Source organism: Salegentibacter haimaensis (assembly GCF_054121495.1).
In genome coordinates, this window is the sequence record NZ_JBSYGH010000016.1 from 1 (window position 1) to 57,671 (window position 57,671).

Consider the following 57,671-nt stretch of genomic DNA (forward strand, 5'->3'; position numbering starts at 1 on the left):
GAAAACAATAACATTGTAAAACTGCCTAAAGCACGAATAAAAAAAGACCGTCTAAAAATAGCTTTTAAGACGGCCTCGTTGTAAGATATAATTTACAATTAAGAATTAGAGCCTATATCTCCCTGGGCAACAATTACATCTAATTGATCTGCACTAAGGTGTACATTGATGTAACCATCAAACTCCAGAAGACCTTCATAACTAATGTTATCTCCGTCTTCTCCGTCAAGGCTCATCACCTGGGTCATACTCATCCCAGTGGTACCATCTACCGGGTTAAGGCTAATGGCAATATCTCCACCTTCTTCAGCTGAATTAAAGTGAATATGAGCTGGGTGAGTTCCACCCTCGGGGGTACCCTCAAGACTAATAGTTACCAGGGTTTCACCACTCATACGCTCTTCAAAGGTAGCGGTTCCCATAATTCCGGGTACATCTACCGAGTTTAGATCGTAAGAAACAGATTCTCCGGTAAGTTCATTAGATCCTATATCTCCCTGAGCTACGATAGTTCCAAGATCTTCAGCACTTAAGTGAACGTTGATATAGCCATCGAAACTCAATAGCTCTTCGTAAGTGATTGCTGTCTCATCATCCAACATTTCCACATTAGTCATGCTCATTCCGGTAGTTCCATTTACCGCATTCAGGCTAATAGCAATATCTCCACCTTCAGCAGCAGAATTATAATGAATATGTGCAGGATGCATCATTCCGGGAACTGTATTATCTACATCTAAAGTTACCAGAGTATTACCATTCATTCGCTCTTCAAAAGTAGCTGTACCTTCAATTCCCGGTACGGCTACACTGTTAAGTTCATAGGTCTTGGATTCCCCGGTAAGTTCGTTTCCTCCAATGTCTCCCTGGGCTACGATAGTACCAAGATTATCGGCGCTAAGGTGTACATTGATATATCCATCATATTCCAAAACATCTGAATACATAAATTCGCTGTCATCATCTAACATAGAAACATTGGTCATGCTCATCCCGGTAGTTCCGTTTACAGGGTTAAATGTAAAAGCTATTTCTCCAGGGCCGTCTACAGCAGCTCCCATATGAATGTGAGCAGGGTGCATCCCGCCATCGGGAGTGTTTTGTAAACTAATAGTGGCCAAAGCCTCACCATTTACACGTTCTTCGAAAGTGGCAGTTCCCATAATCCCTTCAACATCCTTTTCCATTAACTCATAGGTTTTTGATTCTCCGGTTAGTTCATTTTCTCCTATATCTCCCTGAGCTACAATTGTTGTTAGCTCATCAGCGCTAAGATGTACATTTACATAACCGTCATAGCTCAAAATATCATTATACATAAACGGGGTATCATCATCTAACATAGAAACGTTCGTACGGCTCATCCCGGTATCTCCATTTACGGGAGTAAAAGTAAAAGCGATATCTCCAGGCCCATCTACGGCAGTACCCATGTGAATATGTGCAGGGTGAGTTCCTCCTTCAGGAGTATTATCCAGCATAATGGTAGCCTGAGCTTCTCCATTTACACGTTCTTCAAAAAGAATGCTTCCGCTAATCCCTTCCACATCTTTTTCACCAAGCATATAAGATTTTGACTGGCCGGTTAGTTCATTTTCCCCAATATCTCCCTGAGCTACAATAGTCTCCAGCTCATCGGCGCTTAGATGCACGTTGATGTACCCATCAAAGGCGATAAGATCTTCATAAGTTACTGAAGTACCATCATCAAGACTGGTTACCACGGTAGTACTCATTCCGGTATCTCCGTCTACAGGTTCAAAAGTAACGGCGATATCACCGCCTTCAGCGGCTGTACCGTAATGGATATGTGCCGGGTGGGTTCCACCGGCAGGGGTGTTTTGAAGTTCGATTTCAACTGTAGTTGTACCGTCTTCATTTTCCATAAAAATAGCAGTTCCAGAAATATCGGGATTAGCTACTGCGTTTAGTTCATAAACTTTAGATTCTCCCTCAAATTCGGGAGGAGTGGGATTTACGACATCATCGTCGTTATCACAACTCCAGAACAAAAATGGCATGGCAATAAAAGCCATTAGTAATAATTTTTTCATAACATTTAAATTGGTTTGTTAATGGTATAATATTAAATTCACCACTAAGTTATTGTTAGATAAGTAGTTTCTTACCTAATCAATCGTTAAGTTTGGTTTAAAACACACTTAAACTATGTTAAACAAAAAAATAGTTATTCTAACCGGAGCCGGGGTCAGTGCCGAAAGCGGGATTAAAACCTTTAGAGATGCCGATGGGCTTTGGGAAGGTCACGATGTGATGGAAGTGGCTTCTCCCCTGGGCTGGGAAAAGAATCAGGCCCTGGTGCTTGATTTTTATAATCAGCGTCGCCGCCAGCTTTTGGAGGTACAACCCAATGCCGCGCATTATGCCCTGGCAAAACTGCAGGAAAAATATGATGTTGAAATTATCACTCAAAATATAGACGATTTACACGAACGAGCAGGTAGTAAAAAGGTGACTCATTTACATGGCGAATTGCTCAAAGCCCGAAGCACTTTTAATGAAGAGCTGGTAATGGATTGGCGAAAGGATATCAATCCCGGCGATTTTTGTGAACATAATTTTCAATTGCGCCCGCACGTGGTATGGTTTGGAGAGGCAGTCCCTATGTTTCCAAAAGCTGCTGAAATCACCGCGCAGGCCGATATTCTTATCATTATTGGTACTTCCATGCAGGTTTACCCTGCGGCAAGTCTTGTAGATTTTGCTCCTGAAGGAATTCCTATTTACTTTATCGATCCTTCACCGGGCATAAACCCGGGCAAAAATCTCCAAATCCTGGCAGAAAAAGCCGTCGCAGGCGTACCAAAACTAGTAGATGATTTGTTGGATAAAGCCTGAAAGAAAAAAGCCCTGGGGTTTTATAGATGCTTCTGAAGCAGTATCTTTGAGGTTTTTAAAATCAAACACAACAGCATGACACCGCTTACCGCCATTTCGCCTATAGACGGCCGATACCATTCCAAAACCAAATCTCTTGCAGCCTATTTTAGCGAAGAAGCCCTGATAAAATACAGGGTAAAAGTAGAAATTGAATATTTTATCGCTCTTTGCGAATTACCGCTTCCGCAGTTGGAAGAGGTAGATGCCTCTAACTTCGACAAGCTGCGCAATATTTATAAAAATTTCAGCAGCATAGATGCGCGTGCTGTGAAGGAGATAGAAAAAACCACCAATCACGATGTAAAGGCGGTAGAATATTATTTAAAAAATGAATTCGACAAAATTGGCCTGGAAGAATTCAAGGAATTTATACATTTTGGACTAACCTCCCAGGATATCAATAACACCGCCATTCCTTTAAGTTTGAAAGATGCTATTGACGAGGTTTATTTTCCGGCCCTTGAAGAGGTACAAACCAGGCTTATTGAACTTTCTGAAGAATGGGCCGAAGTACCACTTTTGGCTAGAACCCACGGGCAACCCGCCTCTCCTACCCGCCTGGGCAAAGAAATTGAAGTTTTCACCACCCGAATTGCAGCCCAGATGGATCTTTTAAATGAAGTACCCCACGCTGCAAAATTTGGAGGTGCCACCGGAAACTTCAATGCACATAAAATTGCCTATGGCGATATTAACTGGAAAAAATTCGGACAGGATTTTGTTCAGAATAAATTGGGACTTTATTATTCTTTCCCAACTACCCAAATTGAACATTACGATCATATGGCCGCGCTTTTTGATGCGCTTAAAAGGATCAATACCATTATTATAGACCTGGATAGAGATATATGGACTTATGTTTCGATGGATTATTTCAAACAAAAGATCAAAAAAGGGGAAATCGGGTCTTCAGCAATGCCTCATAAAGTAAATCCTATAGATTTCGAGAATAGTGAAGGGAATTTGGGTATTGCCAATGCGATTTACGAGCATCTTTCAGCAAAACTTCCGGTTAGCCGTTTACAAAGAGATTTAACCGATAGTACCGTACTTCGTAATATAGGTGTACCCGTAGGCCACAGCCTTATCGCTTTAAAATCTACTTTAAAAGGCCTGAATAAGCTGTTGCTAAACCAGGAAAAATTAGAACAGGATCTCGAAAATAACTGGGCCGTGGTTGCCGAAGCCATTCAAACTATTTTACGCAGAGAAGGTTTTAAAAATCCTTATGAAACCTTAAAAGGACTTACCCGAACCAATGAAAAAATTAACCGGGAAAGCATCGCTAACTTTATAGAAAGCCTGGAAGTTTCAGCTGAAGTTAAGCAGGAACTAAAAGCTATCACTCCTCAAAACTATACGGGGATTTAATAAAAAAAAGCCGTCTGAAATAACACTTCAGACGGCCTCATTTTTTAAATGAACAATTCCTTATTTGGCCAAAGTAGAGTCGGCTGCTGTAGATGACTCGTAGCCATCATTAACTTCAACTTCTACCTTGCCTTTAAACATTCCTGCCAGGCCTTTAAGTCCCTGCATATCTATATCACCTTCTTCAAGCGAACGCAAAAGCTTAACCAATCTTTTAGGATCCATATTATCCCCTAAAATCCTGGCCAGACCCATCCCGCGTTCGTCATCAAAACCGAACACAATAAATTCGTCTATAGCATCTTCATCACCTGTAAAATAGATTTCGGCTTTTCGGGTTCCCGAACCGTATTTCATTAGCAGCTGATATTTTTCATTCTGTAGAACTTTAGACAGATTTTCCTTTTCGGTTTCATAAGACTCGTGATTTTCTCCCGACTCTTTTAAAGGAAATGCTAGCACATTTATTTTCTTTACCGTCTCCAGGGTTTCTTTCTGCTCAGCATTCAGCGATTCGGTATTTGCGAATAAACTGGTGGGTACATCTATAGCTACAAATTCACTTTTTTCCTGATTAGCTACATAATACTCCTGGATGCTCTGTTCGTTTTGACAGGCTACCAATCCCAACAGGGCCAGGCCGAACCCGGCGATTTTAAAATTTTTCATAACTATGATTTATTTTCGATGTTTTTTAATTCTTCAGCTCCCGGCACTTTAAGGTCTGAGGTAAGTCTCGATAATTGAGACAGGTCTATCTCGCCGGTGATGCTCAAAATAACCGAAATTGGTTTGCCGTCTTTTTCTCCTTCCATATACATAAAGAGTTCGCGAACGTGGTTATCAGATTTTCCTGGTTTGCTGTAAAACTTGATATTCTTTCCACTTTCATTCACCCGCATTAACTGGTCAAGAGAATTCTTCTGTAAATAGGCATTTACATCTTTGGTCATCTCATTGCGAACCTGAGAATTGGTACTGGTAAACATCCTTATCTCGTTAAGGTTTTCAATGAGTTTCATATATTGTTGCGCTTCGGGATCGCCTTCGCTAAGGTCTACCCGGGCAAGCATTTTAAACATCTTGCTGGTCATTATCATCGCGTCTACTTCTTTCATATTTTCATATTTTTCGAAGCTTTGCGACCAACCCGTATGGGATACCAGTGCGATCAATACAATTAGAATTAGGTTTTTCATAATAGATTTATTTAATGGTCTTTGATATATTTATTTGTGGTTTTGCTAAACTCGGCAAGATAAGCCATATCCTCCCGGCTATCTTTAAGTATTTCTGAAAACATTTTAAGCGTTTCCTCTACTGCGGCTTCATTATTTTCTGCATCGGCCATTGGAGTATGAGTTCCCTCAGGATTTCCCTGGAATAAAAACACTCCTAAAAGAATAGCTATCCCGGCCGCGATAGCCCACCAATGCCCCGTATTCCTCTTTTCAGGCAACACCGGCATTTTACCAGTGAATTCTTCCTTGCGTTTATTGGCAGAATAGGCAAACAAAAGCCTGTATGACTCCAAATGTGCCGGTACTCTGCCCGATTCAAAATACTCCCGCAGGCTACGCTCCTCTGCAAGGCTGGTTTGCCCCGATTCGTATTTCTTAATTAATCTTTCAATTTTTTGTGATTCCATAGCTATGTTTTTTCACTAAACTTTCTCTTATTTTTTTTCTTGCCCTGGAGAGATTCACTCTAACAGCAGTCGCGTTCATATCCAGAATTTCGGCGATTTCTTCAAAATCATAATCCTCAACATCCCGAAGCTGAAAAATTACCTGTTGCTGTTCTGGTAATTCTCTTACTATTTTATCAATCCAGCCAAGGGCATCATTATATTCCAGACTTTTATGAACCGAAACCTGGGTATCCTCATAATTTGAATGCACCAGTTTCAAATTCGCATTCTTTTTAGATTTCAACTCATCAAAACAATAGTTTTTAGTCACTGTCATTGCGAAAGCCTCTATATTGGCATAATGCTTGAGCTTATCCTTTCGGTCCCACAACTTTAAAATAACCTCCTGGGTGGCGTCTTCGGCCGATTCTTTAGAAATAAGCAATCGCAATGCCAAACGATACATTTTATCCCTAATGGGGTTTATAAGCTTTATAAAAGCCTGTTGATTCATATAGGTTTGGTTGTTTTAGCGGCTCCTTTAAGAATATAACGAACTACTTAAGTTTTTGTAACAATTATATTTTGAATTTATCTAATAGTAAGTATTTTTAACGCCTAAACTAATATTTTATGAAATTATACAAATTTGTTTTTCTTTTTCTTTTCTCCGGAATGCTTTTTACCTCCTGCGCCGAAGACGAAGATGATATTATTGATGATGAGGTAGGCCAACCGGGACCCGATCGCAACCTGGATGTGGAAAATTTCATGTATAATGGAATGAATGAAATTTATCTTTATAAAGCCGATGTTCCTGAACTTGCCGATAATTATTTCGCCAATCAGCAGGAACGAAACGAATGGTTAAGCGAATTTGAAGATCCTGAAGATCTTTTCTACAACGGGTTAACCGCTTCTTTCGACAGGTTTAGCTTTATGACCGATGATTATGTAGCTCTGGAACAAAGCTTTCAGGGTACCAGCACCACTACCGGAATGAACTATGCCATAGGCCGAATTAACGGGGGCAATGACCTTTTTGGAGCTGTGCGCTATGTACTTCCAGGGACTTCAGCTGAAGAAGAGGGATTAGAACGCGGGATGGTTTTTACTAAAATCGATGGGCAGCAACTCACCGTTTCAAATTATCAAAGCCTACTTGCTCAATCTAATTTTACCATTCATTTAGCCGATATTAATAATGATGGAGCAATTGCTGAAACCGGGGAAACCGTTAATCTTTCAAAGGCTGAATACACCGCAAACCCGGTATATATCGCAAAAACCCTTAATGTGGACGGACTTAAAGTTGGTTATTTGATGTACAACAGCTTTACTGCCGATTTCGATGCGCAAATGAATCAGGCCTTTGCAGAATTTAAGGCCGAAGGAATCGATGAACTGGTTTTGGATTTAAGATATAACGGAGGTGGTAACGTAGAAACCGCGGTAGATCTTTCCAGTATGATAACCGGGCAATTTGAAGGTGAAATCTTCTCAAAGCAACAATGGAATGCGACCTATCAGAATTATTTTGAAAGAGAAGATGCCGAAAGACTGGTAGACCGGTTCAATGATAAGATAAGAACCGGAGATTTAATCAACAGTCTTAATTTAACCAAAGTGTATATCATTGCCACCGGGTCTTCGGCTTCTGCCAGTGAGTTGGTAATTAATGGCCTTGATGCCTATATAGATGTGGTACACGTGGGAACAACCACAGTTGGTAAATTCCAGGCTTCTATAACTCTTTACGACAGCTCTAATTTTGGTCGTCAAAATGCCAATCCTAATCACAAATACGCTATTCAGCCTTTGGTGTATAAATCGGCTAATGCAATTGGTACAACCGACTATATTAATGGTTTAACACCAGATATAGAACAGCAGGAATATGTGAGGTCTTACGGCGTGTTAGGTGATGAAAGTGAGCCTTTACTGGCCGCAGCCCTTGCCGATATTACCGGAAACCGTTCAATGCTTCAGGAGGTTAAAGGCCCATCTATGCAGGTTGTTTCTGAGACCGGAGTAGATGCTCCCGATTACCAAAGAATGTATCTTGATAACGTGCCGGCACGTATTAATTTTGACGTGGAATAAACCGGGTATTTCTAGAATAAAAAAGTCCCGAACCTAATATTAGGTCGGGACTTTTTTTATGTTTAATTTTAATTATTCCTGAAAAAATATTCCATTAGGATTTATCCCGGTAGAAAAGTCTGTTGCATTGCCAGATGCAATATCAATAACTTTAAGCTTTCCATTTCCGGTAAAATCATAAGTCGCAAAGGTGGCGAAAATGCTTTGGTTTTTTACGCTAAACCCATACAGCACTCCCTCGTTATCGAAACTGTAAATCCCGGTACCGGGCAAATTTTGTTCGGATAAATCGATGGTAAATACCTCATCGTTCATAGTATAATAAAGGTATTGATCATCTAGATTTAGGTTAGAAGGATGCTGTGTGCCTTCAAAATCTAATTCATTTACGATACTATGATCTACCAGGTCGATTTGAGTAATTTTTCCCGGGGTTTCTTCCCCTGCATAAGACGGAAGCCCCGATGACAGCACCCAAAGGCTTACTCCATTGCTTACCATAGAATTTGGAACATCCCCCACTTCCAACTCCTGCTGCAGCTCGTTGGTTTGAGGGTTAATCACAGATAATTTATTGTTAAAGCTGAATCCGCCGGTATGCGCCACGTAAATTCTGTTATTAACCCGTAGAAGTTTTTCAGGACCTTCGGCTACTTCAATAGTAGCAACAGGCTGCAGGCTTTCTACATCAAAAATCGCAATATAATCATCGTTGGGATCCATCCCGTCACCCCAGTTGCTCACGTAGGCTTTTCCGTCGAAAAAATCAATAAACCGCGGATTCTCAAGACCCGTACTAATGCTACCCAGGCTTTCGAAGCTATGCCGGTCTACCACTTCAATTCTGGCAGAAACATTCATCACGATAAAAGCATAATCTTCATAAAAGCCAATATCCTGGCCGGTGTCGCCTAAAGCTCTATTATTTTCTTCAGAAAAAATTTGATGTTGAATTTCAGTAAAATCGGCATCCAGAAACGAAACCGAGGAATTCCCGGCGCCAAAATTGCCTTCATTCAGCACAAATATCCCTTCGGAAAATGTGCCCTCAACAGGTTCGGGGATTTCGATAGGATCATCGTTGGTGGCACAGGCCCCTAAAATTACACTGGCTATAAAAGCCCTGAAAAGTAAATTGAATTTCATAAATTAAAATTTAAAACTGATTGAACTATTAAAATGTCGCCCTGGCATTGGCCTTGCAGGCATATTCATATATTCGGCATCAAAAAGATTGCGAAGCTGTAACTGAAATTGCCATTGCTCATTTTTCCCCAAACTATAGGCAAGGCCCAGGTTAGAGACCTGGAAAGCAGGCAAACTGTAATTATTATCAGACGAGATAAACACCTCCCCGGTATGCATAAACTGGTAAAACATGGAAAACCTTTTAAAACTATACCCGGCTGAAGCTCCCAGTTTATACATTGGGGTATATATTAATTGCAACCCACTTTGTTCATCCTCACTTAGGGTATATGCATAATTGGAGGTAAAATTGAATTGATGATTCTTTATTTGTTTTTGCCAGCTAAGACTGGCTTCGAGTCCTTTATTTTGAACTTTCGCAGTATTTTCAGGGCGCCATAAACCATCCCGGCCCGGTACCCATCTTAGCAAATTTTCAACATCGATTAAGAAAGCAGCCAGGTCGAATTCGAAATTTTTGAATTTGTAAGTTTGACCCAGCTCCCATTGGGTTGAAGTTTCAGGGTCCAATTCGAGATTGCCGCCGGCGTACCAGTATAAATCATTAAAACCCGGAATTCTGAAATTCTTAGAGTGGCTAAACCTGAGTTGGTAATTTTCAGAAAAAGTATAAGAAGTGTGCAGGCCATACAATAATGGAGAACTGTAATTTTCAGTGGCTTCCTTTCGAAGGCTGGCCTGGTAACTGAATTTTCCCAGTCGGTGTTGTAGTAATAAGGCGGCAGAACCTATACTTCTGGAGTTTACTCCAATATTACTGCCCTCTCCCCTGGTTTTTTGGAGATCGCCAACAGCAGTTAGTTGCAAATTTTGTTTGATCTCGTAATTGAACTCATATTTAATGATACCTGTACCTGCATTTCCGAAGTTATGTTCCTCGCGATCCCTGTTTTCATAATATTTGTAATGCTCTTCCAGGTAGGCCAGTTTTAAAGATGAGGTCATTTTTCCTAAAAGAGCCTTCCATTCCAGTAAATTCCTGCTGTTTTGATCCCGGAATTTGCTTTTTGAAGGGGCGGTTAAAGTTCCCGAAAAGGCTCGCTGAGAATTAAAGAAATTGCTGTGAAATTTGAGAATATTGGTTTCATTTATCCAATGCGCCACAGAGGCGCTAAGCCCGGTGTTAAAGAAATCTCCATTTTCATTAAATATCCCCGTATCCCAATATTCATAATCGTTTCGTGATGAATTGTGGGAGACACTAAGTCGAAGGCTGGTTTTTTCAGTAGAAATTTTTCCACGGTACAGGGCATTGTAAGTGTCAAAGCTTCCGGCCTGGAGTTGGGCGAAATTTTGAAATTTTCCGTCGAAACTTAATTTATTATTTAAGTGAATGCTGCCGCCTATGGCACCACTTCCGTAGAGCACACTTCCACCACCCGGGCGAATCGCAACCTGGTCGAAATTTCCGGTAGCGATGGTATTAAAATCGGTTTGCCCGGTAAACTGGGAATTGATATTGATTCCATTCCAAACCACGGCGGTTTGCTGGGCTGAGGTTCCCCGAAAAGAAGCCGAGGCCACCATCCCATATCCGTTTTCCCGTAAATGTATTGGGGTATTGAATTTAAGCAGCGTACTTAAAGCCGGGTCATTATTGCGCAAAATCGAATCATTCAGCGTCTGAATCTTACGTTCCCTGGAGTTTCGCTTCAGTGCTACATCGCTAAGGCTAATTTCATCCAGGAGCGTAATTTCAGCCGTTTGGGCCAGGCCTGCCTGCCAAACGAACAAACCAAGTAATAAGAGGTGCCAACGAATTAATTTCATCATCAACCGACTTTTATCCCGAAAGTCTAAGAGTTAAATTAGTATTGCATTTGGCAGGTCTCCTGGCTCGCGTCCTGTTTGTTTACCTTCCCATCCCTAAAAGGACAGTGGTATGAAGCTTAACAACAGGCATCCGCCAACGGCGGACTTAGCATACAGTTGCGGGAACAGCTCAGGCTTTGTTAGATTGAAATTAGAGAAGTTAACTTCGTAGCTTTAACTTCTAACTTCGCACTTTTCCTGATTCCCTTTTAATTGACGATGGCAGTCACCAGCGTCAAACCAAAATTTCAAGCCCAAAAATAAACATTTAAGTTTCCTGACAACTAAAATTTTTAAATAATCTTACTTTTGAACTCAAATTCCAGATTTTGAAAAATTTCTTCATCATAGCGATTAGTTTTTTGTTTTTCTCCTGCGGAAATTCACGAAAACAGGATAAGCCCGTTTCTCCGGAAGCTGAGCCGGTCGCGATAGACTATGCCACCGGGTTTAGCATTGAAAGATTTGAAGACTACAGCGTTTTAAGGCTTCACAGCCCCTGGCCTGAAGCTGATGCGCTCAGCTATTTGCTTTATGAATCGGAAGCTGAGATTCCTGATGACTTAGATTATGATCAAAAAATTAAAATTCCGGTGAAGAGCCTGGTGGTGACCTCTACCACGCACATTCCTGCGCTTGAGGCTTTAGGTGTAGAGCAAAAACTCACAGGTTTTCCGGGTTTAAACTATATCTCTTCTGAAAAAACCCGAGCCCGAATTGATGCCGGGGAGATAAAAGAACTCGGCAAAAATGAAAATATCAACACCGAATCTCTCATTGAACTTCAACCCGATGTGGTGATTGGCTTTGCTATAGACGGCAACAACAGAACATTTGAAAATATTCAAAAAACAGGCATTCCCGTAGTCTACAATGCCGATTGGATGGAAGATGACCCCCTGGGAAAGGCCGAATGGATAAAATTTATGGGAGCTTTCTTTGGAAAAATTCAGGAAGCTACCCGTATTTTTAAAAATATTGAAACCGAATACCTCGAGGCCAAATCTCTTGCGCTAACCGCCAAAGATAAGCCCAGTGTTCTTGGCGGCTCTATGTATAGAGATAATTGGTTTATGCCACCGGGAAATTCCTGGCAGGCCAAATTTTTTAAAGATGCCAATGCAAATTATCTTTATAAAGACACTCAAGCTGAAGGAAGCCTCAATCTCTCCTTCGAAAAAGTACTTGAGCAATCAAAAGATGCCGACTTCTGGATAAGTTCAGGACACTTTACCTCCTATGCTCAGCTGCTCGAGGAGTCACAACACTATTCACAATTTAAAGCAGTGAAAAACAAAAAAGTATACAGCCCCAGTTTAAGCAAAGGTGCAACCGGAGGGGTGACCTATTTTGAACTGGCTCCTCAACGGCCCGACCTGGTTCTTAAGGATCTTATTTCTATTTTTCACCCCGAATTACTGCCCGATTATGAAGCCGTATTTTTCAAAAATTTAATTAATTGAGAAGCTCCAGGAAATATGGTTTTTCATTGATCCTGCTTTTCTTAGCGGTAGTGTTTCTGGCGTTTTTAAACATTAGTTTAGGCTCGGTAAACATACCTTTTGAAGAGGTGTTTGCTTCAATATTCAACCTCGAGGTGACCAAAGATTCCTGGCGGTACATCGTACTTGAATACCGGTTACCAAAAGCAATTACAGCGATCATCACAGGATCTGGCCTGGCGCTAAGCGGACTTCTAATGCAAACCATATTTAGAAATCCTCTCGCAGGGCCTTATGTATTAGGATTAAGCAGTGGCGCCAGCCTTGGCGTAGCCATTGTCATTATGGGGGCAGGTATATTTGGAGGCGGATTTGCCGCAGTTTTGCTATCAAAATGGAGTTTGGTGATTGCCGCCAGTTTGGGAAGTATTCTTGTATTATTAGCTGTAATGCTGGCCTCTTTAAAGCTAAGAGATACTATGGCAATTCTAATTATAGGTTTGATGTTTGCCAGCCTTACAGCTGCCGTGGTTAGTGTGCTTTCCTATTTTAGCCCGGCGGCGCAGCTGCAACAATATGTTTTTTGGTCGTTTGGAAGCATAGGAAATTTAGCCTGGAATGAGGTAAGCATTTTGAGCCTGTTCTGGTTAACCGGTAGTATCCTGGCCATCTTCTGCATAAAAGATCTTAACAGCCTGCTATTAGGTGAGCATTATGCCAAAAGTCTCGGGGTAAGCATAAGGCGAAACCGATTGCTTATTATACTGGCAACCAGTCTCCTTGCCGGAAGTATTACCGCGTTTGCAGGACCAATAGCTTTTATTGGCCTGGCGGTACCACATTTAATCCGTCAGCTTATTCATGTTAACAATCACAGCATTCTGGTACCGGCCGTAATTTTAGGCGGGGCAGCTTTAATGCTTATTTGTGATATGGTCGCTCAACTGCCCGGAAGCGATTTTAGCCTTCCTATTAATGCCATAACTTCATTAATTGGTGCGCCTGTGGTGATTTGGTTATTGGTTAGAAAACGTCGATTTTTATTTTAATGCAACAGGAAGACTCAAATAGTATTTTAAAGGCTGAAAGCCTAAGCATTGGCTACCGATCTAAGCAGGAGACCCACATCATTAGCTCAGATATAAATTTTGAAATCAATAAAGGAGAATTGGTAGCAGTCATTGGAGTTAATGGAGTGGGGAAATCAACACTTTTACGCAGCCTAAGCGGAGTTCAGGAACCGCTCTCTGGCAAAGTAAAAATAATGGGGACAGAGTTTTCTAAAATTTCTTCTATCGAACAGGCTTCGCTTATAAGCCTGGTGCTTACCTCCCAGCCTATTTCAAAGAATCTTAGCGTATTTGAACTTATAGCCCTGGGCCGGCAACCTTATACAAATTGGATAGGCAGACTTAGTAAAAACGACCTGAGACGCATTAAAAAAGCCTCAGAACTGGTAGACATTAGCTCTCTTGAGCAAAAAAAATGCTATGAATTAAGCGACGGGCAATTACAAAAAGTTCTTATTGCCCGGGCTCTTGCACAGGATACTCCTCTGGTGATTCTCGATGAACCTACTACCCATTTAGACCTGTATCATAAGGCTTACGTAATTAAATTATTAAAAAAACTAAGTGAGAAAACCGGGAAAGCCATAGTTTTTGCCTCGCACGAAATCAATCTGGCGATTCAGTTATGTGACAGGATTATTTTGATGAAAGAAAAAGAGGTAATTACCGGAAGTCCGGCTGGATTAATCAAAAGCGGTGCGTTTTCGCAAATCTTTCCACCCGATCTCATCGTTTTTGATCAGGCCAGTTCCAGTTTTAAAATTAAAAACTAAGCCAGAATCTCGGGCTTTTTGAGGTCTATTATCTCCAAATAAGTATCTTTGAGCAAAGACCTTTCCCGAATGGATCAAACATTAATCTTTCTACTGCTCGCACTGCTTTGTCTCGGCCTTGGATTTTTTATAGGCAAAATTTTTTCGGGCTTTAAAAGCTCTTCGGAAATTGGAAAACTCGAGGAGAGAAACAATCAACTATCACTTCAAATTGAAGAACATAAAGCTCAATTAGACAGGAATTTAGAAATTCAAAAAGAGGCTGTATTGGAAATTAAAAACGAGGCAGGTGCTAAAATTCAGAAACTTGAACAGGAACGGGAAAATATAAGGCAGGAAAAAGATAAATTGCAAACCGAGCTCACCCGAAAAACTTCAGAATTTGAAAATCTTCAGCTGAAGAATAAGGAGCAAAAAGCCGAGGTTGAAAAACTTCAGGAGAAATTCAGTAAGGAGTTTGAGAATCTGGCCAATCGCATTCTCGACCAAAAATCTGAAAAATTCACCCTTCAGAATAAAGAGAATATTCAGAATATATTAAATCCGCTTCAGGAGAAAATCAGGACCTTCGAAGAAAAAGTAGACAAAAATTCGAATGATTTTATCGAAAGGCACGCCCAGCTAGGGAAACAGCTTCAGTATCTAAATGAGCAAAATTTAAAGATCAGCGAAGAGGCGGTAAATCTTACCAGGGCTCTTAAGGGAGACAGCAAAATGCAGGGAAACTGGGGAGAAGTTGTTCTGGAAAGGGTTTTGGAACGCAGCGGATTGCAAAAGGACAGCGAGTATTTCGTGCAGCAAAGCTTCGCTACAGAAGAAGGAAAACGCCTTATGCCCGATGTGATTATTCACCTTCCCGGCGATAAAAAAATGATTATCGATGCTAAAGTATCTTTGAATGCTTACGAGCGCTTTAGCAACGAAGAGGATAACACCCAAAAACCACAGCACCTCAAGGCTCATCTTGTTGCCCTGAAACAGCGTATTGAGGAATTGAGTCGCAAAAATTACCATCAGCTCTATAAAATGGAAAGCCCCGATTTTGTATTGTTGTTTATTCCAATAGAAGCTGCTTTTGCGGTCGCCTCAAGCGAAAATTCCAGGTTATATGCCGAGGCTTTCGATAAAAATATTATCCTGGTAACTCCCACTACCCTTTTAGCTGTGCTTAAAACCATAGATACCATGTGGCAAAATGAAAAGCAAAAACAAAATGCTATAGAAATTGCCACCCGGGCCGGTGCTTTATATGATAGTTTTGTGAATTTAACCACTGAACTTGACAAAGTAGGTAAGCAATTGGGCACCGTGCAAAACACCTACGATGGGGCGATGAAAAAACTTACCGGCAAGGGCAACCTGATAGGCAAAGTCGAAAAACTGAAAAAACTCGGGGCCAAGGCCAGTAAGCAAATTGATCAAAAGCTATTAAATAATGCCAATGGTGAAAAGCATCTGGAAAATTAAAATACCGCTATGAAAAATAAATACTTTCTGCTTCTCTTAATCCTGGGTCTAAACTACGGCCTGCAGGCACAGCAGTATTTTCCGGAAGCGGGAACCTGGGAAGACAAGCCGGCTTCCGGTTATAATTTGGATTTTTCTGAAGTAGTTGAATTTGCCCAGAATAATGAATATTCAGAAGCAAGAGATTTACGACAGGCGATTTTAAAAGGTTTTGAACACGAACCTTATCATGAGCTTCTAGGCCCTACCAAAGAACGGGGCGGCCCGGCAGGAATGATCTTAAAGAATGGCTATCTCATTGAAAGCTGGGGCGACATTAAGCGGGTAGATATGACTTTTAGTGTAACCAAGAGTTTTCTTTCCACAGTCGGTTTACTGGCCCTGGATCACAATTTAATTGAGTCGGCAGATGATAAACTGACCAATTACGTGTGGGACGGGACTTTTAGAGGGGAGCATAATTCAAAAATCACCTGGCAGCATTTGCTTCAGCAAACTTCAGACTGGAGTGGAGAACTATGGGGAAGTTATGACTGGGCCGATCGCCCGGAAAGAGACCAGCAAATTGATCAATGGCGCGCCCGTAAACTTCACGAACCCGGAACCCATTATAAATACAATGATGTGCGGGTAAATGTACTGGCCTATGCCCTGCTGAATGTTTTTAGAAAACCCCTTCCACAGGTTTTAAAAAATGAAATTATGGATCCTATCGGGGCTTCTTCCACCTGGCGCTGGTATGGCTATGATAATTCCTGGACGATCATAGACGGATTGCAAATGCAATCGGTTAGTGGCGGGGGGCATTCGGGGGGAGGAATGTTTATCAACACTGAAGATATGGCGCGTTTTGGCCTTTTATTTCTGAACAATGGAAACTGGAATGGCCGGCAACTAATTTCTGAAGAACGCATCACCGAAGCTTTGAAACCTTCAGAAGTGAATCCTAATTATGGGTATATGTGGTGGTTAAACCCGGCTGAAGCTCCACAATGGGAAGGTATAGACCGGGACATTTTTTATGCCGCTGGTTTTGGTGGGAATTTTATAATTATAGATTGCGAAAACGAGCTGGTAATTGTAACCCGTTGGCTGGAACCTTCCAAATTAGAAGAATTTATGCAACTTGTAAATAAGGCGATTGATGAATAACAAATTTAAAAGTGTAGACGAATCACGGGTATTGATTTCTGAATTGATGCTGCCCTCACATTCCAATTTTAACGGTAAAATTCACGGGGGTTACATCCTGTCCCTACTCGACCAGATCGCTTTTGCCTGCGCTTCCAAACATTCGGGAGCTTACTGCGTTACTGCCAGTGTAGATACGGTAGATTTTCTGCGTCCCATAGAGATTGGAGAACTGGTAACGATGAAAGCCTCGGTGAATTACGTGGGAAACAGTTCTATGGTGATTGGCATTCGCGTGGAGGCCGAAAATATTCAAAGTGGTGAAGTAAAACATTGTAATTCTTCTCATTTTACAATGGTCGCCAAAGATGAGAATGGAAATTCGGTTGCGGTACCGGGGCTTATCCTAAAGTCTGATGACGACATAAGGCGTTTTGCCAAGAGCATTAAGCGAAACAAAATGAAACAGAAGCGGAAAAATGAATTCAATGAAACCGATTTCATTTCGGAAGAATACCTTCACCTGGTCGAAGAGTATAAAGTAAAAATAGAGAGGTAATTTGAAGTTCAACGGATTTATTGCAACGCTATTCGTTGCTATCATTATCGCTTATTTTTTTCCGCAGGGAATTGAGTTATTACCCCTGCAAACCATTACCGATATTGGAATTGGATTTATTTTCCTGTTCTACGGTCTTAAACTTTCCCCGGCCGAGTTCAAAATGGGATTTTTGAATTACAGGGCTCATATTGTAATTCAGCTAACCACTTTTGTAATTTTTCCGCTTTTGGCCCTGGGCTTTGCACCTTTTTTTGAAGAAGGTTTGGGCTCACAGTTATGGCTGGCACTGTTTTTTCTGGGCACTCTGCCCTCTACTGTTTCTTCTTCTATTGTAATGGTTTCGCTGGCCAGAGGAAATCTACCCACAGCTATTTTTAACGCCAGTCTCTCGGGTTTAATCGGGATTATAGCCACTCCGGTTTGGTTGAGTTTTTTTATGGCTAAATCGGGAGAATTTGAATTTGGCGCTGTTATTCTGAAGCTTTTTCTGCAAATCATTTTACCTTTAATAATAGGATTATTGCTGCAGCCCATATTGGGGAAATTTGCCAAAAAATACAGCAAGCAACTTTCGCTATTCGATAAATCTACCATCATATTAATCGTGTATTCCAGCTTCAGCGCCTCATTTTTATCAAATATTTTCCAATCGGTGAGCCTTACCGATCTTTCAAAGCTCTTCGGAATTGTGATTTTGATATTTTTCGGGGTGTATTATGGCCTGGGAGCATTAAGCGATAAGCTTGGCTTTAAAACTGCCGATAAGATCACCGCTCAGTTTTGTGGTACCAAAAAGTCTTTGGTGCACGGCTCGGTAATGGTAAAAGTGATCTTCGGAAGTTCGGCTAACACAGGTTTACTTTTGCTGCCAATTATGTTATACCATTCGCTTCAGCTGCTGGTCGTGGCCTATTTTGCAGAACGATACCGGAAGCGAAAAATTTCAGCAGAAACAGAATAGATTACAGATAGAGAGCGATTTCAGCGATATTGATCGTAAATAATATCCAGCCTAAAATTAGCAGCAAGCCGCCAAGCGGGGTAACAGGGCCAAGGAATCTGAGTTTTTTACCGGCCACTCCCGAAAGTACTAATCCGTAGATACTAAAGGAGAAAAGAATAATTCCCAGAATAAAAAACCAGCCCATAAGCTGCTGCGAAAGCCCGATAAAAGGAAAACTTATTCCGGAGATTATAAGCATCAAGGCGTGATACATTTGATATTTCACCCCGGTTTCGAAGCTTTTTAACTGGTCTTCATCTAGTCTTTTTTTTAGAGCGTGGGCTCCAAAAGCTCCAAAAATTACTGCCAGGCAACCGAAAATTCCGCCAAATATCAATACTGTTTCTTTCATAGGTCGCTAAAGATAAGTGGATTCAAAAAATTTTTATGGTTATATTTATAAATAAAATTTAAGCTTATGAAAAATGCTACTATTATTTTATTGTTGAGTTTGGCAGTGACCAGCTGCACCCCCAAAATTGTTGGTTCCTGGAATATAGATCGCTACGAGATCGATAATTATAAAGGAGAGAACCTTAGTGCAAGAAATGCAGGGGATATTCAAATCAATAAAAACGGAACAGGCCAGAAAAACCTATCGATCAAATTCTTCGATCGTCAAAGCGGACAAAGTGAAAGTTTTCGCTGGGATTATAAGGACCAGATTCTTAGAATTTATGATGTAGATTCCCGTCAAAGTTCAGATTTTGCAAAATCCTAGATTGTAACCACCAACAAAAAGAAAAAACAGGTTTGGAAATCGACCGATGGTAGTAACAGTATCCAAATTATCGAATTAAGCAGGAAGTAAATAATCCCATAAAAAATAAAAAAGCTGCCCGGGGAACCAGGCAGCTTTTTTCGTTTTAGAATTTACTTGTTTATTTAAACAGGTACATCTTTCTTCTTGAATACAATTCATAAAAAGCATCGTCTCTAAGACTATCGATAAAGAGTATGCTTTCTCCAGTACTCTTCATTTCAGGCCCTAATTGCTTATTTACTTTATGAAATTTATTGAAAGAAAAGACCGGTTGCTTGATAGCGTAACCTTCTAGCTTAGGATTAAAATCAAAGTCTTTCACCTTCTTATGGCCCAGCATTACCTTGGTAGCATAATTCACGTAAGGTTCTCCGTAAGCTTTGGCTATGAAAGGTACGGTTCTCGAGGCTCTTGGGTTGGCTTCAATAATAAAGACCTTGTCATCTTTTATTGCAAACTGAATATTGATCAATCCAACGGTATTAAGCGCCAGGGCGATCTTTTTGGTGTGATCTTTAATCTGCTCCATCACCAGGTCTCCCAGGTTAAAGGGGGGCAGCAAAGCATTTGAATCACCCGAGTGAATTCCGCAGGGTTCGATATGTTCCATAATTCCTATGATGTAGACATCTTCCCCGTCACAAATCGCATCGGCTTCAGCTTCTATAGCCCCATCAAGATAATGGTCAAGCAATAATTTATTATTCGGAATCTTGCGCAGTAAATCTACCACGTGTGCTTCGAGTTCATCTTTATTGATCACGATCTTCATTCCCTGCCCGCCAAGCACGTAAGAAGGTCTTACCAGGATTGGGAAATCGAGTTCTTCGGCCAGCGCCAGGGCTTCATCGGCGGTTTCGGCTACGCCAAAATCGGGGTAAGGAATATCATTTTCTTTCAGCAATTTCGAGAAGCTTCCGCGATCTTCGGCCAGATCGAGGGCTTCAAAGCTGGTACCCATAATTTTAATTCCGTAGCGATCCAGTTTTTCAGCAAGTTTTAAGGCTGTTTGCCCACCCAGCTGAACGATAACACCTTCTGGCTTTTCGTGACGAATAATATCATAAATATGCTCCCAGAATACCGGTTCGAAATAGAGTTTATCGGCTATATCGAAATCGGTTGAAACGGTTTCGGGGTTACAGTTAATCATAATGGTTTCGTAACCGCACTCGGCGGCGGCTAAAACCCCGTGAACGCAAGAATAATCGAATTCGATTCCCTGGCCTATTCGGTTAGGACCCGATCCCAGTACCACGATTTTCTTTTTATCAGAAACCTTGCTCTCGTTATCTACGAAACGTTTCCCATCGGCGGTTTGAATTTCAGCTTCGAAGGTGGAGTAATAGTAAGGAGTTTCAGCTTTAAATTCTGCAGCACAGGTATCAACCAATTTAAAAACCCGGTTGATTTTTAGTTCTTCCCTTTTTTTATGCACTTCGCTTTCCCAGCAATCCAGCATATAAGCGATTTGCCTGTCGGCGAATCCTTTTTGTTTGGCTTCCAGCAATAATTCCCTCGGAATATTATTGATATCATAGGTCGAAATTTCTACTTCGAGTGCATACAATTCCTCGTATTGCTTTAGATACCACATATCAATTTTTGTGATATCGTGAATGCGGCTAAGCGGAATTCCCAGTTGAATCGCATCGTAAATCACAAATACCCTGTCCCAGCTTGGATGGGTTAATTTATCGATAATCTGGTCGTAATCTTTATAACCCTTGCCATCTGCACCTAAACCATTTCTCTTAATTTCAAGCGATTGAGTGGCCTTATGCAAAGCTTCCTGGAAAGATCTTCCGATTCCCATCACCTCTCCTACCGACTTCATTTGAAGCCCCAGAGTGCGATCTGAGCCCTCGAATTTATCGAAATTCCAACGCGGAATTTTTACGATCACATAATCTAAAGTAGGTTCAAAAAGTGCAGAAGTTGATTTTGTAATCTGGTTATCGAGTTCATCTAAGGTATAACCTAAAGCGAGTTTGGTAGCTACTTTAGCAATTGGATATCCGGTTGCTTTTGAAGCCAGGGCCGAAGACCTGGAAACCCGCGGGTTGATTTCAATAGCGTAAACATCTTCTTTCTCATCGGGGCTTACCGCGAACTGCACATTACAACCTCCTGAGAAGTCACCAATGCTACGCATCATTTTAATGGCAAGGTCCCGCATTTTTTGGAATGCAGTATCACTAAGGGTCATCGCCGGTGCAACGGTAATAGAATCACCGGTATGAATTCCCATAGGATCCATATTTTCGATAGAACAAATAATTACAACATTGTCATTTTTATCGCGAAGTAGCTCCAGCTCATATTCTTTCCAACCCAGCAGGGCTTTATCGATTAGTACTTCGTGAATAGGAGAAGCTTCCAAACCTCTCGAAAGCAGTTCATCGAAATCTTCGGCGCGGTGAACAAAGGCGGCTCCGCTTCCACCCAGGGTAAAAGAGGCGCGAATCACCAAAGGAAAACCAAATTCCTGAGCTACTTCCTTTCCCTGAAGAAAAGAGGTCACGGTTTTGGCCGGGGCTACAGGTACGTTGATTTTACCCATTAATTGCTTAAACTTCTCACGATCTTCAGTAATGTTTATCGCGTCTATATCTACCCCGATAAGTTTTACTCCAAAATCTTCCCAAATTCCCTTTTCATCGGCCTCGATACAAAGGTTAAGAGCGGTTTGCCCACCCATAGTGGGAAGAACCGCATCTATATTAGGATGCTTTTTAAGGATCTCTACTATAGATTTGGTGGTTAAAGGTTTCAGGTACACGTGATCTGCCATCGATGGATCGGTCATTATCGTGGCAGGATTGGAATTGATGAGAATGGTTTCAATTCCATCTTCACGTAAAGATCTTAAAGATTGAGTTCCGGCATAATCGAATTCACAGGCCTGACCAATTACTATAGGTCCCGATCCTATGATTAAAATACTTTTGAGGTTTTCGTTTTTGGGCATTGTAATGAGTTGTATAGATGATAAAAATAACGAAGTGACAGGATATAAAAAAAGGCGTTACTTAAAAAAGTAACACCTTTATATTCTCACAACTAAAATTCATTAGTGCTTGTGTCTTTGTTCAGAAGATACAGATAATTTCTTTCTTCCCTTAGCTCGTCTTCGGGCCAGTACTTTTCTCCCGTTTGCAGAAGCCATACGCTCTCTGAAGCCGTGCTTATTCTTTCTCTTTCTTTTAGATGGTTGAAACGTTCTTTTCATTTTAAATATCTTTAAATCTTCTGATAATTCGTTTACTTAGTGTCTTTAAAACTGCGTGCAAATATACAAAGCTTTTTAACTCCCGCAAGCACCTATCCTAAATAATTTTTAATTGTTTTTACTACCTTTGCGCTCTGCAAAAATAAAGCATCACATGTTCAATAAAAATATCAAGATCGTACTGGCGGGAATAATTGTCGCCCTGGCCGTTTGGCAATTTGTAGAAGGCAATATAGGAAACGGAATAATGTTTATTCTGCTATCCCTTATTTTCATATTCCTGTATTTCAAGAACGAGATGATATTACTGGCCTTTTTAAGACTTAGGAAACAGGATTTTGCCGGCGCAAAAAAATGGCTGGATAAAATTAAAAATCCAGAAGCTGCTCTTACTCAAAAACAACAGGGATATTACTGGTACCTACACGGACTTATGCTTTCACAGACCAATATTACCCAGGCCGAAAAATTCTTTAAACGCGCCATTAAACTGGGCTTATCTATGGATCAGGATTTGGCGATGGCCAAATTAAACCTGGCAGGAATTGCGATGACCAAACGCAGAAAAAGAGAAGCCACCAACCTTTTGGCAGAGGCTAAAAAACTCGACAAACACGGAATGTTAAAAGACCAGATAAAAATGATGAAACAGCAGATGAAAAAAATCTAAAGTTTGTATAATTTTAGTTAATTTTTCCTATGCTTTACACATCTTTTACTTTTAGCTAAAAAACGAGCCTTTTACCGATAATTTTTTAATAAGCCATAGCAGGGAATTACCTTTATAATCCAAATCCCTACATGGCTACCTATGAAGAGACTTCTACTCGTTTTCTTCTTATTATTTGGGTTACTCACCCAGGCACAAAACGAGGAAAATATAAAAACATATTTTTCTGAAGCTCTTTTTATGCATCTTCCCAAATACACTCAAAAATCTCAAAAAGCCTTTAGACAGAAGGACTACGAGCGTGCAGAGCAATTATTTGATAGTCTTACCAAACACCAACTGGCCGGGAGTTATATGGACGACTTCAAATTTAAAAAGCTGAATAAAAAAGAGGTTTCGATCTACGATTTTAAAAAGCCGGTTTACTTAATGACCCACGCCAGTTGGAGAGTTCCGACCGAGGGTGAAATTCCGGCTATTAATGAATTGGCCAGAAAATATTCAGATAAAATCGACTTTGTAATTTTACTGTGGGATAGCCAGGAGGCTGCCAAAAAACTGGCCAAAGAATACGACAAAAAAATTACGGTGGTTTATATAGACGAAAAGGAAAATCACAACGCCTTCGTTATAAAAAACCTTAAACACTCCCTGGGACTTCCTACCTGCTTTTTATTAGACGGCACTAAACAGATCGTTCACATTACCCGAAACCCGGAACATCCCTATCAAACCTCGGCTGAAGAATCTTTCAGAATTAATTATGAAAGCCTACAGGAAGGTATCGCCACTCACCTTATAAATGAAGAAGCACAACCCGAGCCTTCCGAAATGGAACTGGTTGCGCTTCCTAATTAATTTTCAAAACTTTTCGGGAATAACCTTACCCCCTATTCTGCTGAAGGATAAACACCTTCTTCAGGAATATCTAAATAATAGGTTTTCCTGGAGGCATTGTTCAGATGGGCTTCGCGAAGCCAGGGATTATGAATTTTTAGAATCTTATAGTTAATCCCGAGTTTTTTAGAAAAGTCGGCAAAATCTGAAACTGCGGTATCAACCTTTACCTTTCTTGTGGCAACCGGAGCATAAAGATCTTCGGTAGAGAAATTAAACCCGTATTTTCGAGGGTGATTCATTATCTCTTTTAAGGCGATAATTCTGAATACATACCTTCCGGTTTCCTCACCTAACAGGAGATCATAGTAATCATTCACTTTTTGACGGTCTAACTGTCTTTGCACTCCGCGATCTCCGGCATTGTAAGCAGCAGCTGCCATAGTCCAACTACCAAATTTCTGTTTTGATTTCAAAAGGTATTCACAGGCCACCCGGGTAGATTTTTCGATATGGTAACGCTCATCTACATTAGAATTTATCTCCAGCTTGTAATCTTTCCCGGTGCCTTCCAGAATTTGCCAGAAACCAATGGCACGTGCAGGAGAAACGGCCTGGGTGAGTCCGCTTTCGATTACGGCTAGGTATTTAAAATCATCTGGCACCCCGTATTCCTTTAGAATAGGCTCCATAATAGGGAAATATTTATGAGCTCTTTTAAACAAAAGCAGGGCATTAGATTGCCAGTAAGTATTTACCAGCAGCTCCCTATCCATTCGCTCGTACACATCGGGATCTTCGAGAGGCACTCTTTCACCCGCGAAATTTAAATTTTCGGGCATTGGTAAGGCATAGATATTATAGCCGTCTCTTAGATTCAATTTCGCTTCAGAAGTATTTTTTTCTTCTGAATTTTCTTTTTCATAAGCAGAGCCATTTTGTACTGCATTTATACTCACTGCGATTACAGTTAAAAAGCCTACTCCTATCAATGCTTTTTTAATTAGTTTCATAGCCTGGTTTTTTTAATTTTCTTTTCTCTTTTTTGATATTTTGCCCGTTAATATGATTTCCGGAAGGTATTTATTAAACCATCTAAACCGGTTTACAATCATCACATGTGTTCCACCTTTTACCGTTATACAGTCTCCTATATATTTATGCGGAAAAACCTCGTCTTTATCTCCGTGAATATGAATGATATTGGAAGCTGGTTTCTCGCAATCCCATAACACCATATTTTTAATCGCCCAGTTCAAATACCTGTGATTTCTAACTGAAAGATATTTTCTATATAAACGCGCCCTTTTTTTAAAAAAATCGCCTACCGCCAGTTTTTCGAAATGATCTACATAGTCCAGCAAACTGGTGGGGATCAATTTAAAAATACCCCATTTGGCGGCAAATTTCATTCGCCTTGGCAATTCATCCCGGCATTTAGCACTGGAGATGATGATAATCCTGCTAAAATCCCTGTACTTATTCATTTCCTGCACAACAACCCCGCCAAAAGATACTCCAATAAGCACCGGATTTTCGTGTTTTATATAAGTATTCATGCGTTTGGCGTATTGCTCAAGATTTTCATCTTCGTATGGAATTATCCATTCCAGAAAATGCATCTTAAATTTCTCTTCGGGAAGTTTTATAAATTCAAAAATGCTGGCATTGGCAGCCATTCCGGGCATAAAATAAACATGAATAAGAGGCTGATCATCAGTCATTTTAACAAGGATATAACAGACTTTGCAGGGATTAAGCTGTAAATTTACTCATTGAGTACAATGAGTTTTCGACTAATTTTAATAATAATATTTAAGTTGAAACCTTACCAAAATTACTGCTATTTTATTGGCTTTCACAATACGAAAGAAAAAAATAATGAAGATTTTTTTGAAGACCGCCAATAGTTTTTCTCCCCCTGTATTGCTTAGAAAATACAGGTCGTTTTCTTCATTTTCTATGCTGAAGAATCTTTCTAATCATCCCGATTTTATCGCTCTAACAGGCATCCGAAAAAATATGTTTCCCCTGGTTTCTCCCTGAGAAATCTCCCAAATCCCTATAAGTAATGAATGCAGAAGACTTGAAAATTACTGATAATGAATTCCAGAGACAGTTCGAAACCACTGTTGATCATGAACTCGCCACCATCGAATACGCTCAGCAGGAGCGCAAAATCTTTCTTACAAAGCTAATAATGTCAGACGCGCTCAAAGAGAAGGGTTACGATGAGGCTTTCATTAAAAAAGTACTGGATGAATTAAAAGAACGCAATACCCGGGTAATGCCCACCAGCCCCGAAATCGTAAAATATATGCGAAAAAACCGGCGAAAATATAAGGATTTGCTTCCGGTAGGTATAAATATTTAGATAGCCACTTTTTCTGGCATAAATTCAAAACGCACCAGGCCATCTTCATCGATAGAATTTAGCTTGATTTCGCGCAGGGTATTTACCAACCCGGGATCCCAGGGCGCTTTTACTTTTACATAATTTTCGGTAAACCCGTGAATATACCCCTGTTTATTCTCGCCTTCAAAAAGCACGCTATGCACAGTATTTAACTGACTTTCATAAAAAGCCCTGCGCTTTTTAGCAGAAAGACCACGAAGCATTTTGCTGCGTTTCTTTCGAACCTTTACAGGAACCACTCCCTGCATTTCGGCAGCCGGAGTATTATCTCTTTCAGAATAAGTAAAAACGTGCAGGTAGGAAATATCGAGTTCATTCAGGAAATTATAGGTCTCCAGGAAATGCTCGTCGGTTTCTCCCGGGAAGCCTACGATCACATCTACCCCAATGCAGGCCTGGGGCATAATTCTTTTAATTTGCTCTACCCGGTCTACGTAGAGTTCCCGCAGGTAGCGGCGTCGCATTAATTTTAAAATATCATTGCTTCCGCTTTGTAAGGGAATATGAAAATGAGGCACGAAAGTGCGGCTTTGAGCTACAAAATCTATGGTCTCATTTTTCAACAGATTTGGTTCTATAGAAGAAATTCGCAGGCGCTCAATTCCATCAACTTCATCTAAAGCTTTAACCAGATCTAGAAAAGTATGTTCGTGTTTTTTGTTTCCGAATTCACCTTTGCCGTAATCCCCAATATTTACCCCGGTTAAAACGATCTCTTTTATTCCTTTTGCTGAAATTTCCGAAGCATTCTGCAAGACATTCTCCAGCTTGTCGCTTCGGGATATTCCCCGCGCCAGCGGAATGGTACAATAGGTACATTTATAATCGCAGCCATCCTGCACTTTAAGAAAAGCCCGGGTACGGTCTCCAAAGGAATAGGCTCCCACGTAAAAATCGGCATCATCTATCTCACAGGAATGCACCTCGCCCTTATCGTTTTTGCTGAGATCGTTAAGGTAATCGGTGATTTTAAATTTTTCGGTGGCTCCCAAAACCAAATCTACCCCCTCTACATCGGCGAGTTCTTCGGGTTTGAGTTGCGCATAACAACCCACGGCTACCACAAAAACATCATCATTAGCCTTTTGAGCCTGTTTTACTATTCCTTTAAAACGTCTATCGGCATTCTCGGTCACCGAACAGGTATTGATTACGTAGATGTCGGCTTTTTCTTCAAAATCTACCCGTTGAAAACCTTCATCTTTAAAAGACCTTGCGATCGTAGAGGTTTCTGAAAAATTAAGTTTACAACCCAGGGTGTAAAAAGCCACTTTTTTAGTATTCATCACCTGCCTGTTTCTGTTGTTATGCTGTTTTTTAGGGCTGCAAATATACCAACTTTAATCTGTTCTGGAAAATTGATAGCCAATAGCTCTCCCAAGTTTTAGTATCTTTCCTAAAAATATATAATTATGGGCTTTGGAGGAAGCACTAGCGGCGCCAATGTTATAATGAAAAATAACCGCCGACCCAGAAAATCTAAAACCGATAAATACCAAAAAGTAACCGGCTCAGGGCTTCAGGGTATTGGCACAGAAAAAAGCGATCCTGAAAAACTGAAGGAAATAAGTCAAAGGCTTCAGCTTCAGAATAAAAAAAGACAGCAAAAATTATTACTAATTCTTGCTGTCCTTGGCGTTTCTATATTACTGATATTTTTCTTTTTGCTTAGCTAAAATCTGCGGTATTTTGAAGTTTCTTCAAATACATGTTCCAGTATTTCTTTGTCTTCTTCTGAAAATTCCTGCTCTCTTCTTTTCATCACAATTTCGGCCACCTCGAATGCTTTTCGAGTCTGGTAGGTGCTCATTCCGGCACTCCCCCCCCAACTGAAGCTAGGCACGAAATTTCTGGGAAATCCGGCGCCAAAGATATTTGCACTTACGCCTACGACTGTACCGGTGTTAAACATAGTATTGATCGCACATTTGCTGTGATCTCCCATCATAAGCCCGCAGAACTGAAGCCCTGTTCTGGCAAAACCTTCGGTTTCATAATCCCACAGTCGCACCTCGGCATAATTGTTCTTGAGATTGGAGTTATTAGTGTCGGCACCCAGGTTACACCACTCCCCCAATACCGAATTCCCCAAATAGCCTTCGTGGCCTTTGTTGGAATTGGCAAACATCACCGCGTTGTTTATTTCTCCACCGCCACGACAATGAGGCCCAAGGGTGGTGGGCCCGTATATTTTAGATCCCATTTTCAGTACAGCTCCTTCACAAAGCGCCAATGGTCCCCGAATTAAACAGCCTTCGAGAATTTTTGCATTTTTACCTATATATATAGGTCCTGTGGAGGCATTTAGCGAAGAATTTTCTACTTCGGCCCCTTCTTCTATAAAGATAGCTTCCGTATTTTTTACAAAATTTGAATCTGGTATGGGCTGACTTTCCCGGTCGCGGGTAAGCATTTCAAAATCGGCAGCAATGGCTTCAGCGTTTTTTGAGAAAATATCCCAGGTATGTTTTACCTGGATAACCCCTTCGGAAAGCTCTAAATGCTCGAAGTTTTCAAAGTCGACTTCCTGGTCTTCATAGTGATGAAAGGCAACTACTTCTTCTTCAAAAAAAATAGCCTGATTAGGTTTTAAATTCTGAATTTGCTCCAGGAATGCCGGGTTGGGAAGAAAGGAAGCATTGATCATGATATTCTCTTCCAGTTCTACCATTGGCCATTTTCCCGAAAGGTAATCTTCGGTTACCGTAGAGGTGGTCGAGCCCAGCAAGTGTTCCCATTTTTCCCTGATGCTTAGTATTCCAATACGAATATCGGCCACAGGTCGGGTAAAGGTAAACGGCAACAGCTGCTTTCTGGCAGGGCCGTCAAATAATATATAATTCATCCGCACTTATTTAAGCCCAAAGTTACACGTAAAATTAATTTGTGAAAAATTCAGGTTTTAAATTGAAGTTAAAGAAACAAAAAAGGCTGCCATTTGGCAGCCTTTAGCTTGTATATACTGGTAGAAATTACTTTTTGAATTTCTTGTACTTGTTCTTGAATTTATCAATACGACCTGCACTATCCACCAATTTGGTTTGCCCGGTATAGTAAGGGTGTGAGGTTCTTGAAATTTCCAATTTCACCAATGGATACTCAGTTCCATCAACTTCAATGGTTTCTTTGGTGTTAGCGGTAGATTTGGTGATGAATACATCTTCGTTAGACATATCTTTAAATGCTACCAATCTATAATTTTCCGGATGGATTCCCTGCTTCATCGCTTTGTTCTTTTTATTTTCGAGCTGCAAATTTAAGCATTTACATTATAAATCCAACAGGGAAAGTAAAAAAATTTAAAATCATCCTTCAATGTAACGATTTGCTATATTTGCTTACTAATCCAGGTATAACCAATCAATTATTTAAAAATGGAGAAATCAATTAAATCAGTTGCGACAGCTTATGGCACTTACCTGGCTATTTTATTAGTTATATTAACTGTTTTAGCTTACGCCTTCGACCTAAGTCTATTTAGTACTTGGTGGTTTGGTATTGCATTATTAGTTATAATTATTATTCTAGGAATAATTAGTGTATTTAAAGCAAAGAAAGCAAGTACTCAATTATTTACATTTAAATCTGCCTTTTCAGCGTATTTTCTTACTGTGTTTATTGGAACATTTATTTCAGTATTATTTTCAATACTACTTTTCAATGTTATTGACACTGAAGCTTCACAAGTTATTTTGGAAAATACCATGGAGTCAACCCGGGGAATGTTAGAAAGGTTCGGAACTCCGCAAACTGAAATAGATAAAGCTCTTACAGAAATGCAAAATCAAGATAATTACGGACCTGTTCAACAACTTAAAGGCTATGCCTTCCAATTGGTGTTCTTTGCAGTAATTGGTCTATTTATCGCGCTAATCTTTAGAGAAAAAGACCCTAATAAAATTTAATAAATGCAGATATCGGTCGTTATACCTTTACTCAACGAAGAACAATCTCTGGCAGAACTTTATAATTGGATCGCAAAAGTATTGCGGTCCAATTCCTTTTCTTATGAGATCATTTTCATAGATGATGGCAGTACCGATAATTCCTGGAATACAATAGAAGCTTTAGCTCAAAACGATGAAGCCGTAAAAGGCATAAAATTTAACCGAAACTACGGGAAATCCCAGGCATTGCACGCCGGTTTCCTGGAAGCCCGTGGCGAGGTGGTGATCACTATGGATGCCGACCTGCAGGATAACCCTGAAGAAATTCCCGAACTCTACGACCTGGTAAAAAATAAAGGCTACGATCTGGTTTCGGGCTGGAAAAAGAAGCGCTATGACCACGTGCTTACCAAAAACTTACCTTCCAAACTCTTTAATGCCGCAGCCCGAAAAACTTCAGGTGTAAAACTGCATGATTTTAATTGCGGCCTTAAGGCTTATCGCAAAGAGGTGATTAAAAATATAGATGTGTATGGCGAGATGCATCGCTACATTCCGGTTTTGGCTAAAAATGCAGGTTTTTCCAGAATCACCGAAAAGGAAGTACAGCACCAGGCTCGTAAATACGGGAAAACCAAATTTGGAGCAGAACGCTTTATCAATGGATTTCTGGACCTTATAAGCATTTGGTTTTTATCCAAATTTGGAAGGAGACCTATGCACCTCTTTGGAGCCCTGGGCGTGCTAATGTTTCTCTTCGGATTCATCTCGGCCGGTTGGATTGGTATTTCCAAACTCTGGAAAATGTATCATAATGAGCCCAATATTCTGGTAGCCCTAAATCCCTGGTTTTATATTGCCTTAACGGTGATGATTATCGGCTCCCAGTTATTCCTCGCCGGTTTCCTGGGCGAATTGATCTTAAGATCGAAAAGAGAGAAAGACCGCTATCTGATTAAGAAAACCACCCCGAATTTATAATTCTTTTAAGGCTATAATCCGTATTTTTGCCTTAACAAACCAATTATTATGTCTGAAATTAAACCTGAAATTCTTTCCAGGGCCAAAACCTGGCTTAAGGATATATTCGATAGCGAGACCCAAACCCAGATCAATCATTTAATCGAAAACGATCCTACCGAATTAGAGGAGAGTTTTTATAAAAATGCGGCCTTTGGAACCGGAGGAATGCGCGGGATAATGGGTGTTGGTCCTAATCGCATCAATAAATATACGCTGGGAAGAAATACGCAGGGGCTTTCCAATTTATTAAAGGAAGAATTTTCAGGTGAAAAAATTAAGGTAGCCATCGCTTATGACTGCCGTCGAAATTCAAAAGAACTTGCCAGAACTGTAGCAGAGGTTTTTTCAGCAAATGATATTGAGGTTTATCTTTTTTCTGAACTGCGACCTACCCCCGAGCTTTCTTTTGCTGTAAAATATTTAGATTGCCAGGCCGGGATCGTGCTCACCGCCAGCCATAATCCACCCGAGTATAACGGTTACAAAGTGTACTGGCAGGATGGAGGACAGTTAGTGCCGCCCTACGACGCGAAACTTATTAAGATCATCAATAATTTAGAATTTGAAGAAATCAACTTCAAAAAGAAAGAAGATTTAATTCATTTTATCGACGCTGAAGTAGACGAGGCTTTTATAAAGGCTTCAGTAGATAACGGAAGCTTTGACACATCACAAAGCGCTAAAGACAACCTTAAAATAGTTTTTACTTCTTTGCACGGAACTGCGATCAAATCTAATCCTGCAGTTTTGGAACGCGCCGGTTATAAAAATGTTTATCAGGTGAAGGAACAGATGGAACCTAACGGTGAATTTCCCACCGTTGTTTCCCCTAACCCCGAAGAACCTGAAGCCCTTAAAATGGCTCTCAAGCTGGCCGAAGAAAAAAATGCCGATATCGTTATTGGCACCGATCCCGATGCCGATAGATTAGGGGTGGCCGTACGGGACCTTAATGGAAAAATGATTTTGCTTAATGGAAATCAAACCATGTTGGTGATGACCTGGTTTTTGCTGGAGCAATGGAAAAAGCAGGGCAAATTATCTAAAAAATCATTTGTGGCTTCTACCATCGTTTCCACCCCAATGATGAAAAATATCACCGAAGCTTTTGGTGCCCAATATCACGAGGTACTCACCGGGTTTAAATGGATCGCGAAATTGATAAAAGATAATCGGCAGTTGGATTTTGTTGGTGGTGGTGAGGAAAGTTTCGGGTTTATGGTAGGCGATTTTGTGCGTGATAAAGATGCCGCTACTTCTACTCTACTGGCCTGTGAAATTGCGGCACAAATGAAAGCTGCCGGAAGCTCCTTCTATAAGCAATTGCTTCAGCTATATAAAGATTATGGCCTATACCGTGAAGAATTAATTTCACTGGTTAAAAAAGGAATTCAGGGAGAGGCAGAAATCAAGCAAATGCTGGTGGACCTTAGAGAAAACCCCTGGAAAGAGATAGACGGTGAAAAAGTGGTGCTGGTAGAAGATTATCAAACTTCCCTGGCTAAAAATCTTCAGGAAAATTCAGAAACAAAAATTGATATTCCGCAGTCTAACGTGTTGATTTATTATACTGAAAATGGCACCAAAATAGCTGCCAGGCCCAGCGGGACAGAGCCGAAGATCAAATTTTACATCAGTGTAAATTCCAAACTCGATTCGATTGAAAATTTCGATGCTGAAAACCAAAAACTGGCCAATAAAATTTCACGTATAAAAGCAGAGTTACAACTGGGATAATAACATATGTCATATTTTAAAAAGGTTATTCAATTCGCTGCGCCCTATAAGCAGTACGCGATTTTGAATATTATTTGCAATATTTTTTACGCGCTTTTCAGCACATTATCGTTTATCGCGTTAATCCCTGTAATTCAGGTTCTCTTCGACCAAACCCAGCGGGTGTATGAAAAACCTGTTTATACCGGCCTGGCCGATATCAAAGATTATGGGATTGAATATTTCAACTACCACGTAAGTATGCGGGTGGCCGAAGACGAAATTTCGGCCCTGCTTTTTATCTGCGGGATAGTAGTTCTCTTATTTTTTCTGAAAAATATCTTCGGCTACCTGGCTGCTTTTTTTCTTACTTTTTTGAGAAATGGCGTGTTACGTGATCTGAGGAATGCGATTTATGCAAAAATCATTGAATTGCCGGTTTCTTATTTTTCTGAAAAACGCAAAGGCGACAGTATTTCAAGGATTACGGCCGATGTGAATGAAGTACAGTACTCCTTTCTATCAATTTTAGAGCTTATAGTTCGCGAGCCCTTAACCATCATCTTCACCATTATCGCGATGCTGGTAATGAGCCCTCAATTAACCCTGTTCGTTTTTATCTTTTTACCGGTTTCCGGATTTATTATTTCGCTAATCGGAAAAAGCTTAAAACGACAATCGCACCGGGCACAGGAAGAAAACGGGCATTTTTTGAGCATTGTAGAGGAAACGCTTTCGAGCTTAAAAATCATTAAAGGATTTAATGCTGAAGCTAAATTCCGCGGAAAATTCGAAGAATCTACAAATCGCCTAAACGGAATTTTAAACCGACTTGTTAACCGGCAAAACCTTGCCTCTCCTGCCAGTGAATTTTTGGGAATTTTCGTGATCGTGGTAATTCTTTGGTTTGGCGGAAATATGGTATTGGTAGAAGGCAGTCTTGAAGCCGCAACTTTTATTGCGTTTCTGGGTCTTGCCTATAACATCCTCACTCCGGCCAAACAAATTTCAAAAGCCTCATACAGCGTTAAAAAAGGAAATGCAGCAGCCGAACGAATTTTGGAAGTTTTGGAAACCCCTTCCAATCTCACCGATGCTCCCAATGCCCGGGAAAAAACCAGCTTTGACAGTAATATTAAAGTTGAAAATATAAGTTTTGCCTACGAGGAAGAAAAAGTCCTTAAGAACTTTAGCCTGGAAGTTCGCAAAGGTGAAACCGTAGCCCTGGTAGGTCAATCGGGAAGCGGAAAATCTACCATCGCCAATTTGCTTACGAGATTTTACGATGTAAATGAGGGAAGTATCTCAATAGATGGAACCGATATAAGAGAAATTAAAAAGGCCAGCTTAAGAGATTTAATGGGACTGGTTACTCAAGATAGTATACTTTTTAATGATAGCATTCGAAACAATATAAACCTTGGTAAAAGCGATGCCAGCGATGAAGAAATAATCGAGGCATTAAAAATTGCAAATGCCTGGGAATTTGTAAAAGATCTGCCTAAAGGTTTAGATACCAATATTGGAGATAGCGGAAACAAACTTAGCGGAGGCCAAAAGCAAAGGCTCTCGATTGCCAGGGCGGTCTTAAAGAATCCGCCAATTATGATTTTAGATGAGGCTACCTCTGCCCTGGATACCGAAAGCGAGAAACTGGTACAGAAAGCCCTGGAAAATATGATGAAAAACCGCACCTCGGTAGTCATTGCGCACCGGCTAAGTACCATACAAAATGCCGATAGAATCGTAGTAATGCAACGAGGAGAAATTGTAGAACAGGGGAGGCATAATGAGCTTTTGACCAAAGATGGAACTTACCGCAAATTAGTAGAAATGCAAAGCTTCGATTAAGCGCATAAAAAAATGGATAAAGCAGGGCTCATCCATTTTTTAGTTATTTCCATCTTGGGGCAAATGAAAATAAAAAGAGATTTAAATCTAATCTTGTTTGGGGCAAAAAAGGTTTAAATCATTATTGTGTGGTAAATGTAAAATAAAAAATCATTCCCACAAACTTAAAAGGTATAAATTGGCGATTTTTAGCTACCTCTTATCGATTTTTTAACAAATGTCGAGATTACAATTCCTACAAAATTAAACTGCAAATTCTGCTTTAAACTTTTATGTACATTTACTGTCATAGCATTTAGACTACTAATACCGAAAATTTATTTTTTTTGAATCCGTCTGAAAATCAATTAATCCAACGTTTGCAGGAAGATAGCTCCGCTCAGGAAGCCTATCGGGAATTGATTGGCCTTTATAAAGAACGCCTCTACTGGCATATACGAAATATGGTGAAGGACCACGACGACACTCACGACGTCTTGCAAAACACTTTTCTTAAAATTTTTAAAAATATAGCTCAGTTTAAAGGAGAGAGCCAGTTATACTCCTGGATGTATCGAATTGCTACCAACGAATCTCTAAATTTCATCAGCAAAAAGGCAAGGCGCTTAAAGATTACTTCAGAAGAATTACAGGAGCAGGTGATCAATAACCTTGAAAGCGATGTGTATTTCGAAGGCGAACGCATACAGTTATTATTGCAGAAAGCTATCGCCACTCTTCCCGCCAAACAACAGCAGGTGTTTAATATGAAATATTTCCAGGAATTAAAATACAGGGAAATGGCAGAGATTTTGGAGACCAGTGAAGGATCTTTAAAAGCTTCGTATCATATAGCCGCCAAAAAAATTGAAGAATACCTGAAGAGTAATTAAACCTTTAGATGAAAAAATAGTCAAAAGAGAAATGAAAAAGAACAGCTTGCCATATAAATCGGGTTTTAAAGTTCCGGAAAATTATTTCGAGGAGCTGGATTCTCAGTTAATGGAATTAAGCCCGAAATCTTCTTCAGAATTCAATAAACTTAAGGAGATAAAATCTTCCGGATTTAAAGTTCCTGAAAACTACTTTGAGAATCTTGAGGCCCACTTGCTTGATTTGACGACTAATTCTTCAGCTAAGCCTAAAGCTCTCGAGGCAGTGAACTCTTCAGGATTTAAAACCCCTGAGGCTTATTTTGAAAATCTCGAGGATGAGCTGTTGGCCAAACTTCCGAAGAAAAAACAGGGGAAACTTGTTCAGCTTTTCAACAAGGAAATTTTAGCTTATGCCGCTGCGATTGCAGCTATCGTTATGGCCCTGGGAGGTTCATTGTTTCTAAACAATAATCCCGTAACTACCTGGGACAATATAGAGCTATCAATTCTTGAGGATTATATTGAAGAAAACCGAATCGATTTTTCAACACAGGAGATATCGAGTTTTCTGTTTCAGGATGGCTACGTGATAGACCAAACCGAATTTAATTCGGTTTCTTCTGAAGCTGTTTTCGAATATCTGGACGATAATATGGAAGACCCCGATAATATTTTTGAATAACCTATGAAAAATATCCTACTTATAATTTTAATGTTTGCCGGTTTTTCTTTCCAGGCTCTTGCCCAGGATACCGATAAGCAAAAACAACGGGAGAAGATAAAAGCGCTTAAGGTGGCTTTTATTACCCAGGAACTTAACCTAAGCAATAAGACGGCACAACAATTCTGGCCTATCTATAATGCTTATGAAGAAAAAAAGCGTGAATTGCATCGCCGCGAACATATTGACCTTGGCAGTATAGAATGTATTAATGAAAGAGAGGCCAACGAAATGTTAGCCGAATATGTTCAGGTTGAACGCGAGGAGTATATCATTAAAAAACAGCTGTTTGAAGATCTCAGGAAAATTATCTCTGCCCAGGATATCATTAAACTACACAAGCTTGAAGATGAATTCCACAAAAAGCTTATTAGAGAGTACCGGGCAAGAAAGGAGAATGACAATAGAAACAACGAGGAAGAAGAATAAATTAAAAATTCATATTTAGATTTAGTTTTTTGGTTAGTTAGTAGCGAGTGTTCCGGATGGTTTTATACTGTTCGGAATACTTTTTTTAGCACCTACCTGAATTTTAATTTTGAGATTCGTCCTTTGCCGGCGGCGTAGGCTGTAGAGTCGTTTACAAATCTTAAAGTATAAAAGCCTTCCCCGCTAAGCTGCTCCCAGCTATGCCCCTGATCTTTTGAGTAGGAAATTCCGCTAAAACCAACAGCTAACAAATGCCGGCCTTCAGAATTTGGAACAAAGCCCACATAACTTTTATAACCCGGCTCCTGCCCTTCTGCGATAAGCTGCCAGGTTTTTCCGCCATCTATACTTATCGCTTTATTGCCAGAGTTTTCCTCTGGGGCGGTGTAATCTCCGCCAATTATAATTCCCAGGTTTTCATCGTAAAAATCTATGCTGTATCCGCCTTTGGTAGGTTCGCCCTGCGCAAGGGGCGTATCGAAAACCTCCCAGTTTTTTCCTTTATCGGCCGAATAATAAACCCGCGAACTCATCCCGCCCGAAATTATCCAGGTTTTATCTCCCTGTATGGCAATGTTGGAATTGCTGGCTGCAAAGGCAGCTTCCCCCTCTATTGCATTTGGCAATGATTCACAATTGAGTTTTTCCCAGCTATTTCCCCCATCTCGGGTAATGATTATAGACAAACAATTTCCGGTAGGGTCACCCATTGCGATACCTTCCTTATCATTCCAAAATTTCATAGCATCATAGAAAGCTTTAGGATCATTTTCCCTATAGACCAACTCCATCGCCCCGGTATCTCCGGTTTTGTAAAGCAAGGCAGGGCTGCCCACGCTAAGCACAAAGAAATCTTCTGAAGTACTGGCTACTGCACGAAATTCAGGTACATAACTACTGTCCTTTAAAACCCCGGTTTTCATCTGCCCGTTTTGAGAATTGTACAATCCATAGGTGCCATTATTTGCTGCAAAAGCCAGGTTGTTTCCAATAATTTCGATAGCCCGAATGCTTAAGGAATCATCTTCTAAAATATGTTCAATTTCTACGGAAGTATACTCTTTGATCCTGTTTTCGGTTGAAGTTTCCTTTTCATTTTTACACGAAATAATAAGCAATATAAGGACCAGCAGTTGAAGCTTTTTCATAATGGTAGTTTGGGGCAAAGATAAAGTTTTCAGCCTAAAAGAACGGGCAGGTAAATTTATGCTGCTCATTCATAACTTACAATTATCGGGCAAAAAAGCTTAGCTTTGCAGCCTTAAATTTTAATTATGCGCTTACACAGAAATCTGGTTTTTGCGACCATCGATGCACTTTCTGAAATTTTTAATGAGGGAGCCTATGCCGATAAAGTAATCGAGAAAACCCTGAAACGCGACAAACGTTGGGGAGCCCGGGATCGCAGCTTCATTGCAGAAACCACCTACGATATCGTTCGTTGGAAGCGTTTATATGCCGAAATTGCCGAAGTAAAAGAGCCTTTTGATCGTGAAAACCTGTTTAGGTTATTTACCGTGTGGGCCACATTAAGAGGAATCAAACTGCCCGACTGGCCACAATTTGAAGGAACCCCTACCCGACGAATTAAAGGAAAATTCGACAGTTTTAGCAAAGACCGTAAAATTCGTGAATCTATCCCCGATTGGTTAGACGAAACCGGAGTAAAAGAATTAGGTGAAAAAATTTGGGAAAAGGAAATCCACGCTCTTAACGAGCAGGCACCCGTAATAATTCGGGCTAACTCTCTAAAAACCACCCCCGCCAAATTACAGGCGATTTTAAAAGAGGAAGGCTTTGAAACTAAAAATATTAAAGGCTATCCCGAGGCTTTAGAATTAGTAGAGCGCGCTAATATCTTCAAAACACAGGCTTTTAGAGATGGTCTTTTTGAAGTGCAGGATGCCTCTTCTCAAAAAGTGGCTCACTTCCTGGAAGTAGAACCCGGAATGCGGGTGGTAGATACCTGTGCCGGTGCCGGTGGTAAAAGTTTACACCTGGCCGCACTTATGGAAAATAAGGGCGTGATTATCGCCACCGATATTTATGGCAATAAACTTAAAGAACTCAAACGCCGGGCGAAACGTGCGGGAGCACACAATATCGAGACCCGTCCTATAGATTCTACCAAGGTGGTGAAGAAAATGTATGGCACGGCAGATAGGGTACTTATCGATGCCCCTTGTAGCGGACTGGGAGTTTTAAGCCGAAACCCCGATGCCAAATGGAAGCTTCAGCCCGAATTTATTGAAAATCTTAAGCGCACCCAGGCAGAAATCCTGGAGCGCTATTCAAAAATTCTAAAACCGGGTGGTAAAATGGTCTATGCCACCTGTTCGGTATTACCTTCAGAAAATCAACAGCAGGTTGAGTTTTTCTTGAATTCAGATGCAGGGAAAGACTTTAAACTCATCAAAGATGAAAAAGTGCTTTCTTCTGAGTCGGGCTACGACGGATTTTATATGGCTTTACTCGAAAAAGCTAAGGTATAATTCCCACCAGGCGGTGATTAAAATTATCGATATGTTCAAAAACTCCGGTAATTTCGTCACCGCTTTCCAGTTTTTCCTCTAATTTGTCGCATAATGCGCCACATTCAATTTTAATTTCGTCAAGAATATAAAAGCCATCTACCGGCGAACCTGTAACATAACTTTCGGCTCCTGCCTCCCCAAAGGATCTTTGCAGTAATATTTGAAATTGCTCGCCTGCAGGCACCTGTTGCTTTCTTTGAATTCTGTGCAGGCGATACACAAAGCTGGAAGCATCGGCCGGCGGATTAATGATTTTCACTTTTCTAACTTTTAGGTCGTAGACATAACCCATTTCAAAAGTAAAACCTTCAATCTCATCGTAATGGTATTGCCATTGGTCATTTCCAATGCGATTTTTTTCCTGTACCAACATCACCATAACAGGGTCGAGACCCACCGCAGTATGTTTGTAGTGATTTACCCGAAGGTCGATGAGTTTATGATCTGGCCCGGCTTCAATCGTGCAACTGCCTAAAAGCAGACTAAGTAAGTAGAGATAAAATTTCATAACACTTCATTTAATTGGTTTCCATCAATTTAACAGCTTTTCCTGAGTATTGAAATACGGGTTTTTCTCAGGTTTTTGGATAGGGTTTTTCAGCCTGAAGCTTTAACCTATTTTGCCTTTATGAAAAACTACTATTTAATTTTTTTCATTTTTTTAATCGCCTGCAGTGATGAGGATCCCGCATTGGAATTTCTGGTAGACGGGAGTTCCCGGGCCTCAGATTTATTCTTTTCAGAATATATTGAAGGAAGCTCATTCAACAAAGCCCTTGAGATTGTAAATTTAACCGGAAACAGCCTGGACCTCTCAAATTATTCCATCAAAAAACAACAAAACGGCAGCGGAGACTGGATGAGCGAATTTAAACTCGAAGGAATGCTAAATGATGGAGATGTTTTCGTAATAGCCAATGCCAACAGCGACCTGGAAGATATCCTGGAAGCTGCCAATATTCTGAAAAATGGCGCTCCATTAGATTTTAATGGGAATGATCCTATTGGGTTGTTTAAAGATGGAAACCTCCTCGATGTGATTGGAGAATTTAATAATTCAGAAAATTTTGGAATGGATCTAAGTCTTCGCCGCAAAAAAAGTGCACAGGTGCCCAATACAAATTTTGATGCTGGCGAATGGGAAGTTTTTGAGATGAATACTACCAATGACCTCGGAAAATATTAGGCATAATCACGCAAATTGCAGACCCGGATTTTTATATTCTCAGGCCTCTTTTATTCTCCCGAAAAAACCTAAATTTGTGCTTTCTCAAACAACACAAAACAACTCGAATGATTCTTTTCTTCGGAACCAAGTCGGCCAGGGTCTATGCTGTAGAAACGCATACTAACCTAACGGCCCAGGACATCACTAAACTTAACTGGCTTTTTGGAAATACCCAACAACTCAACAAATCTGCCCTGGCAGATTTTTTTGTTGGCCCCCGTGCCGCGATGATTACCCCCTGGAGTACCAATGCAGTGGAGATCACCCAGAATATGGGAATTAAAGGTATCATACGCATTGAAGAATTTCTGAAGGTTGACCGCAATTTTCACGATTTCGACCCGATGCTGTCGCAAAAATATGAAGTGCTCGACCAGGATATTTTCGATATTCACATTAATCCCAATCCTATTATTGAGATTGAAGATATCGAAGCCTACAACCAGCAGGAAGGTTTAGCACTAAACGCCGAAGAAGTTGAATACCTTGAAGGCCTGGTCAAAAAACTGGGAAGAAATTTAACCGATTCTGAGGTATTCGGATTTTCTCAGGTGAATTCAGAACATTGCCGCCATAAAATTTTCAATGGAACATTTGTGATCGATGGTGAAGAGAAAAGCGAGTCGCTTTTTAAAATGATTAGAAAAACTTCCGAAGAAAATCCCAACGATATAGTTTCGGCTTATAAAGATAATGTAGCCTTCGTAAAAGGTCCACGGGTGCAGCAATTCGCACCTAAAAAGCCCGATGTGCCTGAATATTATGAAAATAAAGATTTCGATTCGGTAATCTCTCTTAAGGCTGAAACTCATAATTTCCCAACTACGGTAGAACCCTTTAACGGGGCTGCTACCGGGAGCGGCGGCGAGATTCGCGACCGGCTGGCAGGAGGAAAAGGTTCGCTTCCCCTGGCGGGAACTGCTGTCTACATGACCTCCTATTCCCGACTCGATAAAGATCGGAAATGGGAACACGGAATGGCCGAGCGCGAATGGCTCTACCAAACACCGATGGATATCCTTATAAAAGCCTCGAACGGAGCTTCAGACTTTGGAAATAAATTCGGGCAACCTCTAATTGCTGGTTCGGTTTTAACTTTCGAACACGCCGAGCACAATCGTAGCCTGGGTTATGATAAGGTGATTATGCTTGCCGGTGGTGTAGGCTACGGAAAAGCAGAACAGGCGCAAAAAGACATTCCTAAAAAAGGAGATAAAATCGTAGTGCTGGGTGGTGAGAACTACCGCATCGGGATGGGTGGAGCAGCCGTTTCATCTGCAGATACCGGCGAATTCAGCAGCGGGATCGAACTAAACGCGATTCAGCGATCTAATCCAGAAATGCAAAAACGCGCCGCCAATGCTATAAGAGGAATGGTGGAAAGCGAAGAAAACCCTATAGTTTCTATCCACGATCACGGTGCGGGAGGACATTTAAATTGTCTTAGCGAACTGGTAGAAGAAACTGGCGGGAATATAGATCTGGATGCACTTCCGGTTGGAGATCCAACCCTATCTGCCAAAGAAATTATCGGGAACGAATCCCAGGAGCGAATGGGACTGGTAATAGGTGAAAACAATCTTGAAATTCTTCGGAAGGTAGCCGACAGGGAGCGCTCCCCAATGTATGAAGTGGGCGATGTAACCGGAGATCATAAATTCACCTTTGAAGGAAAAAAATCGGGACAGAAGCCTATGGATTTAGACCTGGCCGATATGTTTGGCAGTTCTCCCAAAACGGTGATGACCGATAAAAAAGTGAACAGAACCTATGAAGAAGTGCATTATGCTTCCGATAAAATTTACGAATATTTAGAGAAGGTGCTGCAACTCGAGGCCGTGGCCTGTAAAGACTGGCTTACCAATAAGGTAGACCGCTGTGTTTCGGGGCGGGTAGCTAAACAGCAAACCGCAGGGCCTTTACAATTACCGCTTAACAATTGCGGGGTGATGGCTCTGGATTATAACGGAAAAGAAGGGGTGGCAACCTCTATTGGCCACTCCCCTGTCTCTGCCCTGGTTGATCCCGTAGCAGGGTCTAAAAATTCTATTGCCGAGGCGCTTTCCAATATCGTGTGGGCACCTCTTGAAAAAGGTCTGAAATCGGTTTCCCTTTCAGCCAACTGGATGTGGCCCTGTAATAATGAAGGTGAAGATGCCAGGCTTTATGAAGCCGTACAGGCGGTATCTGAATTTTCGATTTCCCTGGGAATTAATGTGCCTACCGGGAAAGACTCGCTATCGATGAAGCAAAAATATAAGGATGGCGAAGTAATTTCTCCCGGAACTGTGATCATTTCGGCTGCCGGGCATTCTAACGATATTTCCAAAGTAGTAGAACCAGTTTTACACAAAAATGGAGGTGATATTTATTATATCAACCTTTCTCAGGATTCTTTCAAACTCGGCGGATCTTCTTTTGCTCAAATTCTGAATAAGGTAGGCAATGAAGTGCCTACTATAAAAGACGACAAAAAGTTTAAAGATGCCTTTGCAGGCATTCAGCAACTGGTGAGAGAGGGTAAAATTCTTGCCGGGCACGATGTGGCTTCCGGCGGACTTATTACTACCCTGCTGGAAATGTGTTTTGCTGATGTGAACCTGGCTGCTGAACTGGACCTAGCCTCTTTAAATGAAAAAGATTCGGTTAAATTGCTTTTTAGCGAAAACTGCGGAATTGTATTTCAGTTACAAGATGCTTCAGCTGAAGCGATTTTGAAAGAACATAACATCGAATTCTTTAAAATTGGTAAGGTCGTGGAGGGCGATACGCTAAGCATCGAGAATTCCGGAGAAAAATTGAGTTTTAATATCCCCGGGCTCAGGGATATTTGGTATAAAACCTCTTTCCTTTTAGATAAAAAACAAAGCGGCATAGACAAAGCTACCGAGCGTTTTGAAAATTATAAAAATCAGCCGCTGGAATTTAAATTCCCTGAGAACTTTACCGGAAAACTCCCCTCCTTCGGAGGCCCCGGGGGAGGCATTAAAGCCGCGATCATTCGTGAAAAAGGCTCGAATTCTGAACGCGAGATGGCAAGGGCAATGCACCTGGCCGGCTTTGAGGTGAAAGACGTTCATATGACCGATTTGATTTCGGGCCGTGAAAATCTGGAAGATATTCAGTTTATCGCTGCCGTTGGCGGCTTCTCGAATTCAGATGTCTTAGGAAGTGCAAAGGGTTGGGCCGGAGCATTTTTATATAACGAAAAGGCAAAATCTGCCCTGGAGAATTTCTTCAAAAGAGAAGATACTCTATCACTGGGGGTTTGTAATGGGTGTCAGCTATTCATAGAATTAGGGCTAATCAATACCGATCACGAGCAGAAACCAAAAATGCTGCATAACGAATCTCATAAATTCGAATGTAATTTTACTTCAGTAGAAATTCAGGAGAATAACTCTGTAATGCTTTCGAATATGGCGGGAAGCAAACTGGGGATTTGGGCAGCACATGGTGAAGGGAAATTTAGTTTTCCTTATGAAGAAGATAAGTATGACATCCCGGCCAAATATGGCTATGAGGGATACCCTGCGAATCCAAACGGCTCTCACTACAATGCTGCAATGTTAACCGATAAGACCGGAAGACACCTGGTGATGATGCCTCATTTGGAACGTTCAACTTTCCCCTGGAACTGGGCGCATTATCCTAAGGGAAGAAAAGATGAAGTTTCTCCCTGGTTGCAGGCTTTTGTAAATGCAAGAGAGTGGTTTAAAAAATAAAATTTGAATCAAAACTTTTAATCCCGGCACTGTATAAGTACCGGGATTTTTTGTTAAAAGTTTATCGGTTCTGACTTAAAAATCATCGATTCTGTAACAGAAAATTAAATATGCATTAAAAAAACAAGCTTGTTTTAAAAAATCAATTTGAAATAGACCACTTTTTTGCTATTTTGCAAGGCATATCCTAATTCCAAACAAATGAATCAACCAACAAGACTTTTTGATTTTCCCTATTACCAAAAGGAAAATTTCCCCCTGGAGAAATCTTTAGTAACTAAATATAAAGGCCAATGGAAGGCTCTTTCTACCCAGGAATATATAGATCAGGCCAACGCCATTAGCCGTGGGTTGCTTAGCCTGGGGGTAAAACCCAATGATAAAATTGCAGTGATCTCCACAACTAACCGCACCGAATGGAATGTGGTTGATATTGGGGTTATGCAACTCGGAGCTCAAAATGTTCCTATCTACCCAACTATTTCTGAAGAAGATTATGAGTATGTAATCAACCACAGTGAAGCGATTTACTGTTTTGTATCAGATACTGAGGTGTTGGAAAAGGTTCGTAAAATTCAGCAAAACACTCAACTTAAAGAAGTTTACTGTTTTGATGAGATCCCGGGATGTAAGAATTGGACTGAGGTTTTAAAACTTGGGGAAGACAAAGCCAGTCAGGACGAGGTAGAAAAATTAAAAGAGGCTGTAAAACCTGAAGATTTGGCTACTTTAATCTATACTTCAGGAACTACCGGAAGACCGAAGGGGGTGATGCTCTCTCATAATAATATTGTAAGTAACGTGATTGGCAGTGCTACCCGGGTTCCGTTTGAAGTGGGTACTTATGTATCACTAAGTTTTTTACCGGTATGTCACATTTTTGAAAGAATGATTCTTTATCTATATCAATATTATTCGGTATCTATTCATTTTGCTGAATCTATCGAAAAGATAAGCGATAACTTAAAGGAAGTAAAACCGCACGTGATATCGGCAGTACCAAGATTGCTGGAAAAAGTATATGATAAAATCATCGCAAAGGGATCTGATCTTGGAGGAATAAAGCAGAAATTATTCTTCTGGGCGGTAGAATTAGGTTTGGAATTTGAACCTTACCGGGCCAATGGCTGGTGGTATGAAACCCGCTTATCCCTTGCGCGAAAACTTATTTTCTCAAAATGGAAAGAAGGTCTTGGCGGAAATATAGAACTTATAGTTTCAGGTTCGGCTGCCTTGCAGCCAAGGCTGGCAAGAGTTTTTGCGGCTGCTGAAATTCCGGTAATGGAAGGCTACGGGCTTACCGAAACTTCACCGGTAATCGCCGTAAACGACCAGCGAAACTATAACTTTAGAATTGGAACTGTTGGAAAACCAATTGAAAACGTAGAGGTGAAAATTGCCGAAGACGGTGAAATTCTTTGTAAAGGTCCTAATGTAATGCTGGGCTACTACAAAGAACCTGAAAAGACCAAAGAGGTAATTAATGGAGACGGATATTTTCATACAGGAGATATTGGGGAACTCGACAAAGACGGCTTCCTGAAAATCACCGACCGTAAGAAGGAGATGTTCAAAACTTCAGGAGGAAAATATGTGGCTCCTCAAATCATCGAAAATACGATGAAGCAATCCCGGTTTATAGAACAAATCATGGTGATTGGAGATGGAGAAAAAATGCCTGCAGCTTTGATCCAGCCAAATTTTGAATTCCTTCAGGAGTGGGCCAAGCGCAAAAATATCGACCTTGGTGACGGCTCTAATAAAGCCATTTCCGAAAACGACCAGGTAAAGCAAAGAATTCAGGAAGAAGTTGATTTCTACAATGAAAAATTCGGAAAATGGGAGAAAATAAAGGTGATCGAACTAACCCCGGAGGTTTGGGGAATTGAAGAAGGGCACCTCACTCCTACTATGAAACTTAAACGCCGAAATATCAAAGAAATCTACATAGATAAGTATAACAAAATCTATGGACATATTTAATTTATAAATATTTCCCGATTATAAGGTCTACCTCATAATTTATTAATTTCAAGTTAAACTCCCCGAAATCGGGGAGTTTTTTTATGCAATTCATTTAAATTTAAAGGATTAGCGATGGATTTTTAAATTTAGCTTAATTTATTATGCGTGCATAATATTTTTTAGTAACTTTGAGATTCAAGACCTCAAAATGAAGGAAAAAACCATAGATTATGTTCTGAGAGCCACCTGGATGGCGGTTTCCAAAATGTATAATGAAGAAGCAGGAAAGGCGGGCAGCACTATGGCGACCGGCTTTGCTCTTTTAAGTATAGATCCTGAAAAAGGCACCCCATCTACTTCCCTGGGTCCAAAAATGGGAATGGAGGCCACCAGCCTTTCCAGAATTTTAAAAACTATGGAAGACAAAGGTCTTATAGAACGAAGAAAGAATCCGAAAGACGGGAGAAGTGTGTTGTTAAATCTCACCGATTTTGGTAAGGAAATGAGGGAGTATTCCAAAAAGGTGGTGTTGCGATTTGACGAAGCTGTAAAAGAATCGGTTTCAGAAGAAAATCTAAAAACCTTTATAAAAGTGGCCCAAACTATCCTGGACCTCATCGCAGAGAAGAAAATTTATAAGGAGGATATTCCGCTGAAATAATTCAGCTCTATAATCTCCAGGACACGAATAAAAACGAAAACCTTTTAGTAAAACCAGACGAGAAATATGAAAAGAAGAATCAACAAAGTGGCGGTAATTGGCTCCGGAATTATGGGGAGCGGGATTGCCTGTCACTTTGCCAATATTGGCGTAGAAGTGCTCCTGCTGGACATAGTTCCCGGGGAGTTAAATGACAAAGAGAAGAAACAGGGTCTTAGTTTAGAAGACAAATCTGTTCGCAATAGAATCGTAAATGAATCTCTTCAAAGCGCTCTAAAATCGAAACCCTCTCCTATTTATCATCAAAAATTTGCCAGCCGAATTCAAACAGGAAACCTGGAAGATGATATTTCAAAAGTTTCTGAAGTAGACTGGATTATAGAGGTAGTAGTAGAGCGTCTGGATATCAAAAAACAGGTTTTCGAAAACCTTGAGAAACACCGAAAACCGGGAACTTTAATCACCTCGAATACTTCAGGAATTCCAATTCAGCAAATGAATGAAGGCCGCAGCGAAGATTTCAGAAAACATTTCTGCGGAACCCACTTTTTCAATCCACCGCGATATTTAAGACTTTTCGAGATCATTCCCGGGCCAGATACCAAACCTGAAGTTCTTGAATTTTTAAATGAATACGGTGAAAAATTCCTCGGAAAGAAATCGGTCGTAGCTAAAGATACTCCGGCCTTTATCGGAAACCGAATTGGAATATACAGCATTATGAGTCTTTTCCATACCGTGAAAGATATGGGAATGACCATTGAAGAGGTAGACAAACTCACCGGTCCTGTAATTGGACGCCAGAAATCGGCCACTTTTAGAACCGTAGATGTGGTTGGTTTAGATACGTTAGTGCATGTAGCCAACGGGCTGCACAAAGGTGTACCCGAAGATGAAGAAAACGAGCTTTTTGCACTGCCCGATTTTATTCAAACCATGATGGATAACGAATGGTACGGCAGTAAAAGCGGACAGGGATTTTATAAAAAAATAAAGAATGACGACGGTTCCAGCACTATTAAATCGCTGGATTTAGATAGCCTGGAATATCGCGATCAGAAAAAGGCTTCATTCGCTACTCTGGAGCAGACAAAATCTATAGATAATGTCGTAGACCGGTTTGAAGTATTGATTAATGGCGAGGATAAAGCCGGAGAGTTTTACCGTAAAAGCTTCGGAGCTCTTTTTGCCTATGTATCTCACCGCATCCCCGAAATCACCGATGAACTTTACAAAATCGATGATGCTATGAAAGCCGGATTTGGCTGGGAGCACGGGCCATTCCAGATTTGGGACGCTGTAGGCGTAAAAAAAGGACTGGAGCTTATTGAGGCTGAAGGTAAAAAACCTGCTGCCTGGGTTAATGAAATGCTCGAAAGCGGAAAGGAATCATTTTATAAGGTAAAAGAAGGAAATACTTATTATTACGATATTCCGAAGAAGGAACACGTGAAAGTTCCAGGCCAGGATGCGTTTATTATTTTAGACAACATACGCGAATCTAAAGAAGTTTTCAAGAACAGCGGTGTTGTGGTTGAAGACCTGGGTGATGGTATTTTAAACGTGGAATTCAGAAGTAAGATGAATTCTATTGGAGGTGATGTACTTGACGGCATAAATAAGGCCCTGGATATTGCCGAAAAAGACTATCAGGGACTGGTAGTAGCTAACAACGGGAAAAACTTCTCTGTTGGTGCAAATATCGGAATGATCTTTATGATGGCCGTAGAGCAGGAATATGATGAGCTTAATATGGCCATTAAATACTTCCAGGATACCATGATGCGTATGCGCTACTCCTCTATCCCAACCGTTGCCGCACCTCACGCAATGACCCTTGGTGGTGGCTGTGAACTTTCTCTGCACGCCGATAAGGTTGTAGCCGCTGCTGAAACCTATATTGGACTGGTAGAGTTTGGCGTTGGTGTGATTCCCGGTGGTGGCGGATCTAAAGAGATGACCGTTAGAGCTGCCGACACCTACGAAAAGGATGATGTGGAGCTTAACCGACTTAGAGAACATTTCCTGACCATAGGTATGGCTAAGGTATCAACTTCGGCACACGAGGCTTATGACCTCAACATTCTTCAGAAAGGTAAAGATATCGTGGTGGTGAACCCAGACAGGCAGTTGGCTATTGCCAAAAAACACGCTTTGCTTATGGCCGAAAACGGTTATACCCAACCAATTCACCGAACCGACATCAAGGTGCTTGGGAAACAGGCCCTGGGTGCCTTCCTGGTAGGAACCGACCAAATGAATGCCGGAAAATATATAAGCGACCACGACAAAAAGATCGCCAACAAACTGGCCTATGTAATGGCCGGGGGAGATCTTTCTGAACCTCAAAAAGTAAGTGAACAATACCTTCTTGATTTGGAGCGGGAAGCATTCCTGTCTCTAACCGGAGAACGAAAAACTTTGGAAAGACTTCAGCATATGTTGAAGAAAGGAAAGCCGCTTAGAAATTAAAACCCCCTCCCAGCCTCCCCGAAGGGGAGGAGAGATTGTTCTTTAAAAATTAATGTCGAATTAAAATCCTATCCACCCCTAATAGGAATTCCCCCTTCGGGGGCTAGGGGGCAGAATATGAATAAGACAGCATACATAGTAAAAGCATACAGAACAGCCGTGGGGAAGGCTCCTCGCGGGGTGTTCAGGTTTAAGCGGCCCGACGATTTGGCGGCTGAAACCATAGAATATATGATGAAACAATTACCCGAATTTGACAAAAGTCGTATTGATGATGTAATTGTAGGTAATGCAATGCCCGAGGCCGAGCAGGGTCTAAACGTGGGCCGGTTAATTTCCCTTATGGGACTTAAAACCGATAAAGTCCCCGGAATGACCGTAAACCGGTATTGTGCTTCAGGCCTGGAAACCATCGCTATCGCCACGGCAAAAATCCAAAGTGGAATGGCCGATTGTATTATCGCCGGTGGTGCCGAAAGTATGAGCTATATCCCAATGGGAGGCTATAAACCCGTACCAAATTATAAAGTTGCCAAAGAAGGTAATGAAGATTATTACTGGGGAATGGGCCTCACCGCCGAAGCTGTAGCCGAAAAATACAAGGTTTCCCGTGAAGATATGGACGAGTTTGCCTACAATTCCCATCAAAAAGCTTTGAAAGCCCAGGAAGAAAACCGCTTTCAGGAGCAAATTGTTCCTATAGATGTTGAGGAAACATTTGTGGGCAAAGATGGAAAGAAACAAACCAAAACCTATACGGTAAATAAAGATGAAGGCCCGCGGGCAGATACTTCTAAGGAAGTATTGGGAAAACTACGACCTGTTTTTGCCGAGGGCGGTAGTGTAACTGCAGGGAATTCTTCACAAATGAGCGATGGTGCAGCTTTCGTTATGGTGATGAGTGAAGAAATGGTGAAAGAACTTAATTTGGAGCCCATTGCGAGATTAGTGAGTTATACAGCTGTTGGAGTTCCTCCAAGAATTATGGGAATTGGTCCTGTAGATGCTATTCCAAAAGCTGTGAAAATGGCTGGTATCAAGCAGGATGACCTGGAACTTATCGAATTAAACGAAGCATTTGCTTCCCAGTCGCTGGCCGTAATCAGAGAACTTGGGCTGAACCCAGAAAAAGTTAATCCTAACGGAGGTGCTATTTCTATGGGACACCCGCTGGGCTGTACCGGGGCCAAACTTTCAGTTCAAATTTTTGATGAAATGCAAAAACGCAGCCTGAAAGATAAATACGCCATGGTCACTATGTGCGTGGGAACCGGGCAGGGTGCCGCCGGAGTTTATGAGGTTTTTTAATGGGCCCCACCTGGCCTCCCCAAAGGGGAGGAATTATTGAATAGAATTAAGAAAAAAGAACTAAAATCCTATTTTCCTCCTAATAGGTTTTCCCCCTTCGGGGGATAGGGGGCTTTAAAAATGAAAACACAAGAAAATAAAAAAGAATTACTACGCGGTGGGCAATTCCTTGTAAAGGATACCAAAGCTGAAGATATATTTACTCCTGAAGATTTCACCGAAGAACAGCAAATGATGCGGGATTCGGTTAAGGAATTCATAGATCGCGAAGTTTGGCCAAAAAAGGAAGAATTTGAAAAGAAAAATTACGCCCTTACCGAAGAGGTAATGCAAAAAGCCGGCGAGCTGGGCTTCCTTGGTGTGGCAGTTCCCGAAGACTACGATGGCCTTGGAATGGGCTTCGTTTCAACCATGTTGGTCTGTGATTATATCTCGGGCGCAACCGGGTCTATTGCTACTGCCTTTGGCGCCCATACCGGGATAGGTACTCTGCCAATTTTACTCTACGGAAATGAGGAGCAACGCAAAAAATACGTTCCGAAATTGGCAACCGGAGAATGGTTTGGAGCCTATTGCTTAACCGAACCTGGCGCCGGAAGTGATGCGAATTCAGGAAAAACCAAAGCCGAGCTTACCCAAGACGGGAAACACTATAAAATAAACGGGCAGAAAATGTGGATCTCCAATGCGGGATTTGCAGATGTTTTTATCGTTTTTGCCAGAATTGAAGACGATAAATACATTACCGGTTTTATAGTAGAATACGACAAGGAGAATCCAAACGGAATTACTTTTGGTGAAGAAGAGAAAAAGCTGGGAATCCACTCCTCCTCTACCCGACAGGTGTTTTTCAATGACACTATGGTGCCGGTTGAAAATATGTTGTCTGAACGTGGAAACGGTTTTAAAATCGCGATGAACGCGCTTAACGTGGGCCGAATTAAACTGGCTTCAGCCACCCTTGACGCTCAACGAAGAGTAACCGATGTCGCTGTGAAATACGCCAATGATCGAGTTCAGTTTAAAACCCCAATTGCCAAATTTGGAGCGATTAAGTCGAAATTAGCCGAAATGGCAACTTCAGCCTGGGTTGGAGAAGCAGCAAATTACCGCGCGGCTAAAAATATTGAGGACAGAATTAACCTGCGTCTTGAAAACGGGGAATCTCATAGCGATGCCGAATTAAAGACTTTTGAAGAATATGCGATCGAATGTTCTATCTTGAAGGTGGCCTGTTCTGAAGATATTCAGAACTGCAGCGATGAAGGAATTCAAATTTTTGGAGGTATGGGCTTCTCGGCCGATACCCCGATGGAATCTGCCTGGAGAGATGCCCGAATCGCGCGAATTTATGAAGGAACCAACGAGATTAACCGAATGTTAGCCGTGGGGATGCTCATTAAAAAAGCGATGAAAGGCCACGTAGACCTTCTGGGACCTGCCCAGGCTGTAGCCGATGAACTAACCGGAATCCCTTCATTTGACAAGCCAGATTATTCTGAATTGTTCGCTGAAGAGAAAGAAATGATCAAAAAACTGAAAAAAGTGTTTTTTATGGTTGCCGGAAGCGCAGTTCAGAAATTTGGTCCAGATTTGGAACAACATCAGCAATTGCTTTTGGCGGCTTCAGATATTCTAATTGAAACCTATATGGCCGAAAGTGGAATTTTGAGAGCCGAGAAAAATGCAAAACGCTTTGGAGAAGATAGCCAGAAAGAGCAAATCGCAATGGCGAAACTTTACCTGTATCACGCCGTTGAGACCGTGAGCCAAAAAGCTAAAGAAGGTATCGTTTCTTTTGCTGAAGGTGACGAACAACGAATGATGCTTATGGGCTTAAAGCGTTTCACCAAATATGAAAATATGCCTAATGTGGTAGCTTTAAGAAACAGCATTGCAGAGAAACTTACTTCAGAAAATAAATACGTTTTTTAAGATTGTCCATTTTTTGAATTTTTAAAGGCCATTTCCTTAACCGGGAATGGCCTTTTTGGTTAAAATAGTTTTAATTCCTATCAAAGGGTTCTCCAGGCAATTGATTTTTAATAATTTTAGAATGTAGTTGTAACATATGCCAGAAGCAGAAATCAATATCCTCTATGCTTTAATTGCCGGTATTCTCTTTGTTGTAGCGGGATTTGCTTTTATATTTTTCCTGCTTAAAAAAATTGGAAAAGATCCGCGTAACATTCTCCCGGTTGGCTTTGCCAAACGCATTCGGGTACCCCTGGTTGTATTTCTAATTTCACTTTTCCTGCAGCTGGCCGTTTTAAGCAAAGTTTTCCGATTCGATACCAGTTATGAAATAGCCCGGCATTTAAGTATTCTGGGGTTTATCTTGAGTATCACCTGGATAATCATAAGCCTGCTTCGAGTGTTTAAAAACCGAATGCTTAAAAGATATGATGTTTCCACACAGGATAATCTAAAGGCCAGAAAGGTTTATACCCAGTTTATGATCCTGGAGAATATCATCATATTCATCATCATTCTTTTAGCGGTTGGAATTGCGCTAATGAGTTTTGACAGCATAAGATCTATAGGTCTAAGCCTATTGACCTCGGCCGGGATAGCAGGGATTATAATTGGGCTTGCGGCTCAAAAAGCGATTGGTACTTTGCTCGCAGGTATACAGATTGCCATTACCCAACCCATACGCCTTGATGATGTGGTAATTGTTGATGGGGAATGGGGTCGCATTGAAGAAATCACGCTCACTTATGTAGTGGTAAAAATTTGGGATCAACGCAGGTTGGTGGTTCCCTCCACTTTTTTCATCGAAAACACCTTTCAAAACTGGACCCGGAATTCTTCAGAAATAATGGGCACCGTATTTATTTATACCGATTACCGGGTACCATTTGAAGCCCTGCGTGAAGAACTTGGAAAGTTGCTCAAGGCGTCCAAACATTGGGATGGCAAGGTAAACGTGCTGCAGGTCACCGATACCACAGAAAAAACGGTACAAATAAGAGCTCTTATGAGCGCCAGAGACAGTGGTACGGCCTGGGAACTTCGGGTTTATGTTCGGGAAAAACTCCTGGAATTTCTTCAGAAAAATTATCCGGAAAGTCTTCCCCGTACCCGTATTAGCATTGAGAATGAAGATAGCTCAGGAAAAGATCAGTAAATTTTAAAATGCGGTTGGCATATCTTCTTCAACACCAAGGCCTTTACTAAAATTAGCGGCGGTTTCAATGAGCGCCAAATGCGAATAAGCCTGCGGAAAATTCCCCAGCAAACGCTTGGTTTCAAAATCTATATCTTCACTAAACAGCCCTAAATGGTTGCTGTAACTTAGTAACTGATCGAACATTTTCTTTGCCTTATCGCGTTCTCCAATTTTATACAAACTGTCGATTAACCAGAAGGTGCAAATCGTAAAGGAAGAGGTTGGTTCTCCAAAGTCATCACGGTTTTTGTAGCGATACATAAGCCCATCTTTACAAAGTTCACGTTCGGTAGCCTGTACGGTTTTCACAAAACGGGGATCACGGGCGTCAATAAATCCGTATGCTTCCATTAACAAAGTAGAAGCATCCAGGTCTTTGGAGCCATAAGATTGGGTGTAGGCTTCAATTTCATCGTTCCAACCGTTATTGTAGATATCTGAATAGATCTCGGCCCTAAGTGATTTCCATTTGGTATCATTTACGCCCATTCGCAGCACCTCTCCTATTTTAATAGCCCGGTCTACGGCCACCCAGCAGAGTAATTTAGAAAATACAAAATGCCGGTCTTCGGTACGCAATTCCCAAATTCCCTTATCGGGTTGCTGCCAGTGCTCCTCGACAATATTCACGATACCGCGAACCACGGTCCAGAGTTCTTCAGAATTTTCTAAAGAGGTTTCAAACTGCAAAAATTGTTGGTAGATCACCTCCATCAAAATTCCGTAGATATCGTTTTGTTTCTGAATATAAGCGGCGTTTCCGGTACGTACGGGTTTAGAACCCTTATACCCATCCAAATGATCCAGAATATGCTCGGTGAGTTCTTTTTCACCGTTTATCCCATACATAATCTGTATTTTCTCATCCTTATCGGGAATTAGGTCAAGAATAAATTGTAAAAACTCCTGCGCCGATTCCATATGGCCCAGCCCGGCCATCACCTTTATCACCATAGAGGCGTCGCGAATCCAACAAAATCTGTAATCCCAGTTACGCTCCTCGCCAATCGTTTCAGGCAATGAGGTGGTAGCTGCCGCCAAAACCGCACCCGATTTTTTAAAACTTAAAGCCTTAAGTACAAGTGCGCTTCGCATAATTTCATTCGAATATTCTGAATACCTCGTGGTCTTGGCACTCCAGTTCATCCAATAGGTTTTGGTTCGCTGAAATTTGAGATAGCAACGATCTAAAGATTGGGTGACCAGTTTTTCATGATAGCCTAGCAAGCAATACGCATTGGAGGTTAAGGTGATCTCTGCCTCATCCAGGATAGATTGAAGATCTAAACTCGAATAGAAATACAAGGAGTCATATTTTCCCTTTTTAGTATAACTCTTCAGATAAGAGAGCTTATGATCTGTATAGGTACTCTCCCGGGCAAAATTAAGCCTGGGATCGTATTTAATTCTAAATTTTGGTTTTCCCTTCAGCAACCTGAAAAACCGAATCACATCTGGCGGAGCGTAAAAACTGCCGTCTTCTCTTTGATAACGAGGCATAAAATCTATAAGTTGAAAAGCATCGGTCCCGTTGTCGAAAACCGTACTTAGAATATTGGTTTCCCAGAGATATTCCTGTGAAATATTGTATGCATCATCGACAATAATCTCAAAGCTCCCCCCTTTAGCCTCATCAAGAATTTTGGCAAAAATTGCTTCCGAATTAAAATTAGGCAGGCAACACCAGTCTAAAGACCCGGTTTTTGAGATGAGAGCAGCGCTTTTACAGTTTCCAATTATACCATAATCGAGGTTATCCATAGAGTCTTAAAGTTCTTTTAAATGTGAGGTTGTGTGCTACGATTTTCGGAAATTTAATAAAAATCAAATTCGCAGCAACAGCATTAGCATTTAATTATGAGTAAAACCATTATAATTTCCAACCGTTTACCCTTACAAATTAATTTAGAAAACAATAATCTGGAAGTGACTCCCAGCGTGGGAGGATTGGCTACCGGCCTTAAATCTTTTCACCAGGCGGGTGATAGCATCTGGATTGGCTGGAGTGGTTTAACCGAAGAAGAAATTCCAGAAAATTTACTGGATGAAGTAGCCCAAAAAGCCAAAGAAGAAAAATGCATTGCAGTTAATTTAACTTCTAATGAAATAGACGGCTTTTATTACGGTTTCAGTAATCGCACCATCTGGCCACTGTTCCATTATTTTATGGAATATACCGAGGCCGAACAGGAATATTGGGAAATCTACAGGCAGGTGAATCAGAAATACGCCGATGAGGTTTTAAAGCATTATACTGAAGGTGATGAAATTTGGGTGCACGACTACCAACTCCTGTTGGTGCCCGATATGATTCGCCAGCAGGCTCCGGAAGCAGTTATCGGGTTTTTTAATCATATTCCCTTTCCTTCATACGAGGTTTTTAGAACCCTGCCCTGGCGCGATGAGGTACTAAAAGGAATGTTGGGTGCCGATCTTATTGGATTTCACACCTACGATTATGAACGGCATTTTTTGAGCGCCGTAAGTCGCATTCTTAGACATCAGGTAGATTTCAACAAAATCACCCTGCCAGACAGAATTGTGAAGGTAGACAGTTTCCCTATGGGAATAGACTACAACAAATTTGAAAAAGCGGCCCTCGAGCATTTCGAAAATACTGCAGAAGACCAATCTGAATTACAGCGCAGGCTAGACCACCATCTAAAGGCCACGCCCGATGCCAAACTTATTCTAAGTATAGACAGGTTGGATTATTCAAAAGGAATCGCACATAGAATAAGGGCATTTGAATATTTTCTGGAAAAAAACCCGGAATATATTGAAAAGGTGAGACTTGTGATGCTTGCCGTACCCTCGCGTAGCAATGTACCTCAATATCAGTTACTGAAGCGGGAAATCGATGAACTGGTAGGCCGTATTAACGGAAAGTTTTCAACCGTTAGCTGGACGCCAATTTGGTATTTCTATCGGTCTATGCCTTTTGATAATCTTATAGACCTTTATACCTCCTGTGATATTGCCCTGCTTACCCCAATTCGGGATGGTATGAACCTGGTGGCTAAAGAATATATCGCCACGCGAACCAATCATACCGGGGTATTAATCTTAAGTGAAATGGCGGGAGCTGCCCACGAGATGAATGAAGCCTTAATTATCAATCCTAATAATTTTGAGCAAATCGCCTCTGCATTAAAGCAGGCTATAGAAATGCCAGAAGAAGAGCAAATACAAAGAAACAAATTGCTTCAAAAACGATTAAAACGCTACAGCGTTGAAAAATGGGCTACCGATTTTATGAATTCCCTTCGCAATACCAGGGAAAACCGTGATGCAGTAAAAGCCACCCGAATTTCCAGGAACCTATCAGAAGAAATATTAAACACTTATAAAAATGCAAATCGCAGGGTGTTGTTTTTGGATTATGATGGTACCCTGGTGAATTTCACCGACAAACCCGAGAAAGCAAGACCAGATGCCGAACTTATCGAACTGGTAGCACAACTCAATGAACAGGAAAATACCGATGTAATTCTCATAAGCGGCCGGGATAAAGATACTTTGGGAACCTGGTGGCAGGAAATTCCCGTAGATCTAATTTCAGAACACGGGGTTTGGATGCGTGATAAGAACAAAGAATGGGAGTTGTCTGAAAATGTAAAAAGCGACTGGATGGAAGCGGTAAGACCTGTGATTGAAAATTTCGTAGACCGCACCCCAGGAACCTTTATAGAAGACAAAAACTATTCTTTAGCCTGGCATTATCGCAAGGCCG

General features: G+C 41.0%; 51 protein-coding genes and 1 riboswitch (1 of these 52 running past the window's edge). Of the genes, 33 read left to right on the forward strand and 18 right to left on the reverse strand.

Features of this window, described 5'->3' with window-relative positions; all coding sequences use genetic code 11:
* Positions 1 to 98 precede the first annotated feature (98 nt).
* Positions 99 to 2,054 (reverse strand): CHRD domain-containing protein, encoded by a 1,956-nt coding sequence (locus tag ACW6QP_RS13440; RefSeq protein ID WP_457911384.1) that lies wholly within the window; start codon positions 2,052 to 2,054, stop codon positions 99 to 101.
* Positions 2,055 to 2,169: 115 nt separating this feature from the next.
* Here ACW6QP_RS13440 and ACW6QP_RS13445 point away from each other — a divergent pair, with 115 nt between their 5' ends.
* The gene (locus tag ACW6QP_RS13445; RefSeq protein WP_457911385.1) at positions 2,170 to 2,859 is read left to right on the forward strand and encodes an SIR2 family NAD-dependent protein deacylase; all 690 of its coding nucleotides are present in this window, start codon (positions 2,170 to 2,172) and stop codon (positions 2,857 to 2,859) included.
* A gap of 75 nt (positions 2,860 to 2,934) precedes the next feature.
* Positions 2,935 to 4,272 (forward strand): adenylosuccinate lyase, encoded by a 1,338-nt coding sequence (purB, locus tag ACW6QP_RS13450; RefSeq protein WP_457911386.1) that lies wholly within the window; start codon positions 2,935 to 2,937, stop codon positions 4,270 to 4,272.
* A gap of 60 nt (positions 4,273 to 4,332) precedes the next feature.
* On the opposite strand, the gene ACW6QP_RS13455 is transcribed toward purB, so the two are convergent.
* The 4 genes from ACW6QP_RS13455 to ACW6QP_RS13470 are packed head-to-tail and all read right to left on the reverse strand — an operon-like array spanning position 4,333 to position 6,416.
* A complete protein-coding gene (locus ACW6QP_RS13455) occupies positions 4,333 to 4,941 on the reverse strand; it encodes a DUF4252 domain-containing protein (protein WP_457911387.1) in 609 nt (202 codons plus the stop codon).
* Positions 4,942 to 4,943: 2 nt separating this feature from the next.
* The gene (locus tag ACW6QP_RS13460; protein ID WP_457911388.1) at positions 4,944 to 5,471 is read right to left on the reverse strand and encodes a DUF4252 domain-containing protein; all 528 of its coding nucleotides are present in this window, start codon (positions 5,469 to 5,471) and stop codon (positions 4,944 to 4,946) included.
* Positions 5,472 to 5,482: 11 nt separating this feature from the next.
* Positions 5,483 to 5,920: a hypothetical protein gene (locus ACW6QP_RS13465; protein ID WP_457911389.1), complete on the reverse strand. Its 438-nt coding sequence runs from the start codon at positions 5,918 to 5,920 to the stop codon at positions 5,483 to 5,485.
* Positions 5,901 to 6,416 (reverse strand): RNA polymerase sigma factor, encoded by a 516-nt coding sequence (locus ACW6QP_RS13470; RefSeq protein ID WP_457911390.1) that lies wholly within the window; start codon positions 6,414 to 6,416, stop codon positions 5,901 to 5,903. Before ACW6QP_RS13470 ends, ACW6QP_RS13465 begins: the two co-directional genes overlap by 20 nt.
* A gap of 119 nt (positions 6,417 to 6,535) precedes the next feature.
* On the opposite strand from ACW6QP_RS13470, the gene ACW6QP_RS13475 reads away from it, so the two are divergent.
* Complete coding sequence (locus ACW6QP_RS13475) at positions 6,536 to 8,005, forward strand: S41 family peptidase (RefSeq protein ID WP_457911391.1); 1,470 nt, start codon at positions 6,536 to 6,538, stop codon at positions 8,003 to 8,005.
* Positions 8,006 to 8,077: 72 nt separating this feature from the next.
* Here ACW6QP_RS13475 and ACW6QP_RS13480 read toward each other — a convergent pair whose 3' ends face one another.
* Both ACW6QP_RS13480 and ACW6QP_RS13485 read right to left on the reverse strand, forming a co-directional pair.
* Positions 8,078 to 9,151, reverse strand: a complete 1,074-nt coding sequence (locus tag ACW6QP_RS13480) for a YncE family protein (RefSeq protein WP_457911392.1) — start codon at positions 9,149 to 9,151, stop codon at positions 8,078 to 8,080.
* A 3-nt stretch (positions 9,152 to 9,154) separates the two neighbouring features.
* Positions 9,155 to 10,987 (reverse strand): TonB-dependent receptor, encoded by a 1,833-nt coding sequence (locus ACW6QP_RS13485; protein ID WP_457911393.1) that lies wholly within the window; start codon positions 10,985 to 10,987, stop codon positions 9,155 to 9,157.
* Between the two features lie 32 nt (positions 10,988 to 11,019).
* A riboswitch (cobalamin riboswitch) is annotated at positions 11,020 to 11,286 on the reverse strand.
* Positions 11,287 to 11,355: 69 nt separating this feature from the next.
* Here ACW6QP_RS13485 and ACW6QP_RS13490 point away from each other — a divergent pair.
* The 7 genes from ACW6QP_RS13490 to ACW6QP_RS13520 all read left to right on the forward strand — a co-directional run bounded on the left by ACW6QP_RS13490 (position 11,356) and on the right by ACW6QP_RS13520 (position 18,432).
* On the forward strand, positions 11,356 to 12,489 hold the full coding sequence (locus tag ACW6QP_RS13490) for an ABC transporter substrate-binding protein (RefSeq protein ID WP_457911394.1): 1,134 nt from the start codon (positions 11,356 to 11,358) through the stop codon (positions 12,487 to 12,489).
* A complete protein-coding gene (locus ACW6QP_RS13495) occupies positions 12,486 to 13,517 on the forward strand; it encodes an iron chelate uptake ABC transporter family permease subunit (protein WP_457911395.1) in 1,032 nt (343 codons plus the stop codon). The genes ACW6QP_RS13490 and ACW6QP_RS13495 overlap by 4 nt, the downstream gene beginning before the upstream one ends.
* Positions 13,517 to 14,311 (forward strand): ABC transporter ATP-binding protein, encoded by a 795-nt coding sequence (locus tag ACW6QP_RS13500; RefSeq protein ID WP_457911396.1) that lies wholly within the window; start codon positions 13,517 to 13,519, stop codon positions 14,309 to 14,311. Before ACW6QP_RS13495 ends, ACW6QP_RS13500 begins: the two co-directional genes overlap by 1 nt.
* 69 nt (positions 14,312 to 14,380) lie before the next feature.
* On the forward strand, positions 14,381 to 15,778 hold the full coding sequence (rmuC, locus tag ACW6QP_RS13505) for a DNA recombination protein RmuC (protein WP_457911397.1): 1,398 nt from the start codon (positions 14,381 to 14,383) through the stop codon (positions 15,776 to 15,778).
* 9 nt (positions 15,779 to 15,787) lie between these two features.
* A complete protein-coding gene (locus ACW6QP_RS13510) occupies positions 15,788 to 16,930 on the forward strand; it encodes a serine hydrolase domain-containing protein (protein WP_457911398.1) in 1,143 nt (380 codons plus the stop codon).
* Positions 16,923 to 17,468 carry an acyl-CoA thioesterase gene (locus tag ACW6QP_RS13515; protein ID WP_457911399.1) on the forward strand — a complete coding sequence of 182 codons (546 nt, stop codon included), beginning with the start codon at positions 16,923 to 16,925 and terminating at the stop codon, positions 17,466 to 17,468. The genes ACW6QP_RS13510 and ACW6QP_RS13515 overlap by 8 nt, the downstream gene beginning before the upstream one ends.
* Position 17,469: 1 nt before the next feature.
* Positions 17,470 to 18,432: a bile acid:sodium symporter family protein gene (locus ACW6QP_RS13520; protein WP_457911400.1), complete on the forward strand. Its 963-nt coding sequence runs from the start codon at positions 17,470 to 17,472 to the stop codon at positions 18,430 to 18,432.
* Between the two features lies 1 nt (position 18,433).
* Here the strand turns inward: ACW6QP_RS13520 and ACW6QP_RS13525 are convergent, their stop codons facing one another.
* Positions 18,434 to 18,826 (reverse strand): DUF423 domain-containing protein, encoded by a 393-nt coding sequence (locus ACW6QP_RS13525; RefSeq protein ID WP_457911401.1) that lies wholly within the window; start codon positions 18,824 to 18,826, stop codon positions 18,434 to 18,436.
* A 66-nt stretch (positions 18,827 to 18,892) separates the two neighbouring features.
* Between ACW6QP_RS13525 and ACW6QP_RS13530 the strand changes: the two genes are divergently transcribed.
* Positions 18,893 to 19,195: a lipocalin family protein gene (locus ACW6QP_RS13530; RefSeq protein ID WP_457911402.1), complete on the forward strand. Its 303-nt coding sequence runs from the start codon at positions 18,893 to 18,895 to the stop codon at positions 19,193 to 19,195.
* 160 nt (positions 19,196 to 19,355) lie between these two features.
* Here the strand turns inward: ACW6QP_RS13530 and carB are convergent, their stop codons facing one another.
* Positions 19,356 to 22,208, reverse strand: a complete 2,853-nt coding sequence (gene carB, locus ACW6QP_RS13535; protein WP_457911403.1) for a carbamoyl-phosphate synthase large subunit — start codon at positions 22,206 to 22,208, stop codon at positions 19,356 to 19,358.
* Positions 22,209 to 22,310: 102 nt separating this feature from the next.
* On the reverse strand, positions 22,311 to 22,469 hold the full coding sequence (rpmH, locus tag ACW6QP_RS13540) for a 50S ribosomal protein L34 (RefSeq protein WP_457911404.1): 159 nt from the start codon (positions 22,467 to 22,469) through the stop codon (positions 22,311 to 22,313).
* Between the two features lie 154 nt (positions 22,470 to 22,623).
* Here rpmH and ACW6QP_RS13545 point away from each other — a divergent pair, with 154 nt between their 5' ends.
* Positions 22,624 to 23,139, forward strand: coding sequence for a DUF2892 domain-containing protein (locus ACW6QP_RS13545; protein ID WP_457911405.1), 516 nt, complete (start codon positions 22,624 to 22,626; stop codon positions 23,137 to 23,139).
* Between the two features lie 141 nt (positions 23,140 to 23,280).
* Positions 23,281 to 23,997 carry a TlpA family protein disulfide reductase gene (locus ACW6QP_RS13550; RefSeq protein ID WP_457911406.1) on the forward strand — a complete coding sequence of 239 codons (717 nt, stop codon included), beginning with the start codon at positions 23,281 to 23,283 and terminating at the stop codon, positions 23,995 to 23,997.
* 32 nt (positions 23,998 to 24,029) lie between these two features.
* Here ACW6QP_RS13550 and ACW6QP_RS13555 read toward each other — a convergent pair whose 3' ends face one another.
* Positions 24,030 to 24,989, reverse strand: a complete 960-nt coding sequence (locus ACW6QP_RS13555; protein ID WP_457911407.1) for a lytic transglycosylase domain-containing protein — start codon at positions 24,987 to 24,989, stop codon at positions 24,030 to 24,032.
* A 12-nt stretch (positions 24,990 to 25,001) separates the two neighbouring features.
* A complete protein-coding gene (locus tag ACW6QP_RS13560) occupies positions 25,002 to 25,700 on the reverse strand; it encodes an alpha/beta hydrolase (protein ID WP_457911408.1) in 699 nt (232 codons plus the stop codon).
* 157 nt (positions 25,701 to 25,857) lie between these two features.
* Between ACW6QP_RS13560 and ACW6QP_RS13565 the strand changes: the two genes are divergently transcribed.
* Both ACW6QP_RS13565 and ACW6QP_RS13570 read left to right on the forward strand, forming a co-directional pair.
* Positions 25,858 to 26,022, forward strand: a complete 165-nt coding sequence (locus ACW6QP_RS13565; RefSeq protein WP_457911409.1) for a hypothetical protein — start codon at positions 25,858 to 25,860, stop codon at positions 26,020 to 26,022.
* Positions 26,023 to 26,047: 25 nt separating this feature from the next.
* Positions 26,048 to 26,350, forward strand: coding sequence for an N-acetyltransferase (locus ACW6QP_RS13570; RefSeq protein WP_457911410.1), 303 nt, complete (start codon positions 26,048 to 26,050; stop codon positions 26,348 to 26,350).
* On the opposite strand, the gene mtaB is transcribed toward ACW6QP_RS13570, so the two are convergent.
* Positions 26,347 to 27,678, reverse strand: coding sequence for a tRNA (N(6)-L-threonylcarbamoyladenosine(37)-C(2))-methylthiotransferase MtaB (mtaB, locus tag ACW6QP_RS13575; RefSeq protein WP_457911411.1), 1,332 nt, complete (start codon positions 27,676 to 27,678; stop codon positions 26,347 to 26,349). The two genes, ACW6QP_RS13570 and mtaB, sit on opposite strands and share 4 nt — an antisense overlap.
* Before the next feature lie 126 nt (positions 27,679 to 27,804).
* Here mtaB and ACW6QP_RS13580 point away from each other — a divergent pair, with 126 nt between their 5' ends.
* Positions 27,805 to 28,068 (forward strand): hypothetical protein, encoded by a 264-nt coding sequence (locus ACW6QP_RS13580; RefSeq protein ID WP_457911412.1) that lies wholly within the window; start codon positions 27,805 to 27,807, stop codon positions 28,066 to 28,068.
* Here ACW6QP_RS13580 and ACW6QP_RS13585 read toward each other — a convergent pair.
* Positions 28,065 to 29,237: a GlmU family protein gene (locus tag ACW6QP_RS13585; protein WP_457911413.1), complete on the reverse strand. Its 1,173-nt coding sequence runs from the start codon at positions 29,235 to 29,237 to the stop codon at positions 28,065 to 28,067. The two genes, ACW6QP_RS13580 and ACW6QP_RS13585, sit on opposite strands and share 4 nt — an antisense overlap.
* Positions 29,238 to 29,364: 127 nt before the next feature.
* Positions 29,365 to 29,616, reverse strand: coding sequence for a type B 50S ribosomal protein L31 (locus tag ACW6QP_RS13590; RefSeq protein WP_093406431.1), 252 nt, complete (start codon positions 29,614 to 29,616; stop codon positions 29,365 to 29,367).
* A gap of 150 nt (positions 29,617 to 29,766) precedes the next feature.
* Here ACW6QP_RS13590 and ACW6QP_RS13595 point away from each other — a divergent pair, with 150 nt between their 5' ends.
* From ACW6QP_RS13595 to ACW6QP_RS13625, 7 genes are all read left to right on the forward strand, one after another.
* A complete protein-coding gene (locus ACW6QP_RS13595; RefSeq protein WP_457911414.1) occupies positions 29,767 to 30,297 on the forward strand; it encodes a DUF4199 domain-containing protein in 531 nt (176 codons plus the stop codon).
* A gap of 3 nt (positions 30,298 to 30,300) precedes the next feature.
* Positions 30,301 to 31,260 carry a glycosyltransferase family 2 protein gene (locus tag ACW6QP_RS13600; protein WP_457911415.1) on the forward strand — a complete coding sequence of 320 codons (960 nt, stop codon included), beginning with the start codon at positions 30,301 to 30,303 and terminating at the stop codon, positions 31,258 to 31,260.
* A 48-nt stretch (positions 31,261 to 31,308) separates the two neighbouring features.
* Positions 31,309 to 33,039: a phospho-sugar mutase gene (locus ACW6QP_RS13605; RefSeq protein WP_457911416.1), complete on the forward strand. Its 1,731-nt coding sequence runs from the start codon at positions 31,309 to 31,311 to the stop codon at positions 33,037 to 33,039.
* Positions 33,040 to 33,045: 6 nt separating this feature from the next.
* Positions 33,046 to 34,869: an ABC transporter ATP-binding protein gene (locus ACW6QP_RS13610; RefSeq protein WP_457911417.1), complete on the forward strand. Its 1,824-nt coding sequence runs from the start codon at positions 33,046 to 33,048 to the stop codon at positions 34,867 to 34,869.
* A gap of 326 nt (positions 34,870 to 35,195) precedes the next feature.
* The gene (locus ACW6QP_RS13615) at positions 35,196 to 35,741 is read left to right on the forward strand and encodes an RNA polymerase sigma factor (protein ID WP_457911418.1); all 546 of its coding nucleotides are present in this window, start codon (positions 35,196 to 35,198) and stop codon (positions 35,739 to 35,741) included.
* Between the two features lie 31 nt (positions 35,742 to 35,772).
* Positions 35,773 to 36,405: a hypothetical protein gene (locus tag ACW6QP_RS13620; protein WP_457911419.1), complete on the forward strand. Its 633-nt coding sequence runs from the start codon at positions 35,773 to 35,775 to the stop codon at positions 36,403 to 36,405.
* A gap of 3 nt (positions 36,406 to 36,408) precedes the next feature.
* Positions 36,409 to 36,873, forward strand: coding sequence for a hypothetical protein (locus ACW6QP_RS13625; protein WP_457911420.1), 465 nt, complete (start codon positions 36,409 to 36,411; stop codon positions 36,871 to 36,873).
* Between the two features lie 92 nt (positions 36,874 to 36,965).
* Here ACW6QP_RS13625 and ACW6QP_RS13630 read toward each other — a convergent pair whose 3' ends face one another.
* Positions 36,966 to 38,021, reverse strand: coding sequence for a WD40/YVTN/BNR-like repeat-containing protein (locus tag ACW6QP_RS13630; protein WP_457911421.1), 1,056 nt, complete (start codon positions 38,019 to 38,021; stop codon positions 36,966 to 36,968).
* Between the two features lie 126 nt (positions 38,022 to 38,147).
* Between ACW6QP_RS13630 and ACW6QP_RS13635 the strand changes: the two genes are divergently transcribed.
* Positions 38,148 to 39,365, forward strand: coding sequence for an RsmB/NOP family class I SAM-dependent RNA methyltransferase (locus ACW6QP_RS13635; protein WP_457911422.1), 1,218 nt, complete (start codon positions 38,148 to 38,150; stop codon positions 39,363 to 39,365).
* On the opposite strand, the gene ACW6QP_RS13640 is transcribed toward ACW6QP_RS13635, so the two are convergent.
* Positions 39,355 to 39,915 carry a DUF4377 domain-containing protein gene (locus tag ACW6QP_RS13640; protein WP_457911423.1) on the reverse strand — a complete coding sequence of 187 codons (561 nt, stop codon included), beginning with the start codon at positions 39,913 to 39,915 and terminating at the stop codon, positions 39,355 to 39,357. The two genes, ACW6QP_RS13635 and ACW6QP_RS13640, sit on opposite strands and share 11 nt — an antisense overlap.
* A 120-nt stretch (positions 39,916 to 40,035) precedes the next feature.
* On the opposite strand from ACW6QP_RS13640, the gene ACW6QP_RS13645 reads away from it, so the two are divergent.
* From ACW6QP_RS13645 to ACW6QP_RS13680, 8 genes are all read left to right on the forward strand, one after another.
* A complete protein-coding gene (locus ACW6QP_RS13645; protein WP_457911424.1) occupies positions 40,036 to 40,593 on the forward strand; it encodes a lamin tail domain-containing protein in 558 nt (185 codons plus the stop codon).
* 74 nt (positions 40,594 to 40,667) lie between these two features.
* Entirely contained in the window at positions 40,668 to 44,360 is a 3,693-nt protein-coding gene (gene purL / locus ACW6QP_RS13650; RefSeq protein ID WP_457911425.1) for a phosphoribosylformylglycinamidine synthase, read from the forward strand.
* A 201-nt stretch (positions 44,361 to 44,561) separates the two neighbouring features.
* Complete coding sequence (locus ACW6QP_RS13655; protein ID WP_457911426.1) at positions 44,562 to 46,343, forward strand: AMP-dependent synthetase/ligase; 1,782 nt, start codon at positions 44,562 to 44,564, stop codon at positions 46,341 to 46,343.
* A 190-nt stretch (positions 46,344 to 46,533) separates the two neighbouring features.
* Positions 46,534 to 46,986 carry a MarR family winged helix-turn-helix transcriptional regulator gene (locus ACW6QP_RS13660; protein ID WP_457911427.1) on the forward strand — a complete coding sequence of 151 codons (453 nt, stop codon included), beginning with the start codon at positions 46,534 to 46,536 and terminating at the stop codon, positions 46,984 to 46,986.
* A 66-nt stretch (positions 46,987 to 47,052) separates the two neighbouring features.
* Entirely contained in the window at positions 47,053 to 49,458 is a 2,406-nt protein-coding gene (locus ACW6QP_RS13665) for a 3-hydroxyacyl-CoA dehydrogenase NAD-binding domain-containing protein (protein WP_457911428.1), read from the forward strand.
* A 117-nt stretch (positions 49,459 to 49,575) separates the two neighbouring features.
* The gene (locus ACW6QP_RS13670; protein WP_457911429.1) at positions 49,576 to 50,766 is read left to right on the forward strand and encodes an acetyl-CoA C-acyltransferase; all 1,191 of its coding nucleotides are present in this window, start codon (positions 49,576 to 49,578) and stop codon (positions 50,764 to 50,766) included.
* Between the two features lie 120 nt (positions 50,767 to 50,886).
* Positions 50,887 to 52,701, forward strand: a complete 1,815-nt coding sequence (locus ACW6QP_RS13675) for an acyl-CoA dehydrogenase family protein (protein WP_457911430.1) — start codon at positions 50,887 to 50,889, stop codon at positions 52,699 to 52,701.
* A 136-nt stretch (positions 52,702 to 52,837) separates the two neighbouring features.
* Complete coding sequence (locus ACW6QP_RS13680; protein ID WP_457911431.1) at positions 52,838 to 53,896, forward strand: mechanosensitive ion channel family protein; 1,059 nt, start codon at positions 52,838 to 52,840, stop codon at positions 53,894 to 53,896.
* A gap of 3 nt (positions 53,897 to 53,899) precedes the next feature.
* Here the strand turns inward: ACW6QP_RS13680 and ACW6QP_RS13685 are convergent, their stop codons facing one another.
* The gene (locus ACW6QP_RS13685; RefSeq protein WP_457911432.1) at positions 53,900 to 55,699 is read right to left on the reverse strand and encodes a glycoside hydrolase family 15 protein; all 1,800 of its coding nucleotides are present in this window, start codon (positions 55,697 to 55,699) and stop codon (positions 53,900 to 53,902) included.
* A gap of 96 nt (positions 55,700 to 55,795) precedes the next feature.
* On the opposite strand from ACW6QP_RS13685, the gene ACW6QP_RS13690 reads away from it, so the two are divergent.
* Positions 55,796 to 57,671, forward strand: the 5' portion of a protein-coding gene (locus ACW6QP_RS13690; protein ID WP_457911433.1) for a bifunctional alpha,alpha-trehalose-phosphate synthase (UDP-forming)/trehalose-phosphatase. 335 nt of this gene lie beyond the right edge of the window; 1,876 of the gene's 2,211 nt are visible here — the first part of the coding sequence; the start codon lies at positions 55,796 to 55,798; its stop codon lies beyond the right edge, outside the window.

Excerpts from the sequence above, each read along its gene's own strand:
- ACW6QP_RS13440 (WP_457911384.1), bottom strand. The coding sequence starts at position 2,054 with ATGAAAAAATTATTACTAATGGCTTTTATTGCCATGCCATTTTTGTTC.
- ACW6QP_RS13445 (WP_457911385.1), top strand. The coding sequence starts at position 2,170 with ATGTTAAACAAAAAAATAGTTATTCTAACCGGAGCCGGGGTCAGTGCC.
- purB (WP_457911386.1), top strand. The coding sequence starts at position 2,935 with ATGACACCGCTTACCGCCATTTCGCCTATAGACGGCCGATACCATTCC.
- ACW6QP_RS13455 (WP_457911387.1), bottom strand. The coding sequence starts at position 4,941 with ATGAAAAATTTTAAAATCGCCGGGTTCGGCCTGGCCCTGTTGGGATTG.
- ACW6QP_RS13460 (WP_457911388.1), bottom strand. The coding sequence starts at position 5,471 with ATGAAAAACCTAATTCTAATTGTATTGATCGCACTGGTATCCCATACG.
- ACW6QP_RS13465 (WP_457911389.1), bottom strand. The coding sequence starts at position 5,920 with ATGGAATCACAAAAAATTGAAAGATTAATTAAGAAATACGAATCGGGG.
- ACW6QP_RS13470 (WP_457911390.1), bottom strand. The coding sequence starts at position 6,416 with ATGAATCAACAGGCTTTTATAAAGCTTATAAACCCCATTAGGGATAAA.
- ACW6QP_RS13475 (WP_457911391.1), top strand. The coding sequence starts at position 6,536 with ATGAAATTATACAAATTTGTTTTTCTTTTTCTTTTCTCCGGAATGCTT.
- ACW6QP_RS13480 (WP_457911392.1), bottom strand. The coding sequence starts at position 9,151 with ATGAAATTCAATTTACTTTTCAGGGCTTTTATAGCCAGTGTAATTTTA.
- ACW6QP_RS13485 (WP_457911393.1), bottom strand. The coding sequence starts at position 10,987 with ATGATGAAATTAATTCGTTGGCACCTCTTATTACTTGGTTTGTTCGTT.
- ACW6QP_RS13500 (WP_457911396.1), top strand. The coding sequence starts at position 13,517 with ATGCAACAGGAAGACTCAAATAGTATTTTAAAGGCTGAAAGCCTAAGC.
- rmuC (WP_457911397.1), top strand. The coding sequence starts at position 14,381 with ATGGATCAAACATTAATCTTTCTACTGCTCGCACTGCTTTGTCTCGGC.
- ACW6QP_RS13510 (WP_457911398.1), top strand. The coding sequence starts at position 15,788 with ATGAAAAATAAATACTTTCTGCTTCTCTTAATCCTGGGTCTAAACTAC.
- ACW6QP_RS13515 (WP_457911399.1), top strand. The coding sequence starts at position 16,923 with ATGAATAACAAATTTAAAAGTGTAGACGAATCACGGGTATTGATTTCT.
- ACW6QP_RS13525 (WP_457911401.1), bottom strand. The coding sequence starts at position 18,826 with ATGAAAGAAACAGTATTGATATTTGGCGGAATTTTCGGTTGCCTGGCA.
- ACW6QP_RS13530 (WP_457911402.1), top strand. The coding sequence starts at position 18,893 with ATGAAAAATGCTACTATTATTTTATTGTTGAGTTTGGCAGTGACCAGC.
- carB (WP_457911403.1), bottom strand. The coding sequence starts at position 22,208 with ATGCCCAAAAACGAAAACCTCAAAAGTATTTTAATCATAGGATCGGGA.
- rpmH (WP_457911404.1), bottom strand. The coding sequence starts at position 22,469 with ATGAAAAGAACGTTTCAACCATCTAAAAGAAAGAGAAAGAATAAGCAC.
- ACW6QP_RS13545 (WP_457911405.1), top strand. The coding sequence starts at position 22,624 with ATGTTCAATAAAAATATCAAGATCGTACTGGCGGGAATAATTGTCGCC.
- ACW6QP_RS13550 (WP_457911406.1), top strand. The coding sequence starts at position 23,281 with ATGAAGAGACTTCTACTCGTTTTCTTCTTATTATTTGGGTTACTCACC.
- ACW6QP_RS13555 (WP_457911407.1), bottom strand. The coding sequence starts at position 24,989 with ATGAAACTAATTAAAAAAGCATTGATAGGAGTAGGCTTTTTAACTGTA.
- ACW6QP_RS13560 (WP_457911408.1), bottom strand. The coding sequence starts at position 25,700 with ATGACTGATGATCAGCCTCTTATTCATGTTTATTTTATGCCCGGAATG.
- ACW6QP_RS13565 (WP_457911409.1), top strand. The coding sequence starts at position 25,858 with ATGAAGATTTTTTTGAAGACCGCCAATAGTTTTTCTCCCCCTGTATTG.
- ACW6QP_RS13570 (WP_457911410.1), top strand. The coding sequence starts at position 26,048 with ATGAATGCAGAAGACTTGAAAATTACTGATAATGAATTCCAGAGACAG.
- mtaB (WP_457911411.1), bottom strand. The coding sequence starts at position 27,678 with ATGAATACTAAAAAAGTGGCTTTTTACACCCTGGGTTGTAAACTTAAT.
- ACW6QP_RS13580 (WP_457911412.1), top strand. The coding sequence starts at position 27,805 with ATGGGCTTTGGAGGAAGCACTAGCGGCGCCAATGTTATAATGAAAAAT.
- ACW6QP_RS13585 (WP_457911413.1), bottom strand. The coding sequence starts at position 29,237 with ATGAATTATATATTATTTGACGGCCCTGCCAGAAAGCAGCTGTTGCCG.
- ACW6QP_RS13590 (WP_093406431.1), bottom strand. The coding sequence starts at position 29,616 with ATGAAGCAGGGAATCCATCCGGAAAATTATAGATTGGTAGCATTTAAA.
- ACW6QP_RS13595 (WP_457911414.1), top strand. The coding sequence starts at position 29,767 with ATGGAGAAATCAATTAAATCAGTTGCGACAGCTTATGGCACTTACCTG.
- ACW6QP_RS13600 (WP_457911415.1), top strand. The coding sequence starts at position 30,301 with ATGCAGATATCGGTCGTTATACCTTTACTCAACGAAGAACAATCTCTG.
- ACW6QP_RS13605 (WP_457911416.1), top strand. The coding sequence starts at position 31,309 with ATGTCTGAAATTAAACCTGAAATTCTTTCCAGGGCCAAAACCTGGCTT.
- ACW6QP_RS13610 (WP_457911417.1), top strand. The coding sequence starts at position 33,046 with ATGTCATATTTTAAAAAGGTTATTCAATTCGCTGCGCCCTATAAGCAG.
- ACW6QP_RS13620 (WP_457911419.1), top strand. The coding sequence starts at position 35,773 with ATGAAAAAGAACAGCTTGCCATATAAATCGGGTTTTAAAGTTCCGGAA.
- ACW6QP_RS13625 (WP_457911420.1), top strand. The coding sequence starts at position 36,409 with ATGAAAAATATCCTACTTATAATTTTAATGTTTGCCGGTTTTTCTTTC.
- ACW6QP_RS13630 (WP_457911421.1), bottom strand. The coding sequence starts at position 38,021 with ATGAAAAAGCTTCAACTGCTGGTCCTTATATTGCTTATTATTTCGTGT.
- ACW6QP_RS13635 (WP_457911422.1), top strand. The coding sequence starts at position 38,148 with ATGCGCTTACACAGAAATCTGGTTTTTGCGACCATCGATGCACTTTCT.
- ACW6QP_RS13640 (WP_457911423.1), bottom strand. The coding sequence starts at position 39,915 with ATGAAATTTTATCTCTACTTACTTAGTCTGCTTTTAGGCAGTTGCACG.
- ACW6QP_RS13645 (WP_457911424.1), top strand. The coding sequence starts at position 40,036 with ATGAAAAACTACTATTTAATTTTTTTCATTTTTTTAATCGCCTGCAGT.
- ACW6QP_RS13655 (WP_457911426.1), top strand. The coding sequence starts at position 44,562 with ATGAATCAACCAACAAGACTTTTTGATTTTCCCTATTACCAAAAGGAA.
- ACW6QP_RS13660 (WP_457911427.1), top strand. The coding sequence starts at position 46,534 with ATGAAGGAAAAAACCATAGATTATGTTCTGAGAGCCACCTGGATGGCG.
- ACW6QP_RS13665 (WP_457911428.1), top strand. The coding sequence starts at position 47,053 with ATGAAAAGAAGAATCAACAAAGTGGCGGTAATTGGCTCCGGAATTATG.
- ACW6QP_RS13670 (WP_457911429.1), top strand. The coding sequence starts at position 49,576 with ATGAATAAGACAGCATACATAGTAAAAGCATACAGAACAGCCGTGGGG.
- ACW6QP_RS13675 (WP_457911430.1), top strand. The coding sequence starts at position 50,887 with ATGAAAACACAAGAAAATAAAAAAGAATTACTACGCGGTGGGCAATTC.
- ACW6QP_RS13680 (WP_457911431.1), top strand. The coding sequence starts at position 52,838 with ATGCCAGAAGCAGAAATCAATATCCTCTATGCTTTAATTGCCGGTATT.
- ACW6QP_RS13685 (WP_457911432.1), bottom strand. The coding sequence starts at position 55,699 with ATGGATAACCTCGATTATGGTATAATTGGAAACTGTAAAAGCGCTGCT.